The organism is Thauera sp. AutoDN2 (assembly GCF_051280715.1).
Lineage (GTDB): Bacteria > Pseudomonadota > Gammaproteobacteria > Burkholderiales > Rhodocyclaceae > Thauera.
The window spans coordinates 227,501-280,570 of record NZ_JBNCAR010000001.1; the positions used below are offsets into that span (position 1 = coordinate 227,501).

Sequence of the window (53,070 nt, forward strand, 5' to 3'; positions counted from 1 at the left end):
CGGCGGCCGGGGCCTCGTGCCAGCGCCCGCCGATCCAGAACATCAGGAAGATGACCACGCCGAAGAAGACCCAGCCGTAGAGGATGTGATCCACGCCCACTGCGATCTTGTTGCCGGAGAGGTAGCCCAGCATGACGATGAAGTAGGCGCGCAGCCAGTTCGCCAGGATGGGCACGGCGATGGCTACGAGCATGAACAGCAGCCGGCGCTTGAGGCTGGTGTAGTTGAGGTAGGCGTAGAGCGCGCCGACGAAGAGCGAGGCGATGAGGTAGCGTACGCCGCTGCAGGCTTCGACCACCGACCAGCGCCCATTGGGCACGACGAAGTGCAGCCCTTCCTGGTACACCGGCACACCCGACAGGCGCAGCGCCCACACGGTGAATTCGGCGGTGTAGTGCATGAGCGTGGGCAGCATGAACTCGCCGATCGGCACGCCGAAGAACAGGAACAACAGCGGAAACAGCAGCACCCGGCTCAGCCGCCAGCCCAGCACGCCGACGAAGGCCGATACCAGCAGCGCAAACAGGGCGAAATGCTGCGCGGCCGCCACGCTGACCATGCCGCCGAGCAGCCACAGCAGGCCCGCGGCGAGGATGGGCAGCGCCATCCACGCGGTGGGCTCCGGCTGCAGGCTGCCGATGCGATCGCGCGCGCGCCAGACGAGCCAGCCAAAGGCGGGAAAGACGACGAGACCGTGGGCGAAGGTATCGGAGGTCCACCAGATGCCGGCAACCCCCTGCGCAGTCTGCCAGTACCACCCCACCACCCACAGCAGGGTGAGCACGAGCGCGAGGGCGACGGCGGAAAAGGCGCGGGGGTTATGGCTCATGGCGGCTCATGGGATTGGCGGAGGCGGACGCAACAGTGTGTCCAGTTGGGCGAGATGCGCCTGCCAGCTGTAGTGTTCCACCACGCACGTGCGCGCGGCGGTGCCCATCGTGCTGCGGCGGGCGGGATCGGCGAGCAGCGCGAGGACGTGGCGGACGGTGTCGTCGCCGTCGCGGGCAATCTCGAAATCGTGCCCGGGGCGGGCGGCGAGACCCGTGGCGGAGTCGGCGGACACGACCACCGGGCGCGCCATGGCCATGGCCTCGAGCACCTTGTTCTGGATGCCGCGCGCGATGCGCAGGGGGGCGACGACCACATCCGCATGGGCGATGTAGGGGCGCACGTCGGGCACGGTGCCGGTGACGGCGACCCCCTCGCCCGCAAGCGCCTGCACCGCCGGTGCCGGGTTCATGCCGACGATCCAGAAGCGGGCGTCGGGCACGGTCTGGCGGATGCGCGGCAGCAACTCGGTGGCAAACCAGGTGACGGCATCCACATTGGGCCAGTAATCCATGGCGCCGCTGAACACGATGACCGGGCCACCGGGCGGGTACGGCGACTTTCCGGCGTTGGCGGGAGAGAAGAAGTCCGCATCGACACCGTTCTGCATCACCCCCACACAGCTCGCGGCCTCAGGCGCGGCGTGGCGGAAGAGCTCGGCTTCGGCCTCGGTGACGAAGAGGCTGGCATCGACCTGCGCGGCGGCCTGGCGCTCGAACGCGAGCAGGCGCTCGCCCTCGCGACGGTACAGCCAGGACATGGGCCAGCGGTGCTCGGGGGCGTACTGCGCCCACTTTGCAGAGTCGACGTCGCAGAAGTCGATGACGCGACGCTGGAGCCCCGGCATGTCGAGGTACTGCGCCATGGGCCCCGAAAACGCGACCGCCGCGCGGATGTCGTGTTCACCGATGGTGCGCGCCACCCACTCGGCCAGACGCGGGCTGCTGTAGTACGGCAGGCTCAGCGCCTCGCCCCGCAGCAGGCCGCGCAGGCTGGCGATGCGGCGGATGCGCGGCTCGATGGGGATGGCGCAGACCTGCTCGCACCACTGCTTGAGCGTGGCCACATGCTGCAGGTCGTCGCGGTGGTCGACGAAAGTGCCGAGCCAGACGCGGTGCGTGCGCGAGAGCTGGCGCAGGATGTTGAAGGAACGCACCTTGTCGCCCTTGTTGGGCGGATAGGGGATGCGGTGCGTGAGGTAGAGCAGCGGCGGGCGGCCCGGCTGGTCGTGCTGGGAGTCCTGCGTCACCGCACTACCCCAGGTTGCGCACGATATGCGGCCCCAGGCGATTGGCCACGCCGATGGGCAGGCGCTTCCAGAGCGCGATGAAGGCGCGGTACTTGGGGTTCATGGGGTTGTTCTGCGGCACGCTGTCGCGCTTGTACAGACGGTATTCGTAGGACAGGGCTTGCGGTTCGAAGCCCCAGTTCTTCTTGAAGCTGTACGGCCCGGTGCCGACCTTGCTGCGGCCGTAGTCGAAGACCTTGCACCCGCGCTCGCAGGCGCGGCGCATGAGCTCCCAGTACTTGAAGTCGTTGGCGGCGAGGTCGCGCGCGGCGAGGTCGTCGCCGGCGTAATAGGGCAGCACCTCGTCGCGGAAGTAGAAGCTGAACACGCTGGAGAGCGGCTTGCCTTCGGGGCTGACCACGGTGAGCACCTCGCAGGCCTCGCCGAAGACGTCCCTGAGGCGCTGGAAGAACGCCCTGGGCAGCGCAGGGGTGCCGTGGCGCAGCACGTTGTCGGCGTAGAGCGCGAAGAAGCGCTCGACGCCCGCGTCGATCTCGCTCACCAGGCCGTTCTTGATGCCCTTGCGCACCATGGCGCGCTGCTTGCGCGGGATGGCGAGCAGGTTGGCCTCGACCTCGGGGAGGATCTCCTTGCGAAAGGTGACGTAGAGGTCCTGCCGCGGCCAGTCCGCGTGGCGGGCCTTGAGGTTGCGGTATTCGAGGTGCTGCACACCCAGCGCGCGCGCGAGCGTCTCTGCTTTGGATTCAAGCTCGAACAGCACTTCGGGGCCGGCATCCGGGGCAAGCGCCGCGCCGCCATAGACGCAGAACGGCAGGGAGACGAGCGCATGGCCGAACAAGCGGCTGCGCACCTCGGCGAGCGGCAGCACACCGACGATCTCGCCGGCACGCTCGGCATACAGGTAAAAACTGCGGTGCCGCAGCACCTCATCGAGGATCTCGCGCCAGCCGGACAGGTGGAAGAAGGTGCCCTGCGGGCAGGCGCGCACGAAGGCGTCCCACGCGGGGACTTTCTCATCGGTGAGCAGGCTGACGACAACGGGCAGTCGGTCCATCTTTTCCCTTCGGTTCCAGGCAGGTCAGGCGGCGTTGCAGAACACCTCGTCCGCACGCCCCCAGGCAAAATCCGACAGCAGACGGTCGAGCCGTGCTTCGGTATGTCTGAGATTAATGTAATGCCTGAAGCGGGTCTTGACCGTGGCATCGGTCACGCGGGGTTGCTCGGGGTCGATTTCCCACGGGTGGAAGTAGAAGATCGCAGGGCGTTGGTCGCCTGCGTTGACGCGCGCGATCTGCCAGCGCGAAATGGGGTACGGCAGCAGCCGGAAGAAACCGCCGCCGCCCGCTGGCCAGTTGCGCCCGAGCAGGTTCAGGGTGGTGACGGGCACTTCCAGCAGGCCGTTGTCGAGCCGCCAGGGAAAGCGCGGTGCGTCGGGAATGCCGTAGTGGTCGTGCTTGACCGGGTACACGCTGGAGCTGTAGCGATAGCCGGCTTCGGCGATGCAGTCGTGCGCCCAGAGATTGGATTCGCCGATGGAGAAGCTGGGCGCGCGGTAGCCGGTGACTTCCCTCCCGGAGATGTCCTCGAGGATGGCTTTCGCGAGACGGATGTCGGCGCCGAACTCGTGCGGGCTCAGGTCGCTGGCGCGCTGGTGGGCGTAGCCATGGCTCGCGACCTCGTGCCCGGCATCGGAGATGCGCCGCACCATGGCCGGATAGCGCTCCGCAAGCCAGCCCAGGGTGAAGAAGGTGCCGCGCGCGCCGTGGCCATCCAGCAGCTCCAGGATGCGGTCGACGTTGCGCTCCACCCTGCAGGGCACGCTGTCCCAACCACTGCGCGGAAAGTGCGGGGCGAGGGCGGAGACCTGGAAGTAGTCCTCGACGTCGCAGGTGAAGGCGTTGGTGATGCGTGCGTCCATGTCACACCTGTACGGCAGGCGGGCCTGCCGCCTCATGCGCGGCGAGCCAGTCGTGAAGATGGGCGGCGATGCGCTCTGCACAGCGACCATCCCAGTATTCGGGCGTGCGTCCAGCCTTGCCGCCGTTGACGAGGATCTCGTCGGCGGCGGCGATGATGGCTTCGCCGCGCACCCCCACCAAGGTGTTGGTGCCCTGCTCCACGGTGATCGGGCGCTCGGTGTTCTCGCGGATCGTGATGCAGGGTACGCCGAGCGCGGTGGTTTCCTCCTGGATGCCGCCCGAGTCGGTGAGCACCATGCGCGCGCCCGACATGAGGCCGAGCATTTCCAGATAACCCTGTGGCGGCAGCACGAGGAAGCCCGGTGCGGCGAGCCGGTCGAGCATGCCGAAGCGTTCCAGGTTGTTGCGCGTGCGCGGATGCAGTGCGAACACCAGCGGCAGGCGCTGGCTGACGTGGTGCAGCGCGTCGATGACCGGGCCGAGGGTCTCGGCGGCGTCGACGTTGGACGGTCGATGCAGCGTGACCACGCCATAGCCGCCCGCGATGCGCTGCGGGTCGAGCCCGGACTGGGCGAGCAGCACATCGGCAGGCACGGCCTTGGGCAGGCTGGCGCGCAGACTGTCGATCATGACGTTGCCGACGAAGACCGCGCTCTCTGCGGGGATGCCTTCGCGCGCAAGGTTGTCGTGGGCGGAGCGCTCGGTGGTGTAGAGCACATCGGAAATCTGGTCGGTGAGGATGCGGTTGATCTCTTCGGGCATGCGGCGGTCGTTGCTGCGCAGGCCGGACTCCACGTGTACCACCGGAATGTGACGCTTGCAGGCGACCAGCGCGCAGGCGAGCGTGGAGTTTACGTCCCCCACCACCAGTACCGCACGCGCGCCGTGCGCATCGAGGACGGGCTCGAAGCGCTTCATGACCTCGGCGGTCTGCACCGCGTGCGACCCCGAGCCCACGGCGAGGTTGACATCGGGTTCGGGCAGTTCGAGATCGGCGAACAGCCGGTCCTTCATCGCCGGATCGTAATGCTGGCCGGTGTGCACCAGCAGCGTGCGGATCGGCGGGTTGTGCGCGGCGAAGGCGCGGATGATGGGCGCGACCTTCATGTAGTTGGGGCGCGCACCAACGACACAGATGACAGGCGCCTGCATGGTGACGGTGGAGCTCATCGCGATTCTTCCTGGCTGGGGTCGTCGCGGCGCACGGCCTGGACGAGTTGATTGAGCAACATCACCGCTGCAGACACCGACTGCTCCAGGCTCGCCAGGCGCGCCTCGATGCGCTGCAGGTCGTAGCTGCCAGCGAGCGCTGCGGTCTGCTCGGCCAGCTCGGGCGAGGCATGCAGCCGGTCCAGCGCGAGGTTGCCCAGCGTTTCCGGCATCGCCACGCGCTCGGTCGCGCTGGCGCGCGGCTGGGCGCGCATGGCTGCGCTGTGCACCGGGCGCGCCCGCGCCGACGCGAACTCCTCCTTGAGCTCGTCGATCACCTCGCGCACGTGCGCTTCGGTGATGGCATGGCTTTCGCCCAGATACGCGGAAAGCAGCAGCCGGTCGCACAGGGTGTTGATGTTGCGCGGGATGCCGCCGGTGTAGCCGTAGATGGCGGTGAAGGCGCCGGGTTCGAAGCGGGGATCGTCGGCCCAGCCGACATGCTTGAGGCGGTGCTCGATGTAGCCACGGGTTTCCTGCGCGTCGAGCGGGCCGAGGTGGTAGGAGGCGATCACGCGCTGGCGCAGTTGCTGCATCTCGACGCGCTGCATCATGTCGCGGAACTCCGGCTGTCCGACCAGGAAGCTTTGCAGCAGGGCATGGTCTTCGAGCTGGAAGTTGGACAGCATGCGCAACTCCTCCACCGCCGCCGCGGAGAGATTCTGCGCCTCGTCCACGATCAGCAGCGCGCGCTTGCCCGCGGCAGTGACCGACACGAGGTAGGTTTCGATGGCGAGCAGCAGCCCGGCCTTGTCCAGGTTGCGGCTGGGCACGCCGAAGGCCGCAGCCACCATGCGCAGCACGTCGGCGGCGTCGATCTGGGTACTGACGATGTTGGCCGCGACCACCCGCTCGGGGTCGAGGTGCTCGAGCAGGCTGCGCACGATCGTGGTCTTGCCCGCACCGATCTCGCCGGTGATGACGATGAAGCCCTCGCTCTGGTGCAGGCCGTATTCGAGATAGGCCATGGCCCGCCGGTGCCCGCGACTGCCATAGAAGAAGGCCGGATCGGGGTTGAGCTGGAAGGGTTTGCCGCGGAGCTTGAAGAAGGATTCGTACATCGATGCGTGACTCAGAACCGCATGCCGAAGGTGGCGGTGACTGCGTTCTCGGTGTAGGCGTCGCGCCCCTCGGACTTGATGTGCGAGTAGGTGACGCCGCCATTGGCCTGGGCGCCAAGGCGTCGGGTGAGGCCCAGGGTGTAGGACGAGCGCGTGGTGGTGTCGTCGGTCACGCCTTCGCCTTCCGAGCGCGAACGCAGGTAGCCCGCCGAGAGCGTCGCCAGCCCGGACAACTGGTGGTTGAAGGACAGGGACGCCGAGCGCGTGCGGATCTTGTCGTAGTCGGCCAGATCATCGTTGAGGACGAAGCCGGACAGCGTGCTCAGGCGCTGGCGCTCGCTTTGCTGAAGCGAGATCGAGACGGTGTTGCGCACACCGCTGATCGAATACCCCGCCCCGAACGCCCGCTCCAGGAAGTAGGCATTGGAGCGGATGCCCTGCCCGCCGCGCGCGCGATACTCGTCCAGCGCGATCCGCTCGCGCTCGAGGTCGCTGAGCGTGGGGTCGATGGCGCCGAGGATCTGGTAGATGGCCTGGAACAGGGGGTCGATGGCGTAGCCGCCGGCGAGATCCTGCAGCGAGGAGGAGATGTCGCGCCGCGCGGTGAGCGTGAGCGCCGAGCGTGCCATGCGATGTTGCAGGCTGACGTCGTACCCCGTGCCGAAGATACGGTCTTCGCCGGTAACGGAGATCGCCGTGCGCTCGTTGGGGTACCAGTCGAAGCCGGCCCCCCAGATGGCGCCACGCTCGCCACTGACCGTGGCGTAGTCGTTGGACTCGTACCCGCCGATGGCGCGCACGCGGAACTGCGGGTCGATGTTCACGAACAGGGTGGCCCGACCGACCTCCTGCTCGACGTCACGGTTGGAGCCTTCATCGTAGCGGGTGTCGGTCCGCACGTACTCCAGCCCCCAACCGAAGAGCCGAAGCGCGACCGGATCTGTGACGCTCGCTTGCCAGGTGCCGCTGCGCTGATCGCCCAGGGTACTGTCACCGCCCGTGAGCCAGCGCTGCTGATAGCCGATCCGGCCCTCCCCGCTGGCTCCGAAGCGGAAGGCGAAGCGCGGCGCGATCGAAAACAGGCGGGTCTCGTTGTTCTCGTCGGTGTCGAGCGTGTCGCCACCGAAGCGGCCGCTGAAGGCGGAACGGTTATCGCGGCTGATGGAGGCAGCAAGGTCGACGAAAAAGGCGTCCTCGATGGCTTCGAACGTGCCGCGCCCCTGCAGCGCGAGGTAGGTGGTGTTGTCCTCCGTGCGTTCCGCATGCGCGAGGTTGCGCAGACGCATGTCGAGACCACCACTGAAGCGGCCGGATTCGCGACTGATGGACAGACCGGGTGAGATCTCGGCGATCCAGTCCTTCTGTTTGTTGGTCGCGCTCGTATCGACGTTGTCGGTCCAGGTCAGCCGGTTGTCGAGCGAGGGCTGGATCCGCACCGTCTGCGCCTGCGCGTGCCCCGCCATGCCAAGCGCCAGCAGGGCGGCGCCGAGCAGGGAAAGGCACGGCGTACGAGGTTCAGGCTGCGTTTTCACGGGCCGTTTCGCCATAGCCATATCCGTATCCATATCCGTAGTACGAGCCGTGGCTCTGCCTGCGTGCCTTGTTGAGCATCATGAGCTTGATCGGGCAGCTCTCGATGGTCGCCAGGGCCTGCTTGATGGACGCGTGCGTGGTGCGCTCGGCTTCGACGACGACGACCACCTGCCCCATGTGGGTGGCGAGCACGCGCGACTCGGTCGTGACCAGAAGCGGGGGCGAGTCGAAAATGATGATGCGGTCGGAGTAGCGGGTCGCCATCTGCTTGAGCAGGCGGTTCATGTTCTCGGAAGCGAGCAGTTCGGTCGCGCGCGCATGCGGCATGCCCGCCGGCAGGATGGAGAGCTTCTCGATGTTCGTGCGCAACAGCACATCGCCGAGATCGGTGGCGTCACCCGCGAGCACGTCCATCAGGCCGCGCTCCGGCGGCAGGCCAAGCTGGCGGAACACCGAGGGCCGCGAAACATCGGCATCGACCAGCAGCACGGTGTAGTCGAGCTCCATGGCCATGCTGACCGCCAGGTTGATCGCGCTGAAGGTCTTGCCCTCACCCGGCATGGCGCTGGTGATCATGATCAGGTTGGCGTTCTCGATGCGCGCTTCGCTGGTGTCGGTGGCGTTGCGCAGCAGCGGCCGCTTGATGACGCGGTACTCCTCTGCAATGGCCGAGCGTGGGCGGTCGGGCGTGACCATGCCCTTGGCTTCGAGCATCGCGAGATCGATGTACACGCCGCGCGAGGCATGCGCAGGCAGGGAGGCCGCCGCAGCTTGCGACTGAGCCTCCGACACGGGCGCGGGCTCCGGCACGGGAGCGGCCTTTGCCGCCGCCGGCTCTGCGGCCCGGGCGACCGCCTGCTGCAGCGCTTCGTCGGAGGGCTCGGCAGAGGCCTGCTTGAGTTGGTCAAGCCGCTGTGCGGCTCTTTCGATAAGACTCATCGTGTTGTCCCGTTCAACCCTGAATCAGCCGCAAGGCGACGACTGCGGCGGCAAACGCCCCCGTGTACGCAACCAGCCCCAAACCGAACGCAAACAGGCCGCGCCGCCGCGCCGAAATGCGCTCGGGGGTGGGCAGCATGGACACCATGCCCAGCACCGGCAAGCCGGTGACCTCGCGCAGCATGCGCGGGTCGCTGAATGCGGGACGAAGCTGGCTGATCAGGAAAGTAAGCGCGAAACCCGCGGCCAGGCCTGCCAGACCGGCAAGCGGGATGAGCAGGATGCGGTTGGGCGCGGAGGGCGCGGTGGGCAGCGTGGGCGGGTCGATGACGCGGAAGTCGGCCACCCCGGTCTGGGTGTTCATCTCGACGGCGATGTTGGCGGATTCGCGGCGCTCCACGAGGGCATCGTAGTTGCTCTTGTGGACCGCGTAGTCGCGGTTGAGCTGGGCAAGTTCGGCCTCCACCTCGGGCACCATTCGCGCCCGCTCGCCGAGTTGAGAGAGCCGGCTCTGGAACTCCGAGACGCGCGCCCGCAGCGCGGCAACGCGCGACTCGGCCTGGGCGAACGCGAGCTTCATCTGCTGATAGACCGGGTTCGAGTCGAGCGCACCGAACTGGCTGCCACCACCTGCCTGCATGGCCTCGACCTGCTTGAGCTTCTGCGCGTCGAGATCTTCGATGAGGCGGCGGGTGCCGAGCACGTCGGGGTGCTGGTCGGTGTAGCGCAGCAGAAGCTCGTCCAGATTGCGCTTGAGGGTGTCGATACGCCCGTCGATCTCGGGGATGGACACCGCGGACGCCGAGGGTGTCTGCGGCAGCAGCACCGGCTCCTCACCGACGAGCTGGCGCTGCAGGGAGTCGCGGGCATTCTCGGCTTCGCGCAGTTCGAGCTGAGCCGCCTGAAGTTGCGCATTGAGGGCACCAATCTGCGAGACGTAATCTGCCGCGCCATCGCCCAGCACCCCCATGTTGCGCAGACGGAACTCCTTGACGCGGTTTTCCGCCTCGGTGAGCTTCTGCTCGTAGCTGCGAATCTGCTCCTCGATGAAGCGGCGCGCAGCGTCCGCGTCCTGGCGCTTGCTGCCCAGGCCGGACTCGACGAACAGCGACAGCAGCGACTGCACCACGCGCTGCGCCTGGTCGGGGCGCGTGTCGGCATAGGACAGCGTGAAGAGGTTGGTGCGGTCGGCCGAGCCGATGCGCAGGTCCTTGGACAGACGGGTGATCAGCGCCTCACGCTCTTCGGTCGAGTGGATGCCGAGGTCGAGATCGGCCATGGTAATGAGCTTCTCGACGTTGGGGCGGCTGATCAGAGTGCGGCTCAGCATGGCGATCTGCTGGTCGACATTGGGCTGCACCGCCAGCCCGGCCATCAGCGGGCGAAGCACCGACTGCGTGTCTACGAACACCCGAGCACTCGACTCGTACTTGTCCGGCATCTTGTAGATGACGACCCCGGCAACGATGCCGACGATCCACGCCAGCGCCAGGCCCCACCAGCGGTAACGCCACATGCCGCGCAGGTAGCCGGTGATCTGCGATACGAGTTCTTCCATGAATCGACTTCACGTGGTTCGCGCCGAACCCCGCCGCGGTCGCAGCGTGGGTCCTGCACGGGGGTTGAGTCGGAAGCGGGACTGGATCAGAACCAGCTCTGCGGGATGATCAGGACGTCGCCCGGACGCATCTCGACGTTGGCCGAGACATCGCCGCGCTTGATCAGATCCTTGATGCGCACGCTGTACTGCTTGTTACCCTCACCGGTGCGCAGGATGCTCGCGCTGTTGCCGTCCGCGAACTGGGTGAGCCCGCCGACCGCGATCATGACGTCGAGCAGCGTCATCTTCTGCGTGTAGGGGAGGATGCGCGGCTGCGCGGCCTCGCCGACGACGCGGATCTGCTCGCTGTAGGGGCCGGAGAATCCGGTGGCGATGACGGTGACCACCGGCTCGCGGATGAACTTGGAGAGTTCCTTTTCGATGTCGCGCGCCAGCGTGGTGGTGTCCTTGCCCTGCGCGACGAGGTCTTCGACCAGTGGGGTGGTGATCTTGCCGTCGGGGCGCACCGGCACCGACATCGACAGCTCTGGGTTGCGCCATACGACGATGTTGAGCGTATCGCCCGAACCTACGACGTAGTTGTATTCCTCGTCCGCTGCTGCGGACGGCGCCGGCGGGAAGGACGAGGCGCACCCGGCGAGCGCACCCGCCGCCCCGACGAGCATCACGACACGAACAATCCTCGACCACATGCCTCGAGCGCTGATGACCATGACAACACCCCTTCAGAGTTCCATGAATTGGGAATGATACGACGATCGATTCAATTATTCGACGCTGAGCGTACCCGATGACAGCGCCCTGCGCACGCCAGGACGCGGGAAAACGCGTTTCAACGATTCAGCGTACCGGCGCAGGCGCATGCAGTTCCAGGAACAATCGCACACAATCGCTTACACTAGGTGCAGGCGCTGCGCTAGCTTGAGGAATGTTTGTTGCAAGACAATGGATGGCAAGCGCGCAGCCCGATCGTGGACACACCCGAAGCTGCCGCACCGCAAACCACACCGGGCACAATCGATGCACACCAACCTCGGCACGGCACACGCCCAGTGTGCCCCCATGGCGGCCGATCTGCTGCACGCCGCAGGCGCGTCACCCGACAAGCGCAATGGACCGCACAGGCCCATCGCGAAGGACTTCACCTGGACGGCACTGCCCCTGCATGCCTTCAGCTTCGAGCGCAAGGGCTACATCATCCGCATCGCGAACGGGAATGACCCGCTGAAGCGCGAGACGGCAAGACTGATCGAGCGCATGTACTCGGCGCGCGGACTCTTCCCCTACGGCACCACGGTCGAACTCGACCGGCGCGACCTGAACATCGTGGCATTGAAGGATCAACGCGCGGTTGCGACCCTGACCGTGCGCCTGGACCACGGCAGCGGATTGCTTGCCGATACCTTATACCGCAAGGAGATCGATGCGGTCCGGGCGAAAGGCGGGCGAGTGTGCGAAATTACACAACTCGCGATCGATCCCGAGCTCGGCTCGCAGGACGCACTCGCCGGCCTGCTGCAGGCGCTGTATGCGCTTGCCAGGCTGACCGAGCGCATGAGCGACGTGTTCATCGAGGTCCACCCACGTCATGCACGCTTCTACCAGCGCATTTTCGGCTACCGCCTCGCAGGACCGCGCCTGATCTGCCCGCGTGTGGGCGCGGCGGCCGTGCTGCTGCATCTGTCGCAGAACGAGTTCGAGGACGCCGTGGCCCGCCGCGAACAGACGGAGGATCGCCGCAGCCGTCGCGCAGCGCGGCTGCTGCCGACGAGCAACGACGTGCAGCAACTGCTCCAGGATCTGCAGTCCGCCGGCTGAATACCCGCCTGCCCCTCCCCGCGTTGGCGCCGGGACGCTGGCCGGCTCGACGCTCAGAACCAGTGACGCAGTTCGACGTAGGCGCGGTCGCTGCGGTCGTAGCTGCCAAACAGCCCCGCATCGTCACCGCCGAACACATCCAGGCCCGTCACCATGCGCCAGGCCGGCGCAAACTTCCAGGTGAGCTTGGGGCGCAGCATGTAGTCGCTGCGGTTGAGGCTGGTGACCGCGAGCATCTCGACTTCCACGTCGCTGCCAAAGCTGCGCACGGCCTGGAAGGTCAGCCCTGTTTCGCTACGGTCACTCGCCATCGCGGGGTGGTGGTCGTCGAGCCAACGCCCGTAGTACTGAGCGTTGAAGCGCCAGTCGCCCACTGGCACATCCACACCGAGGGCATAGTCGACCATGTCGGTAGGGGCCAGCCCGACGGCAACCCCACCGGGCACACCTGCGGGCGTGAAGGTATTGAGGCTGCGGCCGCGCGTATGGACCGCCTCGCCCTTGAGCACAAAACGCCCCAGATCCTTGCTGAAGGTGCCGCCCACCTGATGCAGCCGGTCGTGGCGCATCGACGCCAGCCCGGGCTGGAGCGCTTCGACGGTGGGCGAGATATCGTGGCTGCGGTAATAGAAGGCGGACAGATCCCAGCCGTCGACCAGGTGCGAGACCCGCAGACCCCAGTTGCCGTCACCAAGGTCGTCGTTGTCAGGCTTGCGCTCATCGACGGCCGTACCCGCCGGAATCCAGGGGAAGGCGTAGAAGTCACCGCCGGGCTTGCCGATCTCGTCATAGGACGGCTTGGGCACCCAGAGCATCTCGAAGTGCGTGTCGCCGCCGAAGTACTCTGCACGCACCGCCCATTGCGCGATGCGCATGCTCTCGAACTCGGGCAGCAGGAAGTCGCGCAGGTCGCGCGCCGACACTACGTCGGCAAAGAAGAAGCCGACCATCTCCCCCCAGATGATCTGCTGGCGCCCGAAGCGGAACTCCCAGTCGCCGTGGCCGACGTCCACGTACGCCTCGCGCAGCAGGAAATCGCGGCGCTGGTCACGGCGTACCGCGGCCGGGTAGCGCCCGTCCTCCAGGTCGAAAGCGCCATCGGCCTCGGCGCGCGCAGTGAGCTTCCAGCGCACGCGCGGGGCAAGCTCGCCACTGCCGGTCACCTCGGCACGCGCGCGCAGATGCGACCAGTGATCGGGCGCGGGCAGCGTAAAGGCCGCACTCAGGTCTGCATAGCCGCTCCAGCGAAGGCCGGAGCCTCCCGGCTCGGATGGCGAGCCGACGTCGAGCAAGGCGTCAAGCTCGGCGTCGAGCTCTGCATCCAGCGCCGGCTCCACTCCGGCCTCCTCGGCGGCCATTGCGGGCATACCTGAGGCGAGGGCTGCGAGGGTCAGGGCGGCAAGCGTACGCCGCGCGTGCTGTGTGAATCCGGGCATTGCTCATTCTTCCTGGGCTTGAGGTGGTTCCTGTACACGCTGGCTGCCGTTCGGGACGAAGGTCCAGTGCTGGGCGTTCTTCATGCCGAGCGCGGTGATCCTGCCGTCGCCGATGCGTACCAGGCGGTCGGCCATGCTCATGACCTTGCGGTCGTGGGTGGAAAAAACGAAGGTGGTGCCGGCGCTGCGATTGATGTCGCGCATCAGCTTGAGGATCTCGGTTCCGGTCTTGCTGTCGAGGTTGGCCGTTGGCTCGTCGGCGAGCACGATCTTCGAGTGCGTGGCCAGTGCGCGGGCGATCGCAACGCGCTGGCGCTGGCCACCGGAGAGCTGGTTGGGGCGATGGTGGGCGTATTTTTCCAGACCGACCACGTCGAGATAGCGGCGCACGCGCTCGGCACGCTCCTTCTTCGAGAGCTCGGGAAACTGCAACAGCGGGTACTCGACGTTCTCCTCGGCCGAGAGCACCGGGAGCAGGTTGAAGGTCTGGAAGATGAAGCCGATGGTCCTGGCGCGCAGGTCCGCGAGTTGGTCGGGCGTGCGGTCGGACACGTCGTGACCGTCGATGACGACGCGCCCCTCATCGGCGGTATCGATACAGCCTATGATGTTGAGCAGAGTGGACTTGCCGCTGCCGGAGGGGCCCGCGATGGCGAGAAACACCCCCTCTTCGATCGACAGCGAGACGTCGTCCAGCGCCAGCACGAGCTGCTCGCCAAGGAGGAAACGCTTGCTGACGTGTTCGATCTGGACGATTGCCATCGCAAGGACCGAGAATGAATGCAAACGCCAAGAGGATAGCACTCATGACGCAAAGCTTACGATTCCGCCGCAGATTCCTCGCCACCCTGGCAGCCGGCCTGTGTGTGCCCGGCGCGCTGATGGCTGCCGACGACGCCGCACCGGCCGCACCGGCGAACGATGACGAGGCCGCCGGGCTCGTGCAACGCGCGGACGCGATCCGTTTTCCGCGCGAGAGCTTCCAGACCGAGATCGTGGTACGCAATCTCAGCGACGGCGTCGAGAAGGACGCGCGCACCTTCCGCGTGCTGTCGCGTGGCAACGAGAACACCATCGTGCTGACGCTGGAGCCCGCCAGCGAGCGCGGCCAGGCACTGCTGATGCGCGGGCGCGACCTGTGGGTGTTCATGCCCAGCGTCTCGCAGCCGGTGCGCCTGTCACTCGCGCAGCGCCTGACCGGGCAGGTGGCCAATGGCGACCTGGCGCGCGCGAACTTCGCCGGCGACTACCGACCGAGCCTCTCCGGGCGCGAGGCGCTGGAGGGCACGGATGCGCTGGTGCTGGATCTGGCGGCGGTGGACCGCTCGGTGACCTATGCGCGCGTGAAGTACTGGATCGCCGCAGCCGACAGCCGGCCGCTGAAAGCGGAGTTCTACGCGCTCTCGGGCCGCTTGCTGAAGACCGCGCGCTACGAGGACTTCCGCGAGATGGCCGGCCAGGTTCGCCCCACCCGGCTGGTGATGGAAGACGCACTCAAGCCGGGCGAGGTGTCGGTGCTGACCTACGAGAACATGAACGTGCGCGATCTGCCCGAACGCATGTTCACCCGCGAGTACCTGCGCCGCCTGCAGCAGTGACGCAACGTCCGCAGCCGCAAGCGCCGCGCGGCAGAAAGGGGGTGACGCGGCAAGCCCCCGAAGCGCTGCTCACAACACCACCCTGACCTTGCCGCCAGTGGCCGCGACGAGATGCCGCGCCAGCGCGGCACGCACGTCGTCCTCGCCATGCACCAGCCGCACCTCGTCCGGCAGGTGGCGCATGCGGGTGACGAAACGGGTCAGATCGTCGCGGTCGGCGTGGGCGGAATAGCCTGACAAGGTGTGGATGCGGGCGCGGATGTCGATGCGCTCACCGTCGAGGTCCACGTAACCTCCGCGCGGGCCGTAGGTCTGAATCGCGTGACCGGGCGTACCGCGCGCCTGATAGCCGACAAAAAGCACATCGTGGCGCGGATCGCCCAACATGGCCCTGAGGTAGTTGACCACCCTGCCCCCGGCGCACATGCCGCTTGCCGCGATGACGATGGCCGGCGCGCGATTGCGCGCCAGGCGCTGAACGTTGGCAAGGTGGGCGTCATGCGTGTCGATGGCGACGAGTTGATCGAAGCCCAGCGGCTGACGGCCCGATCGCACGCGGGCACGCGCCTCGGCGTCCCAGAAGGGCTGCAACTCGCGGTACAGCGCGGTGAAGCGCTGCGCGAGCGGCGAATCGAGAAAGATCCGCAGCGCGCCCCACTTTTCTGCGTGCCGGCCGGGGCGCTGGCGCTCGCGGTGCAGGATGTCCTCGAACTCGTACAGCAGTTCCTGCGTGCGGCCGATGCTGAAGGCCGGGATGATGACCGTGCCGCCATCCTCCAGCGCATGCTCCACCACGGTCTGCAGGCGCTTGCGCCGGTTGCGGCGATCCTCGTGGCTGCGGTCGCCGTAGGTGGACTCGAGCACGAGTACGTCGGCCTGCCAGGGCGGGCGCGGCGCCGTCAGCAGCGGCGCATGCGGCGCCCCCAGATCGCCGGAGAAGACGATACGGCGCTTGTCCGGCCAGGCAGCGCCCGATAGCTCGCACTCGACATAGGCCGAACCAAGGATGTGCCCCGCACGCTTGAGCCGGATGCGGCAGGTGGCCCCCGCACTGCGGTACAGCGTCTGCCACTTGCCGTAGGGCAGCGGCCGGAGGCGCGGCTCGACCAGGCCGAGATAGCGCTCGACAAGCCGGGCGTCTCGACTCACGCCAACCTGAAAGGCGTCTGCCAGTACCGTGGGCAACAGCCGCGCGGAGGGCTCGCTGCAGAAGATCGGTCCCTTGAAGCCCGCCGCAAGCAGCCAGGGAAGGCGGCCACAGTGGTCGATGTGCACATGCGTGAGCACGAGCGCCCCGATCCCCTGCACCGGAAAGTCAATCTCGAGCCGGTCGGCACCCGCCTTGCCGTCGGGCGCGGTTTCGGTGCCCTGAAACAGGCCGCAGTCGATGAGCAGGCTGTTTTCGCCCTCGATGAAGAGCTGGTGGCACGAGCCGGTAACGCCGTTGCGGGCGCCGTGGTGAAGGATGACCGGGTTCATGACGAAATTCTATTCAAACCCCTTTCGCCAGGCCAGACAAAAATGCAATCAACATTGTAAAAACAGGTCCGCGCGCTACTCCATCCCCCACTTCTGCAGGCGGTAGCGCAGCTGGCGCAGGGTCATGCCGAGGTTGCGCGCGGCCGCGGAGCGGTTCCAGCGCGTCTGCTCGAGGGCACGAATGATGCGCAGGCGTTCAGCCTCATCGACGGAGGCCGCCTGCGGATCATCGAACTCCGGCGGTTCGTCATGGTACGCAGGCATCCCGAACCCGGAGTCGGTGAGCCAGGCCGAGCTCGTCTGGTCGGGATGGAGCTCGATGTCGGCGGCGCCGATCTCGTCGCGGTCGCACAGCGCGCAGGCGCGTTCGAGGAGGTTCTCCAGCTCGCGTACGTTGCCGGGGAAGGCGTAGCCTTGCAGCGCCTGCAGGGCGTCGGAGGCGAGCCGCCGCGGCGTGCCGCCCTCGCGCGCCGCGAGGCGTTCGAGGATGTGCATGGCGAGCTCGGCGATGTCTTCACGACGCTCGCGCAGGGGCGGTACGCGCAGGGTGATCACGTTGATGCGGAAGAAGAGGTCCTGACGGAAGCGTCCCTCGGCGACCAGCCGCCCCAGGTCCTGGTGCGAGGCGGAGAGGATGCGCACATCCACCGCCTCCTCGGCGTGGGCGCCGACGGGTCGCACTGCGCGCTCCTGGATGGCCCGCAGCAGCTTGACCTGCATGGCCAGCGGCAATTCACCGATCTCGTCCAGGAACAGCGTGCCGCCATTGGCGGCCTGAAAGAGCCCCTCCTTGTCCGCGGCGGCGCCGGTGAAGCTGCCCTTGCGGTGGCCGAAGAATTCGCTTTCCATCAGTTCGGGCGAGATGGCACCGCAGTTCACCGGGACGAAGGGCCGGGTGGCCCGCGCGCCGAGGCTGTGGATGTAGCGCGCGATGACCTCCTTGCCGGTACCCGATTCGCCGTGGATGAACACCGGCGCCTGGTTGCGCGCGAGCTTCTCGGCCTGGGCGCGCAGTTGCAGGAAGGCCGGCGAGTGGCCGATCAGCGCCCGTCCTCCCGCCGGCGGCGTGGCGGGCTCGTCGGCCTGACGCAGGGCGTTGTGGACGAGTTCGCGCAAGGCCTTGAGCTCGACCGGCTTGGTGACGAAATCGAAGGCACCGAGCTTGAGCGCACGGATGGCGGTCTCGATGCTACCGAATGCGGTGATGACGGCAACGGGCAGGCCGGGCTGTGCGCTCTGGATGTGCTCGACGAGCTCGAGACCGTCGCCATCGGGCAGGCGCATGTCGGTGAGGCACAGCCGATAGCGGCGGTCAGCGAGGCACTCGCGCGCCTCGCTGACCGAGCCGGCAGTGTCGCAGGCCAGGCCCATGCGCATGAGCGAGAGCTCGAGCAGTTCGCGAATGTCGTCCTCGTCGTCCACGACGAGCACATCGACGGATTGCGGACGGGAGCGGCGGTCGGCGATTGTCATGGTGTCTGGTGCGCCCGGAGCGTGAAGTCGGCCCCCGGACCGGCGGTCGACAGCTCGAGCTCCGCGTCGTTGGCCTCTGCGAGCTCGCGGGCGATGTAGAGCCCCAGGCCGGTCCCCTTGGGGTGGGTGGTGAAGAAAGGTTCGAACAGGTGCGTGCGGGTATCTTCGTCGAAGCCGGGGCCATCGTCCCGCACGTGCAGCGCCACACGCTCGCCCGGCTCCGCCTCCGCATGCAGTTGCACAGCGCCCGGCGTCCGCGAACAGTAGCGTGCAGCATTGGCGAGCAGATTGTCGAGGATCTGGTGCAGGTGCGCGCGGTCGATGGCGAGCGTCAGCGCCGGGTCGATATCCACCGCGTACAGCCCCTCCTCGTTCGCATCGCGGAACACCCGCGCCTCGATCACCTCACGCACGAAGTCGGCCAGAGGCAGCGCCTCGGGCATGGCCTGCTCGCGCCGGCCGAGCGCCAGCACGTCGCGGATCATGCGTTCGATGCGCTGCGCGTTGTCGTTGATGATGCGCGCAAGGCGGGCCTGCATTTCGGCGCGCTTCTCGTCGCGCAGCAGTTCGGCCGCCTGAGTGACGGCCGAGAGCGGGTTGCGGATCTCGTGCGCCATGCTCGCAGTGAGCCGGCCGAGTGCTGCCAGCTTGATCTGCTGCAGCCGGCGCTGTATGTCCTCGAAGTCGGTAAGGTAGAGCAGCGTATCGCCTTGCGCGGCGCTTCCGGCATCACCCGGCACCGCGCGACAGCGCAGCAGGCGGCCCGCCGGCCCGACCCGGATCAGTCGCCCCTCCTCGCTGACCGGTGCCTGCAGCATGGGCGCGAAGGCGGCATCCAGATCGGGGAGCGCCAGACCCTCCAGGCCCTCGCAGCGCATGTGCGCCATACCCAGCATGTTCGCCGCCTGCGGATTGGCATGCAGGATTCGCCCGCGGGCATCGACCACGATCACGCCATCCTGCATGTCGCGGATGATGTGTTCACTGACCGCCTGCTGCTTGGCGAGCGCCAGCCCGCGCTCGGCAGCCAGCGTGGCATTGGTACTGGCGCGCAGCGCAAGCAGGCGGGCGACGAGCGCGATGGCGAAGAAGCCCGCGCAGAAGATCCCGACCTGCAGCGAATCGACCGGCTGCAGGCCGCCGACATAGCGCCAGGTGTTCTCGATCAGCACGGCGATGGTGGCGATCGCCGCAGCGAACAGCACCATGCGCCCCTGCACGATCAGGCCCGCACCCGCGAGCATGACCATCATCAGCGCCGGCATGCCGCTGCGGTAGCCGCCACTGACCCACATGATCAGCGCCAGGGCCAGCATGTCGATCACCACCTGCAGCGCCACCGTGCGATCGAAGCCGAGCCTGCGCTGCGCATCCGGAAAGCCCAGCGCAAGCACGGCCAGGAGGTAACCGGAGGCGGTGAGGTAGTAGATGCGCGGGCTCTCGGCGCCAAGCCCGAGTTCGCGTCCAGCGACCAGGAAAAGGCCGGCCAGGATCAGGCGAAAGAGGTTCAGATAACGCAGCGACAGACGCCGCCCGCGATCCGCCTCCGGCATCACCGCACGACGGGCTTCATTCTGTGCGGCGGCCGGCACGGCGGTGTGCCTCGCTGCAGAAGAAATCGTCCTCGCCCCGCACGCCCTCGGATTCGGGCACGATCAGCCCGCAATGCGCGCACTCGCGCATGCGCTCGGCTGCGACGGGCTTGCCGCCTGTCTTGCGCCGGATCGTCTGCTGGTCCTTGAAGCGGCGCAGCGCACCACGCGCCCACCAGATGCCGATGAAGACCAGAGCGATGATGAGCAGATTGCGCACGATAGGAGAGGCGGGAACGGTGGCGCCAGCGGCAGTCGGAAACTGGCGGATTCTAGCATGCAGCGCCCCGGCTCCCCGTCATCCGCCGGGTTTGCGACAATGCGCCCTCCCACCTCGACCACTGCCGCCATGCCGAGCTTCCCCGCCCCCATCGAATCCCGCCTGCCGAACGTGGGCACGACCATCTTTACGGTGATGTCGCGCCTCGCCCAGGAATGCGGTGCGATCAACCTCTCGCAGGGTTTCCCCGACTTCAACGCCGAAGACCTGCTGTTCGAGCGCGTTGCTCACTGGATGCGCGCAGGACACAACCAGTACGCGCCCATGGCGGGCTGCCTGCCGCTGCGCGAGGCGATCGCCGCCAAGGTCGAGGCGCTGTACGGCGCGCGCTACGACGTCGAGCATGAGATCACCGTGACCGCTGGCGCCACGCAGGCGCTGTTCACCGCGGTGACCGCCTGCGTGCGCCCGGGAGACGAGGTGATCGTGTTCGAACCGGTGTACGACGCCTACGTACCGGCGATCGAGCTGGCCGGGGGGCGGGTGGTGCGCTTGCGCCTGGCCGCGCCCGATTACCGACCCGACTGGGCTGCGGTGGCGGCAGCGATCACGCCGCGCACACGCATGATCATGATCAACACCCCGCACAACCCCACTGCCACGGTGTGGTCGCGGGACGACCTCGACCAGCTCGCCGCGCTCACCCGCAACACCGGCATCGTGGTGGTCGCGGACGAGGTGTATGAGCACATCGTTTTCGACGGCACCACACACGCGAGCTGTGCCGCGCATGAAGAACTCGCGGCGCGCAGCTTCGTGGTATCGAGCTTCGGGAAGACCTATCACATCACCGGCTGGAAGGTGGGCTACCTGCTTGCGCCGCGCGAACTGATGGCGGAATTCCGCAAGGTGCATCAGTTCAACGTGTTCACGGTGAACACGCCGGTGCAACTCGCGCTCACCGACTACATGGCCGACGCCTCACGCCACCTCGGCCTCGCCGGCTTCTACCAGGCCAAGCGTGATTTCTTCCGCGCAGCGCTCGCCGGCTCACGCTTCGAACTGCTCCCCTCGCGGGGCACCTACTTCCAACTCGCCCGCTACGAGACAATCTCGGACATGGGGGACGCGACCTTCTGCGAGCATCTGACGCGCAATGTGGGCGTGGCAGCGATTCCGGTATCCGCCTTCTTCGCGGACGGCCGCGACGAGCGCGTGATCCGCTTCTGCTTCGCCAAGAACGAGCGCACGCTCGCCGCAGCCTGCGAGCGGCTGTGCAAGGTTTGAACGCTTGAAGTTCGCGGGTGCGCCTGCTGCCGCAGGAGCCCGCGAATGGAGCGCCTGAACGACCGCCACCTTTTAGAGACGAACCGATGTTCACGCAACCCCTCCCCACCCTGCAGCGCGACGGCGACACCGTCCGCATCCTCGACCAGACCGTGCTGCCCTTCCGCACCGAAACCGTGGTGCTGCGCACGCTGAACGACGCCGCCCACGCCATCCGCAGCATGCAGGTACGCGGCGCACCGCTGATCGGCGCCACCGCCGCCTACGGCGTGTCGCTCGCGCTGATGGAGGGCGGCAGCAACGATGAGGCGCTGACTCACGCTCTCGCGGTACTCGGCGCGACCCGCCCCACCGCGGTGAACCTGCACTGGGCGCTGGACCGCATGAACGCCAGGCTCTCCACCCTGCCCGCAGCCGCACGCCTGCAAGCCGCTTGGGACGAAGCCGAGGCCATCCGCGCCGACGACGCCAAGACCTGTGATGCAATTGGCCAACACGGCCTGGCGCTGATGCGCGACATCGCCGCCCGCCGCGCCGGACCGGTGCGGCTGATGACCCACTGCAACGCAGGCTGGCTCGCCACCTGCGGCGCCGGCACCGCACTTGCGCCGATCTACGCTGCGCAGGCCGCGGGCATCCCGGTGGAGGTCTTCGTCAGCGAAACCCGCCCGCGCAACCAGGGCCTGCTCACCGAGTGGGAGCTGCGCGCCGCCGGTGTCCCCCACACCCTGATCGCCGACAACGCGGCGGGCCTGCTGCTGATGCGGGGCGCGGTCGACCTGGTCATCACCGGCGCCGACCGCATCGCCGCCAACGGCGACGCCGCGAACAAGGTCGGCACCTACCTCAAGGCGCTCGCCGCGCAGGCGGCCGGCGTGCCCTTTTACATCGCCGCGCCGCACTCCACCCTGGACTTCGCATGCCCGCACGGCGCCGCCATCCCGATCGAGGACCGCGGCGCCGACGAGGTCTGCCTCATGCGCGGTACCGATGCCGAAGGTCGCATCACCGACGTGCGCCTGGCGCCAGCCCAGACACTTGCTGCGAACCCGGCCTTCGACGTCACGCCGGCGGCGCTGATCCGCGGCATCATCACCGAACGCGGCATCGCACCCGCAAGTGAGCTGGTGCGGCTTTATCCGGAGCAAAAGGCATGAGCGACACCCCGGGCATCTGCATCCACGAAGAAGGCGGCTGGCAACCCGACGACCCGCTGCGCGCGGAGCTGCTGGCAACCCTGCGCGCGATGGGCGAGGCGCGCCTGAACGTCGGCACCTCGGGCAACGCCAGCGTGCGACTGGGGTCTGCGGCATGCAGCCCGGCAGGCGCGCCGCGCATGCTGATCACCCCCAGCGGCAGGCCTGCCGAGCGCAGCCAGCCGCAGGACATGGTGGTGGTCGAGGCCGACGGCAGCTACGCTGGCCCGCTCGCCCCGTCGTCGGAATGGAAGCTGCACCACGATATCTACGCCGCCCACCCCGCAGCCGGTGCGGTGCTGCACGCGCACGCGCCCTTCGCAACCGCGCTCGCCTGCCAGCGCCGCGAGATCCCGCCCTTCCACTACATGATCGCGCGCTTCGGCGGCAGCACCGTGCGCTGCGCCGACTATGCCACCTTCGGCACCCAGGCGCTGTCGGACGCCACCGCCGCCGCACTGCAGGACCGCAACGCCTGCCTGCTCGCCAACCACGGCATGGTCGTCTACGGCCGCGACCTCGTCCACGCGCTGGCGCTGGCGATCGAGTTCGAGACCCTGTGCGAACAGTACTGGCGCAGCCTGCAGCTCGGCCCGCCGGTGCTGCTGTCCGAGACGGAGATGGCCGAAGTGCTCGAACGTTTCAAGTGGTACGGCAAGCCGCGCAGCTAAGACATCGGCAAAGCAGCGCGGGGAAACCTGCAGAAATCGGGCACGCACCCACCGCGGGGCAGGCTTTCCCGCGAGCGGCCTAACGCTCCAGCACCCGCAGCAGGCTCGAAGTGTCGTCGTTCCCCCACCCTGCATGCATCAGCGCGTTGAGCTGCTGCCAGGCCTGGCCAGCCACCGGCAAGGGCACGCCAAGGCGGGCGGCTTCGTCCATCAGGATGGCGAAATCCTTGTGGTGCAGGCGCGCGGCCACGCCAGCGGAGAAGTCGCGCGCGACCATCTTCGCACCCATGGTCTCCAGCACGCGTGAAGCCGCCGAACCGCCCAGCAGCGCCTGGCGCACGGCGGCCAGATCCACGCCGTGCGCTGCGGCAAGGTGCATGGCCTCGGCACAGGCCTGGAGGATGGACACGAGGATCATCTGGTTGCAGGCCTTCGCGACCTGGCCGGCGCCGGGCGGGCCGATATGGACGATGCGCTGGCCGAGCACTTCGAGCAGCGGACGCACGCGGTCAAGCGTCTCCTCGTCCGTACCGGCCATGATCGCCAGCGTCGCATCGCGCGCACCCTGCCCGCCGCCGGATACCGGCGCATCGACCCAGCCGACGCCGCGCTCGGCGTAGCGTGCGGCGAGCGAACGTGCCGTAGCCGGGGCAATGGTGCTCATGTCCACATGGATGCTGCCTGGCGCGAAGCCCTCGGCCAGCCCGCCCGAACCGAAGGCGAGCGCTTCGACGTCGGCGCTGGCGGTGACCACGGTAATGACCACCTCGCTGCGTGCTGCGAGCTCGGCCGGCGTGGCCCTCAACTGCATGCCCTCGGCGACGAGCGCCGCGGCAGACTCCGGGCGACGTGCCCAGATCGCCACCGCGTGGCCAGCTGCGTGCAGGTGGCGCACCATCGGTTCGCCCATCACGCCCAGGCCGATGAATCCGATCTTCATAGGCTTTCCTCCTACCCCGGTCATTCGCCGACACATCCGCTCATGCGCTCGAGGAGCTTGAGCATGGCGACCGAATCATCCTCGCCCAGGCCGCTGCCGGCCATGGCATTGAAGAGCTGCGCGGTGGCCGCGGCGGCCGGCAACGCCAGCCCCAGGCGGTGGGCTTCGTCCAGGACGATGCGCATGTCCTTCTGGTGCATCCAGGCCTTGAAGCCGGGGGTGAAGTTACGCGCAAGCATGCGCCGACCGTGGTTCTCGAGGACACGCGACCAGGCCAGGCCGCCGAGCAGCGCCTCGCGCACGGCGGCGCCATCGACACCGCTCTTGTGCGCGAACACGAGGCCTTCAGCCACCGCAGCCACACCGACGCCGGTGAGGATCTGGTTGCAGGCCTTGGCGACCTGACCGGCGCCGGCTTCACCGATGCGGGTGATCGACCCGCCCATGGCCTCGAACAGCGGCCGCACCTGCGCGCAGGCGGCCTCGTCGCCGCCGACCATGATGGTGAGCGTGCCCGCAATCGCCCCGGGTTCGCCGCCCGACACGGGTGCATCGAGTGCGATCACCCCGCGCACAGCCAGGCGCGCGGCGATGGACTGTGCGGCTGCAGGGGCGATGGTGCTCATGTCGATATGGATGTGCCCCTTGCCCGCCCCCTCCGCCACACCGTCGGGGCCGAGCGTGACCTGCTCGACGTCCGGCGCGTCGGCCACCATGCTGATCGTGATCGGGGCACGGCGCGCCACTTCGGCAGCGCTGGCGCAGTCGCCTGCGCCGGCGTCGAGCAGCGGCTGCACGGACGCCCGCCGCCGGCTCCAGACCTGCACGCGATGACCGGCCTGGATAAGGTTGAGGGCCATGGGCCGGCCCATGAGACCGAGTCCGATGAATCCGACATCCATTGGGTGATGATCCTCCAGCGTTGAGCCAAGCCTGGCCATTCCCGACGGGCCCGCGAGCACCGCGCAGCGACGGCCATGCACCGCCCGACTGGTCGCCACGCAGGAAGCCCGCCATAATCTGCGCCATGAACTACGGCGCAATCATCAAGGAAATCGGTCGAGGCGCCAAGGGCGCTCGCGATCTCGACACGGCCGCCGCTGCGGCGCTTTTCGGCGACATCCTGGACGGCAAGGTGCCCGAACTGGAGTTGGGTGCGATCCTGCTCGCCTTCCGCATCAAGAGCGAGACGCTGCCCGAGCTGCTGGGCTTCAAGCAGGCCATGGACGCGCGCACAGCACAGGTGGAAGTACCCGCCGGGCCGCGCTGCGTGGTGCTGCCAACCTACAACGGCGCGCGCCGGCAGGCGAACCTGATGCCGCTGGTGGCGATGCTGCTGGCGCGCGAGGGCGTGCCAGTACTGATCCAGGGACGCCACGATTTCGAGACGCGGGTGAGTCCGTTCGAGCTGCTCGAAGCACTTGAGCTGCAGCCCGCAGCCGACGCGGCGCAGGCCTCGGCACAGCTCGCGCAGCGGCGCATCGCGTGCATCGGTGTGGACAAGCTGCTCCCGGGGCTCGACCCGCTGCTCGCCCTGCGCACGCGTATGGGCGTGCGCGCCAGCGGCCATACCATGGCCAAGCTCATCGATCCCTGCCGCGGGCGCAGCGTGCGCGTGGTGGCGGTTACGCACCCCGAATATCTGGAACGCATGGACGCTTTCCTGCGCATTGACGGTGGGCGCGCGATGCTGATGCGCGGGACCGAGGGCGAGATCTACGCGAATCCGCGGCGCTGCCCGGAGATGAAGGTCTATGTGGAGGGTGAGGCTTCGATCGGCGTCGCCGGCGAAGATGGCGGAGCCCCGCCGCTCACCGGCCTGCCGGATGCTCCATCCGTGCCCGAGAATGCGGCCCTGGTGCGGGCGATGCTGGCTGGCGAGGTGCCCGTACCCGGACCGATCCGGTCGCAGGTCGAAGCCTTGAAGACGCTCGCAGGCTGACCCCGCGCCACCGGCGCTACGACAGCACTTGCACAATCGCTCCGCCCAACTCGTACAGCCCGTTGCCGAGCGCATGACAGCGCTTGACCTCGAGTTCCGCGACGAGTGGTGTCGCACCGGTTGGCGAATCCACGGTGACGCGCAGGGTTTCCTGCGCCCGCGGCACGTAGGCGGTGTGCAGCGTCATCCCGCCGACGCTCAGCTCGACACACACGCCGGACACGGCAACGCCGTTGGGGGGATGGATGGTCGCGCGGCAACCGAGCGGTATCCGGCGATCCAGCCTGCGATCGCTTCTGGCCGAGTGATCGTGCATGCGACCCGCTTCCTCGAGATGGACAAGCGGTCATTGTATCGCCCACACCCGGCAGCCCTACCGTGAAGGATTCACGCCTTTGCCCCAGAGCCTGTTGCGCACCTCCGGGCAAGCGCCCAGAATCCTGAAGAGGCCTGCGGGGCCGCCCTGAACTCGATCAAAAGGTCACTGCGATGCACTCCCCGGAAAAGCGGCACTTCTCACGCATTCACTTCAGCCACGGCGCGACCCTGACGTTCGAGGGCGGCGAGCTGCCCTGCGAGGTCGTCGACCTGTCGCTCAAGGGAGCGCATATCCGGCTCCCTGCGGGCAGCCCACCGCTGGCGTCCGGGCTTGCGTGCGCACTCGAGTTGCGCCTTGACGATGGCGAATCCAGGCTGCGCATGGAAGCCACGGTCGCACATTGCCGCGGACGGGATGCCGGGCTCACCTGCACGATGATCGACCTCGACAGCATCACCCGCCTGCGCAGGCTGATCGAGCTCAACCTCGGCGACGACGCCCTGCTGCACCGCGAGCTCCACGAACTGGCTTCCCTGTAGCCCCACGCAGCGCGCAGGCTCAGGCTGCGAGACGGCCTGCTCGGTAGTCGGCGATCGCCTGGTAGATCTCCTGCTCGGTGTTCATCACGAAGGGGCCGTACTGGGCAATGGGCTCGCCGAGCGGGCGCCCGGAGATGAGGAGCGCACGCGCGTCGCCTGCGGCCTCAAGGCACACCCCGTCGCTGGCGTCTTCATTGGCGAGGATGGCCATGTTGCCTGCCCGCACCGATTCTTCGCCGACCTTCAATGCCCCGCGGTAGACATATAGAAATGCATTGTGCGCTGCGGGAATCGGCTGCATGAAGCGGCTACCGGCCGGCAGGTTCAGGTCGAGGTAGAGCGGCGCCGTCACGGCGCGGGTCACCGCACCCGTGACGCCATGGCTCTCTCCAGCGATTACGGTCGCCTCGACGCCCGCCTCGGTGGTGAAGCGAGGCAGCTCGCCCGCAGCGAAGTCGCGATACCATGGCACGCTCATCTTGTCCCGGGCAGGCAGGTTGAGCCAGAGCTGGAAACCCTCCATCACACCCTCCTGCTGCTGTGGGATCTCCGAATGGATCACCCCGCGCCCGGCCGTCATCCATTGCACGCCACCGTTCTCGAGCAGGCCTTCGTGCCCTGCACTGTCACGATGCTTCATGCGGCCAGCAATCATGTAGGTGACGGTCTCGAAACCACGGTGCGGATGGTCGGGAAAACCGGCGATGTAGTCGTCGGCGTTGTCGCTCCCAAACGCATCGAGCATGAGGAAGGGGTCGAGCCGGCGCTGCAGGGACTGGCTGAGCACCCGGGTCAGCTTGACGCCGGCGCCGTCCGAGGTCGGGCGGCCCGTTACCAGGCGCTCCACGCTGCGCGAACGCGCCACGCTTGCGCAGGGAATGCGCGCGGAGGAAAGGGTCGGGGTACTCATCTGCGTTCTCCTTGGGGTCGGGGGTGCGGGGCGGGTGGGCCCGCCCTCGTATCCTGCAGCCGCGGCAAGCCGGTCAAGACGCTCAGGCGAGCGCGGCGTCGATGTCCGCCTCGGCCTCCGCGAAACCTTGCCGTGCTGCCTCGTCGCCCATGTTCAGGCCCTCGGCATAGACAAAGCGAAGCTCACTCAGACCGACGAAGCCAAGCACCGTCTGCAGGTACGGGGTCTGCGTGTCCGTGGGCGTGCCACGATAGCGGCCACCGCGCGCGCACGCGGCGATCACCTTCTTGCCCTTGAGCAGGCCCTCCGGGCCGTTCTCGGTATAGCGGAAGGTGACGCCGACGCGGGCGATGGCATCGATCCAGCTCTTGAGTTGGGTCGAGATGGCGAAGTTGTACATCGGCACCCCGATTACGATCACGTCCGCGCCCTGAACCTCGGCGATGAGGGCATCACTTTCAGCCACACGCGCCGCCTGTTCCGGCGTGCGCTGCTCGGCCGGCGTAAAGAGCGCACCCAGCGCAGCCTCGTCGACCACCGGAGCAGGCTTGCGCGCGAGATCGCGTACAACGAGCTCGGCAGCGGGGTTCTTCGCAGTCAGACGCGAAACGATCTCGTCGGCGAGGCGGGTGGAATTGGCGCCGGCGGTGCGGGCGCTGCCGTTGATTTGCAGGATCTTCATGTTGGGGTCCTCGTCATTTTGAACTGGATGTTGCACACTGTATTACGAACTTGAAAGTGAATTAACCCATCAAAATAGACTTCATTGTTCGGATAATGGAACAAATAGACCCGAATGATCTGCTGATCTTTGCCCGTGTCGTCGACGAAGGCAGCTTCACGGCGGCCGCCGAACGACTCGGGCTACCGAAATCGACCGTTTCGCGCAGACTGTCGCAACTGGAAGAGCGGCTGGGCGAACGTCTGTTGCTGCGCACGACCCGCCGGCTCAGCATCACCGAGTTTGGCACTGCCCTGCTCGAACACGCGCGGCAGGTCGATGCCGAGGTGGAGGCCGTGGGCAACCTGGCCGAGAGCCGGCAGGCACGACCCAGCGGTCGCTTGCGGGTATCGATGCCCAACGATTTCGCCAATCTCCTGCTGACGGACATGCTGGCCGCATTCTCAGCCCTGCACCCTGCAGTCACGCTTGAGCTCGACCTGTCACCGCGCCGGGTGGACCTGCTCGGCGAAGGCTTCGATGTCGCCATACGCCTGGGGACCTTGCCCGACGACGCGCTGCTGGCCGCCCGCAGACTGGCCGTGTTCCCGTGGGGGCTGTATGCCTCGCCCACCTATGTCGCCGAGCATGGCGAGCCGAACGCACCGGAGGACCTGCAGCATCACCGCGCACTGCGCCTGCTCGGGCGCACTGGGGAACCCATCGGCTGGACCTTGCTGCGGGGGAGCGAGCGATGGGAGGGCACGCCCCCCGGCTCGATCACCGCCAATGCGCCCGAGTTGCTGATCCGCTTCGCGCGCGCAGGCGCCGGCATCGCGGCAGTGCCTGATTATTTCGCGACCCCGTACTTGCGCCGCGGCGAACTGCAGCGCGTGATGCCGGACTGGCGCCTGCCCTCGATCACTGCATGGGCCGTGTTCCCCGGACGCAGGCTGATGCCCGCCAAGACCCGCGCATTTCTGGACATGCTGCAGGCGGCCCTCGGCGACTGAGCTCCGTTTGCCCAGCGGGTCGTCTAACGCGGGCGCCACGTGGCGGCCACAGCCCACGAACGATCCGGTTGCTGCGGAATCACATGCCTGCCTACGCTGCCGCCGCACGCTGGCGGCGTCACGACCATGGACATGCCGACCGAGGCCATCCCTTGGCCACACGGATGCGACACCCCGCTTACAATGGGCGCCTGTTACGGAACCTGAATCAAGATGACCCTGCTTCGACAATTCTTCGAGCTGCCCGCACGGGTGCTCTATCTGGCGCTGTTCCTTGTCGCCAGCGGCCTTCTCGGTTTTGGCCTCTATCTGCAGCACGTCGTGGGCCTGGAGCCCTGCCCGATGTGCGTCATGCAGCGTTATGCTTTCGCACTCGCAGCGCTCGTTGCCCTGATCGCAGCCGTCCACGGACCCGGGCGGCGCGGGGTGCGCGTCTATGCAGGATTGATCGGAGTGTCTGCGCTGGTGGGGGGCGGAATCGCGGCGCGCCAGAGCTGGATGCAGATCGATCCGCCCCTGATCCCCGAATGCGGGCCAGGGCTGGAGTTCATGCTCGAGAGCTTTCCGCTTGCACAGGCGCTGCCGATGATCTTCCGCGGTGCGGGCGACTGCACGGCGATCGAGTGGACCTTCCTCGGCCTGTCCATCGCAAACTGGTCGCTGCTCAGTTTCACCGCGACCGTGATCTTCGCCGCCTGGATGCTGCTGCGCCGCAACTGACGTCAACGGCCGGCATCGGCGATGGCCCACCCCTGTGGCCGACATCGCCGACCGACCTCGGTCATTGAAGCCGGCCACTGCAGCATCAGTTGCAACGGGCCGGGCCGTCCTTGACGCCGAGCTTGTGCAGGATGTTCACCAGCGGGCACAACCCGGTGAAAGCGCTCTGGAACAGGTTGAGGCCGACGAAGCCGGTCACCCACAGAAAGTGCTTGCTGACGAAGAGCGGCGAAGCCTCGACGCCAAGCGAGAGCGAAATCAGGACGAAAGCGCCGGCGAAGGCGCGGACGTAGTCATTGGTGGTCATGCGGGGTTCTCCTCGGGATTTTGCAGACGGGCGATGCGGCCGCGCATGGCGGCGTAGTAAAGGACCGGGATCACCACCAGGGTGAGCACGGTGGACACGAAGATGCCGAAGATCAGGCTGATGGCCAGGCCGTTGAAGATCGGGTCGTCGAGGATGAACACCGCGCCGATCATCGCCGCCAGCGCGGTGAGCCCGATCGGCTTGGCGCGCACCGCGGCGGCGCGGATCAGAGCCTCGCCGAACTCCATGCCCTCGGCGACCTGCTGATTGACGAAATCCACCAGCAGGATCGAGTTGCGCACGATGATGCCGGCGAGCGCGATCATGCCGATCATCGAGGTGGCGGTGAATTGCGCGCCGAACAGCGCGTGACCGGGCATCACGCCGACGATGGTGAGCGGGATCGGCGCCATGATGATCAGCGGCACCAGATAGCTCCTGAACTGCGCCACCACCAGCAGGTAGATCAGCACCAGTCCCACGGCGTAGGCGGCGCCCATGTCGCGGAAGGTCTCGTAGGTGATCTGCCACTCGCCGTCCCATTTCAGCTGGTAGCCGGCGTAGGGGTCGTCGGGCTGGCTGATGAACCACTCGCCGAGCGTACCGGCGAGCCCCGGCGCGCCGTCGAGCGCCATGCCATTGACCCGCGAGCGGATGTCGAACATGCCGTAGAGCGGCGAATCCAGCTTGCCACCCATGTCACCGGTCACATACACCACCGGCAGCAGGTCCTTGCGATAGAGGATCTGCTCGCGGCGGGTCTCGGCGACCTGCACGACCTCGGAGATCTTCACCAACTGGCCGGCGTTGTCGCCGCCGCGGGCCCGTACCTGCATCGCGAGCAGGTCGGCAAGGTCGGACTGGCGCACCGCGGGCAGCTGGATGCGCACCGGGATCTCGTACTTGTTGTCGCCGCCATGCACCGGGGTGACGTTCTCGCCGGAGAGCCCCAGGCGCACCACCTCGACGATGTCGGCCTTCGCCACGCCCATGCGCGCGGCCTTGGCCTGGTCAACGCGCAGCACGAGCTTGGGCGCGTCCTCGTCCACCGTGTCGTCGACGCCGACAATGTCCGGGGTGTCCTCGAAGGCCGCGCGCACGCGCCTGGCCACTTCCAGCTGGCCGTCGTAGTCGGGGCCGTAGATCTCGGCGACGATCGGCGACAGCACCGGCGGGCCGGGCGGCACCTCCACCACCTTGACGTTGCCGCCGTTGCGCAGCGCGATTTCGGTGACGGCATCGCGCACCGACACGGCGATCTCGTGGCTCTGGCGCTCGCGCGCGGTCTTGTCGACCAGGTTGACCTGGATGTCGCCCTGCTCGGGGGCACTGCGCAGGTAGTACTGGCGCACCAGGCCGTTGAAGTTGATCGGCGCCGCGGCGCCAGCGTAGGACTGCCAGTCGGTGACCTCGGGCACGGTGGCCAGATGGGCGCCGATCTCGTTGAGCACGCGCGCGGTGTCCTCGACCGGCGTGCCCACCGGCATGTCGAGCACGACCTGGAACTCGCTCTTGTTGTCGAAGGGCAACATCTTCATGACCACGAGCTGCACCACCGGCAACGCGACCGAAGCGCCGATGAGCGCGAACACCACGACCCACAGCGCGAAACGGTTGCGGCCACCGCGGCGGGCGTCGAACATGGGCGTCATCACGCGGCGGAAGAGTCCGTCGAGGCGGCGGGTCATCTTGTCCTCGCCCTCGTGGTGGTGGGCGTCGACGTTCTTGAGCATCTTCTGCGCCAGCCAGGGCGTGACCACGAAGGCCACCACCAGCGAGATGAACATGCCCATTGAGGCGTTGATCGGGATCGGGCTCATGTAGGGGCCCATCAGCCCGGTGACGAAGGCCATCGGCAAGAGCGCCGCGATGACGGTGAAGGTGGCGAGGATGGTGGGGCCACCGACCTCGTCGACGGCCTTGGGGATCAGCTTCCACAAGGGCGTGTCGGGCTCGAGGGTGTGCCAGCGGTGGATGTTCTCGACCACCACGATGGCGTCGTCGACCAGGATGCCGATCGAAAAGATGAGCGCGAACAGCGACACCCGGTTGAGGGTGAAGCCCCAGGCCCAGGAGGCGAACAAGGTGGCAGCCAGGGTGAGCGTGACAGCGATGCCGACGATGATGGCCTCGCGCCGGCCGAGCGCGAAGAACACCAGCGCCACCACTGCGGCGGTGGCGAAGGCGAGCTTGCCGATCAACTGGTTGGCCTTGTCGTTGGCGGTCTTGCCGTAGTCGCGGGTGACGGTGACCTCCACACCTTCCGGGATGACGCTCCCGCGCAGGTTCTCCAGGCGCTGCATCGCGGCCTGGGCGACATCGGCGGCGTTGGCTCCGGGCTTCTTCGACAACGCCAGCGTGACAGCCGGGAACAGGCCCTGTTGGCCGATGCCGCGCTGCTCCGCGGCAGCGCCGGTGCCGAACCACACGTACTGCGAAGGCTGGTCGGGACCATCGACGACCTCGGCGACGTCGCGCAGGAACACCGGACGGCGCTCGGAGACACCCACCACAAGCTTGCGCACATCCTCGGCAGATTCCAGGTAGGTGCCGGTCTGCACCAGCACTTCACGATTGCCTGCGACCAGGCTGCCCGCCGGCTGCGAGGCGTTGGCCAGTTGCAGCGCGCCGCGCAGGTCCTGCGCGGTGACGCCGTGCGCGTTCATGCGCTCGATGTCCATGTTCACCCGGATCACGTGGCCGGGGCCGCCCAGGGTGGCAACGTCGCGCGTGCCGGGGATGCGCTTCAGCTCGGTCTCGATCGCGCGCGAAACCTGCTGCAGCGAGAAGGCCGCTCGCTCGGGGTCGGCGGTCCACAGCGTGAAGCTGACGATCGGCACGTCGTCGATGCCCTTGGGCTTGATCAGCGGCTTGCCGACGCCGAGTTGCGGCGACAGCCAGTCTGCATGCGAGTCCACGGTGTCGTAGAGGCGCACCAGTGCAGTCTGGTTGGGGACGCCAACCTCGAATTGAACGGTGACCACCGCCATGCCGGGGCGCGACACGGTATAGACGTGCTCGACGCCGGCGATGCGCGACAGCACCTGCTCGGCCGGCCGCGCCACCAGGGACTCGACATCGCGTGCAGACGCCCCCGGGAAAGGCACCAGCACGTTGGCCATGGTGACGTCGATCTGTGGCTCTTCTTCCTTGGGGGTGATCAGGGTGGCGAAGATGCCGGCGAGCAGCAACACCAGCGCCAGCAGCGGCGTGATCGCGTTACGCTGGAAGCCGGACGCGATGCGGCCGGAGATGCCGAGACGCTTTTCCATGGTCGCCTCCGGACTCAGCGCGCAGCCGAGCCGGCGCGGGCCTGAATGCCGGCCTGCACCGGGTCTAGGGCGAGGGTTTCGTCCCCCCTAAGGCCGGAGAGCACCTCCACCGCATCACCGCCCTGTTGCGTACGGCCGAGGCGGATCTGACGCAGCCCGAAACCGCCCTGGCCATCGGCCACGTAAACTGCGGTGAGCTCGCCCCGACGAAGCACGGAAACGGCAGGAATCACCACCGGTTGGGCCGCTCGGGCCGGCGCCGCCTCACCATGTAAGCGCACCCGTGCGAAGCTGCCCGGCAACACGTCCGCGAGGCCCGCGGGGAGGTCGACGCGAACGCGCACGGTGTGGGTGCGGGCGTCGGCCGTGGGGAGCACGGTGACGGAAGCGGCTTCGATCGTGCGCCCGCTGGCGGGCAGCTCCACACTGGCGCGCAGCGTGCCACCGCCGAGCTCGGCGAGGCGCTGTGGCGCGAGGTCGGCCACTGCACGCATCTGCGCAGGGTCGTACACGGTGAGCAGGCTGCGGCCGGGCTGGGCCATTTCACCGGCTTCGATGTGGCGTACGGCAACCAGGCCGGTGAGCGGCGATGTCACCGTAGCGTAGCCCTGGACGGTGCCTGCCTGCGCACGCTGTGCGCGGGCAGCGCCCAGCTGCGCTTCAGCGGCTTCGTACTGCGTCCGCGCGCCATCGAGCGCCGACTGGCTGAGGAATTTCTGCGCGACCAGCTTGCGCGCACGCTCGTACTCAAGGCGCGCGTTGCCGAGCACGGTCTGCGCCTGCGCGATGCCAGCTTCGGCAGCGGCGACCGCTGCAGCCGCCTCGGCGGGATCGATGCGGACCAGCACCTGCCCGCGCTCGACGCGATCGCCGGCATCTACGCCGAGTTCGAGAATGCGGCCAGGCATTTGCGCCGCGAGGGTCGACTGACGCACCGCCTCGATCGTGGCCTCCGCAGCGATAGAGGGTGCAACCATCTGCGCCTGAATGCGTACGGTGGGCACCTCCGCGCGCGCGGGAAGGCTGAAGCTGGCGATCGCCGCGGCCAGCAGAAGAAGGCCGGGCGCGCGCGCAAGAACGGGGAGCATGACGGGTTTCATGTGCATAAGTATATTCTTATACACGCGCCGGTCAAGCACCTCGGTCAGTTCAGCACCTCGGTCAGTTCAGCACCTCGGTCAGTTCAGCACCTCGGTCAGTTCAGCACCTCGGTCAGTTCAGGCAGCTGGCGGCGTAATCGGCCATCGCGACGACAACCGGCTCGGCCTCGCCGGCCGCAGTGGCGAGGCTGATCTCGCACTCCGGATGAGCAGCACGGGCCTCGTCGAGCAGGATCGGCAGATCGCGCTTGAGGTGACCGCCTTGGGCGAGAAACATGGGCACGACCGCGATTTGCCGCACACCGTCAGCAGCAAGCGCGGCGATGGCCTCGGGCAGGGTCGGGGTCATGAACTCGAGGAACGCCAGCTCGGTACGCGGCGCATCGGGACGCGCCAGCACCGTATCGCGGATGCGGCGCATGGGTCCGGCCCATTCCGGGTCGCGTGCACCATGTCCGAACAGGACGATGGCAGATTGGGATCGGGGTGCTGCGGTCATGAGGCAATCTCCGTAGGAATGTCGGCGGACGCGACACGGCGAACTCCAGCGCGAAGCAGGTGCTCCAGCGCCCGTGCAGCACAGAGCAGGCCGACACTGGCCGTGACGGCCATGCTCGAACCATAGCCTGCGCAAGCGAGACCCTGTGGTGCGGCCCGCCCCGCGCCGGCATCGCAGGGCTGGACCGCAGGAAAGCGCAAGGGTTCGGTCGAGAACACCGCCTCGATACCGAATTTCCTCTTCGGGTCGCGTGTGAAACCGTGTTCCTTGCGCAGGCGCGCGCGCACCTTGGACAGCAAGGGATCCTGGACCGTACGCGAGAGGTCATCCACCATGATGCGCGCCGGGTCCAGCTTGCCGCCCGCCCCACCCGCCATGATCAGCGGAATGCCGCGCTCACGGCTCGCCGCGGCAAGCGCCACCTTCGCCCGTACGTTGTCGATGGCATCGATGACCACGTCGAAGCCTGAAAGCAGCCCGGCTGCATTCTCGGGGGTGACGAAGTCCTCGACCGTGATCACCTCGCAGTGCGGGTTGATGCCGGCGATGCGGGCGGACATTGCATCGACCTTGGCCATGCCAAGCGTATCTTCAAGCGCATGCGCCTGGCGATTGATGTTGGATTCGGCAACGTGGTCGAGGTCGATCAGGGTCAACCGCCCCACCCCGCTGCGTGCCAGCGCTTCGACCACCCAAGAGCCCACGCCGCCGATGCCGATCACGCAGGCGTGCGCCTTGCCGAGCGCCTCCGCGGCGCCGGCGCCATACAGGCGGTCGAGGCCGCCGAAGCGTCGCGCGCGGTCGACATCGGACTGCATGAAGCGCGGGCTCAGGCGTTGACCGCTTCGACGGCGCGCAGACTGTCGAGCCAGACGCCGAGGCCTTGTGCGTTGAGCTCCAGGTCCATGCGCAGCAGTTCGAGCGTATCGTCCTCGCTCAGCGCCCATTTCTGGCGCGCCGTCTCCTCGCGCATGACCTGCTCGAGACCGGCGAGGATCTCGACGTGGCGGGCAACCCCCTCACCGCGTGCGGCCTGCGCGACCGCGACCATGGTATCGATGAGGCGGTGCAGGTCCGCACCGAGGCGCTCGACGTCGGTGACGCGGCTGAAATGGGTCAGGTACATCGCCGTGGGCGACATGGCGAGCATGCGGTCGATGGAGGCATGCATCGCGGCAGGATCGAACTGGGTGGGCGTCGTCGTCGGCACCACGAAGGCGCGGCCATCGGTGTCGAGCTCGCGATAGGACAGGCCAAAGGTGTCGCCGGTGAAGAAGGCGCGTGCGACCGAATCCCACACGCAGATATGGTGGCGAGCGTGGCCGGGCGTGTCGAACACGCGCAGCATGCGGCTACCGAGTTGCACCTCGAGTCCATCGGTCGCCGCGACGATGCGCTCGGCGGGTACCGGAACCAGCTGGCCGTAGAGTTCGAACGCGCGCTCCGCGCCATATACGGCAGAGGTGCCTTCCCACAGCCGGGTCGGGTCCGCCATGTGGCGCACACCGCGCGGGTGGACCAGCAGCTTCGCCCGCGGCAGGGCGCACATCAGGCTGCCGGCGCCGCCTGCGTGATCGAGGTGGATGTGGGTGAGGATCACCCAGTCCACGGCCTCGGGCGCGATGCCGAGTGATGCCAGCGCCGCGAGCACATGAGGTACCGATGCATTGCTGCCGGTATCGACGACCGCCGCGCGGCCGTCCTGCACCACAAGGTGAATTGCGCAAAGCTGTGGCCGGCCGTAGGCCGAGTCGAAGGCGAAGACGCCGTCCTGATAGTCGATCAGATTTTTCATCACCCCTCCTCCAGGCATCGATCTGGGGTCGATTGTCCCGGTTTCAATACGTGCCTCGGCCCGGCGCAACGCGCCAGGCACGGCGGCCAAACGGTGTCAGAAGGGAATGTCGTCGTCGAAATCGCCGAACCCACCGGAGGACTGCGCAGGCTGCTGGGACTGCGGACGTTGTGCGGGCGCGGGGCTGCTGCGCGGCGCAGCGGCGGGAGCATCCCAGCCCGCATCGTTGCCACGCATGGATGCATCGCCGCCCTCGCGGCGCCCGCCGAGCATCTTCATCTCGTCGGCACGGATTTCGGTGGTGTAGCGGTCCTGACCGCTCTGGTCCTGCCACTTGCGCGTACGCAGGCTACCCTCGATGTAAACCTGGCTGCCCTTGCGCAGATACTGCCCGGCGATTTCGGCCAGCTTGCCGTAGAAGGACACGCGGTGCCATTCGGTAGCCTCACGGCGCTCGCCAGTATTCTTGTCGCGCCAGGTCTCGGTAGTGGCCAGACGGATGTTGCAGATCGCGTCGCCGGAGGGGGCGAAGCGGTTTTCCGGATCAGCGCCGAGGTTGCCGATCAGGATGACTTTGTTCAGGGATGCCATCCGGTTCTCCTTTGGAAACGTGAACGGGCAGCGTATGGGCGCCGCCCTTGCATGGTGTACCGCCCCGTTCAGCGCCCGGCAGGCGCCGGCGCGGTACGCAGGGGCGGCGGATTCATCGAGGTCGACAGCGCCAGCCATGCAAGCCCGAGCATGACGCAGAACAGGCTTACCACGCCGGTCCCGAAGGTCTGACCCAGCCAGCCGCCGAGCGCGCCGCCCAGGAACAGGCCGAGCGACTGCAGTGTGTTGTAGACCCCGAGCGCAGTCCCCTTCGCGCCCGGGGCGGCGATACGCGAGATCCACGACGGCTGCGTGGCCTCGAGCACGTTGAAGGCGATGAAGAAGAGGGTCAGCAGCAATGCCAATGGTATCAGTGCATCCCCAAAAAGCCAGAGCCCGAACTGAACGATCACAAGCAACGCGATGGCTGCATTGAAGACCGGCTTCATCTTGTCGTGGCGCTCGGCGAGGATCACCGCAGGCACCATGACGACAAAGGATAGCAGCACCGCCGGGAGGTAGACCTTCCAGTGCTCGGGCACCGGCAGGCCGCCGCTGGCGACCAGCGCCGAGGGGACCAGTACCCACATCGTGGTCTGGATCAGGTGCAGCGCGAACACACCGAAGTTGAGCCGCATCAGCTGGCCGTCACGCAAGACGTCGACGATCCGGCCCGTGGCGCGCGGAACGGGGGGCGCCTCGGGCACCACCTTGAGCAGCACGCCGATGGCGCCTACGGCGAGCACCGCGGTGAGCCAGAAGATGCCGGACATGCCGATTACCGCATAGAGCAGCGGCGCGACCACCATGGAGAGTGCGAACACGAGGCCGATGGAGGAGCCGATCATTGCCATGACCTTGGTGCGATGCTGGTCGCGCGTAAGGTCCGCAGCCAGCGCGGTGACGGCCGCGGAAATTGCACCCGCGCCCTGCACCACCCGCCCCACGATGATCATCCAGATGTCATCAGCGATTGCTGCAACGACGCTGCCGACGACGAAGAGCACGAGGCCGAACACGATCACCGGCTTACGCCCGAAGCGGTCGGAGGCGGCGCCGTAGGCGATCTGCAGGAAGGCTTGAGTAAGCCCGTAGGCGCCGATGGCCAGGCCGACGAGCATCAGGTCGTCTCCCCCTGGGATCTGCTCGGCATGAGCGGCGAACACGGGGAGGATCAGGAACAGGCCGAGCATGCGCAGCGCGAAGATAGCCGCCAGGCTCATGCCGGCGCGGCGTTCTTCGCGCGTCATCGGATCGCGTGCGGGAACGGACATACTGGATACCGGCTCGATCAAAGAGCGGGATTCTAACACCCCGCAAACGACTGATGCGATTACGCCGCCGCCGTGACGAGGGCGTATAGTTTGCCGTTTCCCACGCCTCGAACCCGTCATGGACGAGATCCGCATCCGCGGCGCCCGCACCCACAACCTGAAAAACATCAGCATCGACCTTCCCCGGAACCGCCTGACCGTGATCACAGGCCTGTCGGGCTCGGGGAAGTCCTCGCTCGCCTTCGATACCCTGTATGCGGAGGGCCAGCGCCGCTACGTCGAGTCTCTTTCCGCGTACGCGCGCCAGTTCCTCCAACTCATGGAGAAGCCGGATGTGGACCTGATCGAAGGATTGTCGCCCGCGATCTCGATCGAGCAGAAGGCCACCAGCCACAATCCACGTTCTACGGTCGGAACGGTCACCGAGATCCACGACTACCTCCGCCTGCTGTATGCACGCGCAGGCACACCACACTGCCCCGACCATCCGCAGCACGCGCTGGAAGCGCAGAGTGTGGCGCAGATGGTCGACCACGTGCTCGCACTGCCCGCCGAGACGAAGCTGATGATCCTCGCCCCGGTCGTGAGCGGCCGCAAGGGTGAGCAGAGCGATCTGTTCGCAGAGTTGCGCGCGCAGGGCTTCGTGCGCGTGCGGGTGGATGGCGAAGTGATGGAACTCGACGCCATGCAGCCCCTGGAGAAGGGCCGACGGCACGACGTGGCGGTGGTGATCGATCGCGTGAAGCTGCGCCCCGATTTGCGCAGCCGGCTCGCCGAGTCCTTCGAGACCGCACTCACGCATGCCGACGGGCGGGCGATCGCGGTGGAGATGGAAAGCGGCCGCGAGCACCTGTTCTCGGCTCGCTTCGCCTGCCCTGTGTGCAGCTTCTCACTTGCGGAACTGGAGCCACGGCTGTTCTCTTTCAACAATCCTGCCGGCGCATGCCCCAGGTGCGACGGGCTGGGCCAGGTCGAGTTCTTCGACCCCGTGCGGGTGGTTGCACACCCTGAGCTGTCGCTCGCATCGGGCGCGATCCGCGGCTGGGACCGGCGCAACCAGTTCTACTTCCAGTTGCTGGCAAGCCTGGCCTCGCACTACGGCTTCGATATCGAGACGCCGTGGCGGGCACTGCCGGAAGACCTGCGCGAGGTGGTGCTTTCCGGCTCCGGGCGGACAAAGATCGCTTTCCGCTACATGGCGGACAACGGCAGGATGGTGCTCAAGGAGCACCCCTTCGAGGGCATCCTGCCCAACCTCGAGCGGCGCCTGCGCGAAACCGATTCGCAGGCCGTGCGCGAGGAGTTGTCGAAATACCGTGCCACCCAGCGCTGCCCGGCCTGTCACGGCAGCCGCCTGCGCAGCGAGGCACGCCACGTGCTGATCGGCGGCCACCCCCTGCACGAGGTCGCCGCGATGCCGCTTGGGGCAGCGCATGCGTTCTTCGCCCAGCTCGCGCTGGAAGGCGCACGCGCACGCATCGCCGAAAGGATCGTGAGCGAGATCACCGCACGCCTGCGCTTCCTCATCGACGTGGGGCTCGACTACCTGGCGCTCGACCGCGCAGCCGATACGCTCTCGGGCGGCGAAGCGCAGCGCATCCGCCTGGCAAGCCAGATCGGCTCCGGGCTGACGGGCGTGATGTACGTGCTCGACGAACCGTCGATTGGCCTGCATCAGCGTGACAACGACCGCCTGCTTGACACCCTCGCCCGCTTGCGCGACATGGGCAACACGGTGATCGTGGTCGAGCACGACGAGGATGCGATCCGCAGCGCGGACTACGTGGTGGACATGGGCCCCGGGGCAGGCGAGCATGGCGGCCAGATCGTTGCACACGGCACGCCTGCCGAGGTGATTGCCAATCCGGACTCCCTCACCGGCGACTATCTTGCCGGAAGGCGCACGATCATGCCGCCCGGGCGCCGCACCGCGCCTGATCCGGCGCGCATGGTCCGGATCGCGGGCGCCACGGGCAACAACCTCAAGGCCGTCGACGCGAGCCTGCCGGTTGGATTGCTGACCTGCATCACCGGCGTTTCGGGCTCCGGCAAGTCCACCTTGATCAACGACACGCTCGCCACTGCCGCTGCGCACCAGCTCAACCGCAGCGCGGATGACCCTGCGCCGTACGCCGCGATCGAAGGGCTGGAAGCCTTCGACAAGGTCATCGACGTTGACCAGTCCCCAATCGGCCGCACACCGCGCTCCAACCCCGCCACCTACACGGGGCTGCTGACGCCTATCCGCGAGCTATTCGCCGGCGTGCCCGAGGCGCGGGCGCGCGGCTACGGTCCCGGGCGCTTCTCATTCAACGTGCGCGGCGGGCGCTGCGAGGCCTGCCAGGGCGACGGCCTGGTCAAGGTCGAGATGCATTTCCTGCCCGACCTGTACGTCCCGTGCGATGTCTGCCATGGCACGCGCTACAACCGCGAGACGCTAGAAATCCGATACAAGGGTCGCAACATCCGCGAGGTGCTGGAGATGACGGTGGAGGAGGCGCTCGCCTTCTTCGCACCGGTACCCGCAGTCGCACGCAAGCTCGAAACCCTGACCGACGTCGGCCTCGGCTACATCCGCCTGGGGCAGAGCGCGACGACTCTCTCGGGTGGCGAGGCTCAGCGCATCAAGCTCGCCCTCGAACTCTCCAAGCGCGACACGGGCCGAACCCTGTACATCCTCGACGAGCCGACCACCGGGCTGCACTTCCAGGACATCGAACTGCTGCTGAAGGTTCTGCACCGCCTGCGCGACCACGGCAACACCATCATCGTCATCGAGCACAACCTGGACGTAATCAAAACGGCCGACTGGGTCCTCGACCTGGGCCCAGAGGGCGGCGACCGTGGCGGCACGCTGGTATGCTGCGGAACCCCCGAGCAGATTGCCGAACACCCCGAGAGTCATACGGGCCGCTACCTGCGTCGCATGCTCTCCTGACCAGGGCCTCACCCCCCGGCGTAACCGCGCGGATTGAGGCACTGCCAGCGCCATGCGTCCTCGCACATGGCCTGCAAATCGCGCTCGGCGCGCCAGCCAAGCACTTCTTCTGCGCGGGCGGGATCCGCCCAGCACGCAGCGATATCTCCCGGTCGGCGCTCGACGATGTCGTAGGGGACTGCGCGCCCACTGGCGGCTTCGAAGGCGCGCACCATCTCCAGCACGCTGTAGCCGCGCCCGGTGCCAAGATTCAGCGTGCTCACGCCAGGTAGCCGTTCAATCCGCTCGAGCGCACGTAAATGGCCCAGCGCAAGATCGACCACATGAATGTAATCGCGCACGCCCGTGCCGTCGCGTGTCGGATAATCGTTGCCGAACACGCGCAGTCGCGGCAGTCGCCCGCCCGCAACCTGACTCACGAAAGGCATCAGGTTGTTCGGCAGACCATCCGGATCCTCCCCGATGCGCCCGCTCACATGCGCACCGACCGGGTTGAAGTATCGCAACAGCACGATGTTCCAGCCCGCTTCCGCTTGTGCCACGTCACGCAGGATCTGCTCGCCCATCAGCTTCGTCCAGCCGTAGGGATTGGTTGCAGAAGTCGGAAAATCCTCCCGGATGGGGACGGACGCAGGGTCCCCATATACCGTGGCCGACGAACTGAACACCATGCGCCGGCAACCGGCAATCTCCATCACCTCAAGCACGCTGATCAGGCCGTGCAGGTTGTTGTCGTAATAGGCGAGCGGCTGAGCGACCGACTCACCAACCGCCTTGCGCGCGGCGAAGTGGATCACCGCCTCGACCGGATGCTGCGCGAAAATATGCTCCAGCGCGGCACGGTCCCTCACATCCGCACGAACGAAGCCGGCAAGCGCGCGACCTCCCAGCTCCTGCATACGCGCAACCGCCGTCATGGAAGCGTTGGACAGATCATCCACCACGACGACGTCACGCCCCGCCTGCAGTAGCTCAACACACGTATGCGAACCGATGTAGCCCGCGCCCCCGGTCACCAGCGTCACGCCCATTCGTTCCAACCCTCCACCATTGCAACGCCTCCAGCCTGCCCGTACACCGCACATGTTTGCGCGGAACGATGCCGCGCGGGCGAAAAAAAACCGGGCGTTGCCCGGTTCTTTCGTTCGCTCGCCGATAACTCAGGCGGCTTCGCTTTCTTCAGCTTCAACCGCCTCACCTTCAGGTCGGTCGAGCAATTCGACATACGCCATCGGCGCGTTGTCGCCATCGCGGAAGCCGCACTTCAGAATACGCAGATAGCCACCGTTACGGCTGGCAAAGCGCGGACCCAGTTCGTCGAAAAGCTTCACGACCATATCACGGTCGCGCAGACGGTCGAACGCCAGACGGCGGTTGGCAACGCTGGGCTTCTTGCCCAGCGTGATCATCGGCTCGACCACACGGCGAAGTTCCTTCGCCTTCGGCAGGGTCGTCTTGATCGCTTCGTGACGCAGCAGCGAATTGGCCATGTTGCGGAACATCGCCTGGCGGTGGCTGCTGGTACGATTCAGCTTGCGAAGACCATTACGGTGACGCATTTCAATTCCTCACTTGCCCGGCGACTCAACCGAGCTTCTCAAGCCCGGCCGGCGGCCAGTTTTCCAGTTTCATGCCAAGCGTCAGCCCGCGAGAGGCCAACACTTCCTTGATCTCGTTGAGCGACTTCCGACCCAGGTTCGGGGTTTTCAGCAACTCGGTCTCGGTGCGCTGGATCAGATCACCGATGTAGTAGATGTTCTCGGCCTTCAGGCAGTTCGCAGAACGCACCGTGAGCTCGAGGTCATCGACCGGGCGCAGCAAAACGGGATCGATCGTCTGCGACGGGGCCTCGACCCGCTCGGGCTGAGTGCCTTCGAGGTCGGCGAACACCGAAAGCTGATCCATCAGCACGCGCGCCGCGTAGCGGATCGCCTCTTCCGGATCAACCGCACCGTTGGTCTCGATATCGATGATCAGACGATCGAGGTCGGTACGCTGCTCGACACGAGCGCTTTCTACCAGGTAGCTGACACGGCGCACAGGGCCGAACGACGCATCGAGAACGATACGGCCGATCTGCTTGCTCTCAGCGCTCTGGGGGCGCGCATTACCCGGTACGTACCCGCGTCCTTCCTCGACCCTGATCTGCATGTCCATCTTGCCACCGGGGGCCAGATGCGCGATCACATGATCGGGGTTGATGATCTCGACGTCGTGACCGAGTTCGATGTCGGCCGCCGTCACCAAGCCCTCGCCGGATTTGGCGAGTCGCACGGTGACTTCGCTGCGCCCGTTGAGCTTGAATACCACACCCTTCAGGTTCAGCAGCAGGTCGACGATGTCTTCGCGCACGCCGTCAAGCGTGGAGTACTCGTGCAGCACCCCTTCGATCGTGACTTCCGTGGCAGCGTGCCCCGGGAGCGACGACAGGAGGATGCGCCGCAGCGCATTCCCCAGCGTATGACCGAACCCGCGCTCGAACGGCTCCATCGTCACCCGCGCCTGGACAGGCGAGGTGCTCTGGACGTCGATGATGCGCGGTTTCAGCAGTGCATTGCTTTGCATCAGCATTTCCTCGGAACTAGAAGAGGATCAGACTCCCGATCAACGGGAGTACAGTTCCACCACCAGGCTCTCGTTGATCGTTGCAGGCAGTTCAGTGCGCACCGGGTAGGCTTTGAAGACACCCTTGCCGGCCTTGGTGTCGACTTGGAGCCACTCGGGGAAACCACGCGACTCGGCAGCCTCGAGGGCGGCCTTGACGCGCAGGTGACCGCGCGCACCTTCGGTCAGTTCGACAACATCGCCCGGGCGAACAACGTACGACGGGATATTCACGCGCTTGCCATTGACCAGCACGCCGTTGTGACGGACCACCTGTCGTGCTTCAGCGCGCGAGGCGCCGAAACCCATGCGGTAGGCGACGGAGTCCAGCCGACCTTCCAGCAACTGAAGCAGGTTTTCACCTGTCTGACCACGGCGACGGTCCGCTTCGGCGTACACCTTGCGGAACTGGCGCTCCAGCACACCGTAAATGCGGCGAATCTTCTGCTTCTCACGCAACTGCACGCCATAGCCGGACAGACGCTGCCCGGAACGCTGACCGTGCTGGCCAGGGGCATACGCACGGCGCTCGATGGCGCACTTGTCGGTAAAACACTTTTCGCCCTTCAGGAACAGCTTTTCGCCTTCGCGACGGCACTGACGGCACTTAGGATCGAGATTACGAGCCACTTATCAACTCCTTGTCAGATACGACGCTTCTTCGGCGGACGGCAGCCGTTATGCGGGATGGGGGTGATGTCCGTGATGCTGGAAATCTTGATCCCCAGCGCATTGAGCGCACGAACCGAGGACTCGCGCCCAGGACCGGGGCCCTTGATGCGCACTTCCAGGTTCTTGATGCCACATTCCTGGGCAGCCTTGCCAGCCGCTTCGGCAGCGACCTGAGCGGCGAACGGCGTGCTCTTGCGCGAGCCCTTGAAGCCCGCACCGCCCGAAGTCGCCCACGACAGAGCGTTACCCTGACGATCGGTGATGGTGATGATGGTGTTGTTGAAGCTCGCGTGAACGTGAGCGATGCCTTCGGCAACGTTCTTTTTGACCTTCTTGCGAACCTTCGTTCCAGTCTTAGCCATTATCGGTTCCTATTACTTCTTGCCGGCGATCGGCTTGCGCGGACCCTTGCGGGTACGGGCATTGGTGCGGGTGCGCTGGCCACGAAGCGGCAGCCCACGGCGATGACGCACGCCGCGGTAGCAGCCCAGGTCCATCAGGCGCTTGATGTTCATGGTGACTTCACGACGCAGGTCGCCTTCGACGACGAAACGACCGACTTCGTCACGCAGCTTTTCCATGTCCGACTCGGTCAGATCCTTGACCTTGACCGAACGCACGATGCCTGCGGCGTCGCAAATTCTCTGAGCACGCGAACGGCCGATCCCATAGATGGCGGTCAGCGCGATCTCGGCATGCTTGTGATTGGGAATATTAACCCCAGCAATACGGGCCATCCGTATACCCCGAAACGAAAAACGTTAAATTCTAATGCCTGGCGTTGAGTAGATCAACCCTGGCGTTGCTTGTGCCGCGGATCGCTGCAAATGACGCGAACCACACCCTTGCGGCGGATAATCTTGCAGTTGCGGCAGAGCCGCTTGACCGATGCCTGCACTCTCATGATGTTGCTCCTGTTTCTCTAATCTTCACTTGGTCCGGAAAACGATCCGGCCCTTGGTCAGGTCGTAGGGGGTGAGCTGTACGGTCACCTTGTCCCCGGGGAGGATGCGGATGTAGTGCATCCGCATCTTCCCGGAGATATGGCCGAGCACCATGTGACCGTTTTCAAGCCTGACGCGGAACGTTGCATTGGGGAGGTTCTCGGTCACCTCTCCCTGCATCTCGATTACATCTTCCTTCGCCATGGCTCACCTTCCGGGGATACCCGCCCCCTTGAAGTTCGCTTTCTTCAGCAGACTCTCGTACTGGTGCGACATCACGAATGCCTGGACCTGAGCCATGAAGTCCATCGTAACCACCACGATGATCAGCAGCGAAGTGCCACCGAAATAGAACGGCACGTTCCACTTCAGGATCAGGAACTCCGGCAGAAGGCAAACCAGCGTGATGTACACCGCACCGGCCAGCGTCAGCCGCATGAGAATCTTGTCAATGTAGCGCGCGGTCTGATCGCCAGGACGAATCCCGGGAACAAAGGCCCCGCTCTTCTTCAGGTTGTCTGCCGTCTCACGCGCATTGAAGACCAGCGCCGTGTAGAAGAAGCAGAAGAAAATAATCGCCAGCGCATAGAGCATCACGTAGATGGGCTGACCCGGAGAGAGCGTGGAAGCGATGTCTCGCAGCCAGTACATCCCCTCCGACGAACCAAACCACTGCCCCAGCGTGGCAGGGAACAGAATGATGCTCGACGCGAAGATCGGCGGAATCACGCCAGACATGTTCAGCTTCAGGGGAAGGTGGGAACTTTGCCCCCCATACACCTTGTTGCCGACCTGCCGTTTGGCGTAATTCACCAGAATCTTCCGCTGCCCACGCTCCACGAAAACCACAAAGGCCGTCACCAGCACCACGAGAATGCAGATGAAGAGCGCCGTAAAGGGGTGCATCGATCCTGTCCGAACCAACTCGAACAAACCGCCAATCGCACTTGGCAAGCCCGCTATGATGCCGGCGAAGATGATGATCGAGATGCCATTACCGATGCCACGCTCGGTGATCTGCTCACCCAGCCACATCAGGAACATCGTACCGGTCACCAGCGTCGCGACGGTCACGAATCGGAACATGACCCCCGGCTCGAGCACCAGACCAGGCTGCCCTTCGAGCGCGATCGCGATACCCAGCGACTGCGCCAACGCCAGCAGCAAGGTGCCGTACCGCGTGTACTGCGTGATCTTGCGTCTACCCGCCTCCCCTTCCTTCTTCAACGCTTCCAGAGAAGGCACCGCCACGGTCATCAACTGCATGATGATGGACGCGGAGATGTAGGGCATGATGCCCAGCGCGAAGATGGTGAAGCGAGACAGCGCGCCACCCGAAAACAGGTTGAACACGCCAAGGATTCCACCCTGCTGGGACTGGAACAACTCTGCCAGCCCCTGCGGGTCGATACCAGGCACCGGAATGTGCGCGCCGATCCGATACACGATCAACGCGCCCATGAGGAACATCAACCGGCGCTTGAGATCGCCGAATTTCCCCGCGCTTCCCAGCGTGGCAGCAGGATTCGCCACAGCGTATGCCCTTTTCTTACTCGGCCGCCACGGAACCGCCGGCAGCTTCGATCGCCGCCTTGGCACCCGCAGTCGCACCCACGCCGCGCAGGATCACCTTGCGGCTTATGGAACCCGAAACGACGACCTTGGCCGACAGAGCATCGGCGGCGATGACGCCCGCCTGCTTGAGCGTCAGCAGATCGATCTCGTCTACCGGGAGCTTGTCCAGTTCGGACAGGCGCACCTCGACATTGCGAGCCCGCGTCAGCGAAACGAAACCGCGCTTCGGCAGCCGGCGCTGCAGCGGCATCTGGCCGCCCTCGAAGCCGACCTTGTGGAACCCGCCGGCGCGGGATTTCTGACCCTTGTGGCCGCGGCCGCAGGTCTTGCCCAAGCCGCTGCCCATTCCGCGACCGACACGGCGCGCAACTTTCTTGGAGCCTTCACCGGGCTTGATGGTATTCAGGCGCATTTCAACCCTCACACTTCAGCAGGTAGGACACCTTGTTGACCATGCCCCGGACTTCCGGGGTATCCGCCAGCTCGACCGTGTGGTTGAGCCGGCGCAGACCCAGCCCGCGCACAGTAGCACGATGGGACTGCTTGGTACCGATCACGCTCTTCACGAGCGTCACCCTGATTTTCTTGTCCGACATCTCTTACCCCAGGATCTCTTCGACGGACTTGCCGCGCTTGGCAGCGATCTCCGCCGGGGTGTTGATCGCCATCAGGCCATTGATGGTGGCACGGACGACGTTGTACGGATTGGCAGAGCCGATGCACTTGCAAATCACATCGGTCACACCCATGACTTCGAACACGGCGCGCATCGGACCGCCGGCGATGATGCCGGTACCAGCGGGAGCCGGCTGCATCAGCACGGAAGCCGCGCCGTGCTTGCCGATTACCGTATGCTGCAAGGTCCCGTTCTTGAGCGAGACCTTACGCATCTTGCGACGCGCTTCGTCCATCGCCTTCTGCACCGCCACCGGAACTTCGCGGGACTTCCCCTTGCCCATGCCGATCGCGCCGTCACCGTCACCGACGACGGTCAGTGCCGCGAAGCCGAGGATACGACCGCCCTTTACGACCTTGGTCACGCGATTGATCGCGACCATTTTTTCCTTCAGGCCGTCATCGCGCTCGTCGGAGGCTTGCGCACGTTTGGTTTGCTGCTTGGCCATACGATTCCTCGCTTAGAACTTGAGACCGCCTTCACGGGCGGCCTCGGCCAGCGCCTTCACGCGGCCGTGATACAGGAAGCCCGAGCGGTCGAAGGAGACCTGCTCCACACCGGCTGCTTTTGCACGCTCGGCGATGAGCTTGCCCACCACCTCCGCGGCCGCCTTGTTGCCGCCATTGGCGACCTTGGCGCGCACATCGGCTTCGACGGTCGATGCAGCGGCGAGAACGCGCGCTCCGCAGCCGGAGATGACCTGAGCGTAGATATGGCAGTTGGACCGGAACACCGTCAGGCGAACCGCCTTGAGCTCCGCAATCTTGGCGCGAGTTTTGCGCGCGCGACGGAGACGAGTTTCTTTCTTGTTCATGACGAACCGCCTTACTTCTTCTTGGTTTCCTTGAGCACCACCACTTCGTCCGAATAACGGACGCCCTTGCCCTTGTAAGGCTCGGGAGCGCGGTAGGCCCGCACCTCGGCAGCGACCTGGCCGACCTTCTGCTTGTCGACCCCTTTGATCAGGATCTCGGTCTGAGTCGGCGTCTCGACCTTCACACCTTCGGGCATCTGATGCACGACCGGGTGAGAGAAGCCGAGTGACAGATTGAGCTTGTCGCCCTGCGCTTGCGCACGATAACCCACGCCCACCAGGGTCAGCTTGCGCTCGAAACCCTTGCTCACGCCGGTAACCATATTGTTCACCAACGCACGCACGGTGCCAGACATGGCGCGCGCATTGGCAACACCGTCGCGCGCCTTGCACACGATCGCATCGCCTTCGCGCGCAACCTGTACGGCACCCGTCAGCGCCTGGCGCAGCGAGCCGAGCGGACCTTTCACTGCGATCTCAGCGTCGGAAATCATCACTTCCACGCCCTGCGGGATCGCCACCGGATTCTTGGCTACACGAGACATCGTATCCCCCTTACGCGACCAGGCAGATGACCTCGCCACCCACGCGGCCAGCGCGTGCGGAGCGGTCGGTCATCACGCCACGCGGCGTGGAAACAATGGCGACGCCAAGGCCGTTCATCACGCGCGGCAGGTCATCGCTACCCTTGTAGATGCGCAGCCCAGGACGGCTCACACGCTCGAGTCGCTCAATGACCGGGCGCCCGGCGTAATACTTGAGCGTAACGTCGAGCGAAGGCTTGCCGCCCTCTTCGCGCACCGCGAAACCATCGATGTAACCTTCGTCATGCAGAACTTTGGCGATCGCAACCTTCAGCTTCGACGAAGGCATCGACACCGAGGCCTTCTGGGCCTGCTGGCCGTTGCGGATGCGCGTCAGCATGTCGGCGATCGGATCGGACATACTCATCTTCGATTTCTCCTTACCAGCTCGCCTTGGTCATACCAGGAACTTCACCACGGAAAGCAATTTCACGCAGCTTGTTACGGCACAGACCGAACTTGCGGAACACGCCACGCGGGCGCCCGGTGAGCGCACAACGATTGCGCTGACGGGTCGGGTTCGCGTTGCGCGGCAGTTGCTGCAGGGCCAGACGGGCGGCCATGCGTTCTTCTTCGGACAGACTGGTGTCCTTGATCGTCGCGACCAGGGCGGCACGCTTGGCAGCGAATTTTTCCACCAGCTGCGCGCGCTTCGCTTCGCGGTTGATCAGAGCGAGTTTCGCCATATCACCCTCAATTCTTGAACGGGAACTTGAACGCGGCGAGGAGAGCACGGGCCTCCTCGTCGTTCTTGGCCGTCGTCGTGATGCTGATGTTCATCCCGCGCAGCGCATCGATCTTGTCGTACTCGATCTCAGGAAAAATGATCTGTTCCTTGACACCGAGGTTGTAATTGCCGCGACCATCAAAACCCTTCGACGCGATACCGCGGAAGTCACGGACGCGCGGCAGGGCAATCGTGATCAGACGATCTAGAAATTCGAACATGCGCGGCCCACGCAGGGTCACCATGCAGCCAATCGGATAACCGTCGCGAATCTTGAAACCGGCGATCGACTTGCGAGCCTTGGTGGACACTGGCTTCTGACCGGCGATCTTGGTCATGTCGCCAATGGCGTTCTCGAGAATCTTCTTGTCGCCAACCGCCTCACCGACGCCCATATTGAGGGTGATCTTGGTGATGCGAGGAACTTCCATCACGGACTTGTAGCCGAACTGCTGCCTCAGCGCAGGCGCGACCTCATCCTTGTAAACCTGTTGCAAGCGAGCCATCGTCACTCCTTAGGCGTTCACCAGCTCGCCGTTCGACTTGAAGAAACGAACCTTGCGGCCATCTTCAAGCGTCTTGATCCCGACTCGATCACCCTTCTGGGTGGCGGGATTGAACAGCGCGACGTTCGACACATGGATGGGCATCTCCTTCTCGACGATGCCACCCACTTCACCTTTCAGCGGATTCGGGCGCACGTGCTTCTTCACCCGATTCACACCCTCGACCACGACGCGCTCGTCATCGACGCGGCGCAGCACAGTGCCACGACGGCCACGATCCTTGCCCGTCAGCACCATTACTTCGTCACCCTTGCGGATCTTGTTCATCTATCGACTCCTCAGAGCACTTCGGGCGCCAGCGAGACGATCTTCATGAACCGCTCGGTGCGCAGCTCGCGCGTGACCGGCCCAAAGATACGGGTGCCGATCGGCTCAAGCTTGTTGTTCAGAAGCACGGCCGCATTGTTGTCGAACTTGATCAGCGAACCGTCAGGACGACGAACGCCCTTGGCAGTGCGAACCACGACCGCGTTGTAGACGTCACCCTTCTTGGCGCGACCACGCGGCGCAGCATCCTTCACGGTAACCTTGATGATGTCGCCCACGCCGGCATAGCGACGCTTCGAACCACCCAGGACCTTGATGCACATCACCGAGCGTGCGCCGGAGTTATCGGCCACGTCCAGCCTGGACTGCATTTGAATCATGAAAATATCTCCAACTTATCCCGCATCTGCGGACAGTCTTGGAACCCGTCAGGGTAGGATGCCCCGAGCGAGCCCCGGAGCAAAGAGGCAAAAGTATAACAGCCTGGCGCGTGCGCGCCAAGCTGTTTTTTTTGCGACCTGCCAGTAACTCAATTCAGATGATACGAGCCTTCTCGAGCACCTTGGCCACCCGCCAGGTCTTGGTGCGCGAGATCGGGCGGCACTCCTCGATCTCGACGAGGTCGCCCTGCGCGGCAATGCCGTCTTCCACGTGAGCGTGGTACTTTGCCGAACGGGTGATGATCTTGCCGTACAGCGGGTGCTTCACCCGACGCTCGACAAGAACGGTCACCGTCTTCTGCATCTTGTCGCTCACCACACGCCCAACCAGCGCGCGGCGAACCTTCTCAACCTGTTCGCTCATTGCTGACCCGCCTTTTCGCGCAGAATGGTACGCACGCGCGCGATATCGCGACGAACCTTACCAATCTGACTCGTATTGCCCAGCTGCTGCGTAGCGTGCTGCATGCGCAGCGAAAACTGCGCCTTGAGCAGCTCGAGGAGCTCCTTGTTCAACTCATCTGCGCTCTTGGCGCGGAGTTCAGTAGCGTTCATGTTCAACCCCCAATCTGACGGGTAACGAACACGGTCTCGATCGGAAGCTTGGCGGCAGCGAGCCGGAAAGCCTCACGAGCGAGCTCTTCGGCCACGCCGTCCATTTCATAGAGCACCTTGCCCGGCTGGATCTCGGCGACCCAGTACTCGGGGTTACCCTTACCGTTACCCATCCGAACTTCGGCCGGCTTCTTCGAGATCGGCTTGTCCGGGAAGATGCGAATCCAGATGCGACCACCACGCTTGATATGACGCGTCATCGCACGACGGGCCGACTCGATTTGACGCGCGGTCAGACGACCGCGGCCAACGGCCTTCAGCCCGTACTCGCCGAAGGACACCTTGGCGCCGCGGGTAGCGACACCGGTGTTGCGGCCCTTCTGCTCCTTACGGTACTTCCTTCTAGTCGGCTGCAGCATCATTCACTCCTGCTTTCTTCTTGCCGGCCTTCGCCACGACGAGCGGGACGACGACCCGGACGACCTTCGCCGTCACGCGGCGCGCCACGGCGGCCACGGCGGTTATCCACTTCCGGCTCGGCGGCGACGGGCTGCTCGTTGCGACCCAGCATCTCACCCTTGAACACCCACACCTTGATGCCAATGATGCCGTAGGTGGTCTGCGCTTCGGAGACGCCATAATCGATATTCGCGCGCAGGGTGTGCAGCGGAACACGGCCTTCACGATACCACTCGGTACGCGCGATCTCGGCGCCGTTCAGGCGACCGGAGCTCATGATCTTGATGCCCTGGGCACC

General features: G+C 66.1%; 62 protein-coding genes (2 of these 62 only partly in view). 10 read left to right on the plus strand and 52 right to left on the minus strand.

The features are described from left to right. The 10 genes from xrtA to ACPT9U_RS01070 form a co-directional block, all read right to left on the minus strand. Positions 1–829, minus strand: the 5' portion of a protein-coding gene (xrtA, locus tag ACPT9U_RS01025) for an exosortase A (protein ID WP_435749607.1). The gene continues 692 nt to the left of window position 1, outside the view; 829 of the gene's 1,521 nt are visible here — the first part of the coding sequence; it begins with the start codon at positions 827–829; the stop codon falls past the left edge of the window. Positions 830–835: 6 nt separating this feature from the next. After that, complete coding sequence (locus tag ACPT9U_RS01030; protein ID WP_435749609.1) at positions 836–2,077, minus strand: TIGR03087 family PEP-CTERM/XrtA system glycosyltransferase; 1,242 nt, start codon at positions 2,075–2,077, stop codon at positions 836–838. A gap of 4 nt (positions 2,078–2,081) precedes the next feature. Then, on the minus strand, positions 2,082–3,131 hold the full coding sequence (locus tag ACPT9U_RS01035) for a FemAB family XrtA/PEP-CTERM system-associated protein (protein ID WP_418363592.1): 1,050 nt from the start codon (positions 3,129–3,131) through the stop codon (positions 2,082–2,084). Between the two features lie 24 nt (positions 3,132–3,155). Further along, positions 3,156–3,995, minus strand: coding sequence for an XrtA system polysaccharide deacetylase (locus ACPT9U_RS01040; RefSeq protein ID WP_435749610.1), 840 nt, complete (start codon positions 3,993–3,995; stop codon positions 3,156–3,158). Position 3,996: 1 nt separating this feature from the next. After that, complete coding sequence (gene wecB / locus ACPT9U_RS01045) at positions 3,997–5,166, minus strand: non-hydrolyzing UDP-N-acetylglucosamine 2-epimerase (protein WP_435749611.1); 1,170 nt, start codon at positions 5,164–5,166, stop codon at positions 3,997–3,999. Continuing rightward, complete coding sequence (locus ACPT9U_RS01050) at positions 5,163–6,266, minus strand: XrtA/PEP-CTERM system-associated ATPase (protein ID WP_435749612.1); 1,104 nt, start codon at positions 6,264–6,266, stop codon at positions 5,163–5,165. Before ACPT9U_RS01050 ends, wecB begins: the two co-directional genes overlap by 4 nt. An 11-nt stretch (positions 6,267–6,277) precedes the next feature. Continuing rightward, entirely contained in the window at positions 6,278–7,798 is a 1,521-nt protein-coding gene (locus ACPT9U_RS01055) for a TIGR03016 family PEP-CTERM system-associated outer membrane protein (protein ID WP_435749613.1), read from the minus strand. After that, positions 7,782–8,738 (minus strand): XrtA-associated tyrosine autokinase, encoded by a 957-nt coding sequence (locus ACPT9U_RS01060; RefSeq protein ID WP_435749614.1) that lies wholly within the window; start codon positions 8,736–8,738, stop codon positions 7,782–7,784. The genes ACPT9U_RS01055 and ACPT9U_RS01060 overlap by 17 nt, the downstream gene beginning before the upstream one ends. A 13-nt stretch (positions 8,739–8,751) precedes the next feature. Continuing rightward, entirely contained in the window at positions 8,752–10,296 is a 1,545-nt protein-coding gene (locus ACPT9U_RS01065) for an XrtA system polysaccharide chain length determinant (RefSeq protein WP_418363598.1), read from the minus strand. Between the two features lie 86 nt (positions 10,297–10,382). Next, positions 10,383–10,964 (minus strand): XrtA/PEP-CTERM system exopolysaccharide export protein, encoded by a 582-nt coding sequence (locus ACPT9U_RS01070; RefSeq protein ID WP_418363780.1) that lies wholly within the window; start codon positions 10,962–10,964, stop codon positions 10,383–10,385. A 355-nt stretch (positions 10,965–11,319) separates the two neighbouring features. Here ACPT9U_RS01070 and ACPT9U_RS01075 point away from each other — a divergent pair, with 355 nt between their 5' ends. Next, complete coding sequence (locus ACPT9U_RS01075; RefSeq protein ID WP_435749615.1) at positions 11,320–12,117, plus strand: N-acyl amino acid synthase FeeM domain-containing protein; 798 nt, start codon at positions 11,320–11,322, stop codon at positions 12,115–12,117. A 53-nt stretch (positions 12,118–12,170) separates the two neighbouring features. Here ACPT9U_RS01075 and ACPT9U_RS01080 read toward each other — a convergent pair whose 3' ends face one another. Beyond that, positions 12,171–13,553, minus strand: a complete 1,383-nt coding sequence (locus ACPT9U_RS01080; RefSeq protein WP_435749616.1) for a DUF1302 family protein — start codon at positions 13,551–13,553, stop codon at positions 12,171–12,173. Between the two features lie 3 nt (positions 13,554–13,556). Continuing rightward, complete coding sequence (locus ACPT9U_RS01085) at positions 13,557–14,315, minus strand: ABC transporter ATP-binding protein (RefSeq protein WP_418363601.1); 759 nt, start codon at positions 14,313–14,315, stop codon at positions 13,557–13,559. Positions 14,316–14,359: 44 nt separating this feature from the next. Between ACPT9U_RS01085 and ACPT9U_RS01090 the strand changes: the two genes are divergently transcribed. Continuing rightward, positions 14,360–15,151 carry an outer membrane lipoprotein-sorting protein gene (locus ACPT9U_RS01090; protein ID WP_418363602.1) on the plus strand — a complete coding sequence of 264 codons (792 nt, stop codon included), beginning with the start codon at positions 14,360–14,362 and terminating at the stop codon, positions 15,149–15,151. Positions 15,152–15,220: 69 nt separating this feature from the next. On the opposite strand, the gene ACPT9U_RS01095 is transcribed toward ACPT9U_RS01090, so the two are convergent. From ACPT9U_RS01095 to ACPT9U_RS01110, 4 genes are all read right to left on the minus strand, one after another. After that, positions 15,221–16,630, minus strand: a complete 1,410-nt coding sequence (locus tag ACPT9U_RS01095; protein WP_435749617.1) for an MBL fold metallo-hydrolase RNA specificity domain-containing protein — start codon at positions 16,628–16,630, stop codon at positions 15,221–15,223. A 75-nt stretch (positions 16,631–16,705) separates the two neighbouring features. Then, positions 16,706–18,103 carry a sigma-54-dependent transcriptional regulator gene (locus ACPT9U_RS01100; protein WP_435749618.1) on the minus strand — a complete coding sequence of 466 codons (1,398 nt, stop codon included), beginning with the start codon at positions 18,101–18,103 and terminating at the stop codon, positions 16,706–16,708. After that, on the minus strand, positions 18,100–19,656 hold the full coding sequence (locus tag ACPT9U_RS01105) for a sensor histidine kinase (RefSeq protein ID WP_435749635.1): 1,557 nt from the start codon (positions 19,654–19,656) through the stop codon (positions 18,100–18,102). The genes ACPT9U_RS01100 and ACPT9U_RS01105 overlap by 4 nt, the downstream gene beginning before the upstream one ends. Before the next feature lie 16 nt (positions 19,657–19,672). Further along, positions 19,673–19,915 (minus strand): PP0621 family protein, encoded by a 243-nt coding sequence (locus ACPT9U_RS01110; protein ID WP_418363605.1) that lies wholly within the window; start codon positions 19,913–19,915, stop codon positions 19,673–19,675. Between the two features lie 129 nt (positions 19,916–20,044). Between ACPT9U_RS01110 and ACPT9U_RS01115 the strand changes: the two genes are divergently transcribed. The 3 genes from ACPT9U_RS01115 to ACPT9U_RS01125 all read left to right on the plus strand — a co-directional run bounded on the left by ACPT9U_RS01115 (position 20,045) and on the right by ACPT9U_RS01125 (position 23,069). Continuing rightward, positions 20,045–21,202, plus strand: a complete 1,158-nt coding sequence (locus tag ACPT9U_RS01115) for a pyridoxal phosphate-dependent aminotransferase (protein WP_418363782.1) — start codon at positions 20,045–20,047, stop codon at positions 21,200–21,202. Between the two features lie 86 nt (positions 21,203–21,288). Then, entirely contained in the window at positions 21,289–22,359 is a 1,071-nt protein-coding gene (gene mtnA / locus ACPT9U_RS01120; protein ID WP_418363606.1) for an S-methyl-5-thioribose-1-phosphate isomerase, read from the plus strand. After that, on the plus strand, positions 22,356–23,069 hold the full coding sequence (locus ACPT9U_RS01125) for a class II aldolase/adducin family protein (protein WP_418363607.1): 714 nt from the start codon (positions 22,356–22,358) through the stop codon (positions 23,067–23,069). Before mtnA ends, ACPT9U_RS01125 begins: the two co-directional genes overlap by 4 nt. A gap of 79 nt (positions 23,070–23,148) precedes the next feature. Here the strand turns inward: ACPT9U_RS01125 and ACPT9U_RS01130 are convergent, their stop codons facing one another. Beyond that, positions 23,149–24,009, minus strand: a complete 861-nt coding sequence (locus ACPT9U_RS01130) for an NAD(P)-dependent oxidoreductase (RefSeq protein ID WP_435749620.1) — start codon at positions 24,007–24,009, stop codon at positions 23,149–23,151. A 20-nt stretch (positions 24,010–24,029) separates the two neighbouring features. Beyond that, positions 24,030–24,911 carry an NAD(P)-dependent oxidoreductase gene (locus ACPT9U_RS01135; RefSeq protein ID WP_435749621.1) on the minus strand — a complete coding sequence of 294 codons (882 nt, stop codon included), beginning with the start codon at positions 24,909–24,911 and terminating at the stop codon, positions 24,030–24,032. Positions 24,912–25,036: 125 nt separating this feature from the next. On the opposite strand from ACPT9U_RS01135, the gene ybiB reads away from it, so the two are divergent. Then, on the plus strand, positions 25,037–25,951 hold the full coding sequence (gene ybiB / locus ACPT9U_RS01140) for a DNA-binding protein YbiB (RefSeq protein ID WP_435749622.1): 915 nt from the start codon (positions 25,037–25,039) through the stop codon (positions 25,949–25,951). 16 nt (positions 25,952–25,967) lie between these two features. Here the strand turns inward: ybiB and ACPT9U_RS01145 are convergent, their stop codons facing one another. Continuing rightward, positions 25,968–26,267, minus strand: a complete 300-nt coding sequence (locus ACPT9U_RS01145) for a PilZ domain-containing protein (RefSeq protein WP_418363611.1) — start codon at positions 26,265–26,267, stop codon at positions 25,968–25,970. A 173-nt stretch (positions 26,268–26,440) separates the two neighbouring features. Here ACPT9U_RS01145 and ACPT9U_RS01150 point away from each other — a divergent pair, with 173 nt between their 5' ends. After that, the gene (locus ACPT9U_RS01150) at positions 26,441–26,809 is read left to right on the plus strand and encodes a PilZ domain-containing protein (RefSeq protein WP_418363612.1); all 369 of its coding nucleotides are present in this window, start codon (positions 26,441–26,443) and stop codon (positions 26,807–26,809) included. Positions 26,810–26,828: 19 nt separating this feature from the next. Here ACPT9U_RS01150 and ACPT9U_RS01155 read toward each other — a convergent pair whose 3' ends face one another. After that, positions 26,829–27,719: a pirin family protein gene (locus tag ACPT9U_RS01155; RefSeq protein ID WP_418363613.1), complete on the minus strand. Its 891-nt coding sequence runs from the start codon at positions 27,717–27,719 to the stop codon at positions 26,829–26,831. Between the two features lie 82 nt (positions 27,720–27,801). Continuing rightward, positions 27,802–28,401 carry an FMN-dependent NADH-azoreductase gene (locus tag ACPT9U_RS01160; protein WP_418363614.1) on the minus strand — a complete coding sequence of 200 codons (600 nt, stop codon included), beginning with the start codon at positions 28,399–28,401 and terminating at the stop codon, positions 27,802–27,804. A gap of 95 nt (positions 28,402–28,496) precedes the next feature. Here ACPT9U_RS01160 and ACPT9U_RS01165 point away from each other — a divergent pair, with 95 nt between their 5' ends. Beyond that, positions 28,497–29,393: a LysR family transcriptional regulator gene (locus ACPT9U_RS01165; protein WP_418363615.1), complete on the plus strand. Its 897-nt coding sequence runs from the start codon at positions 28,497–28,499 to the stop codon at positions 29,391–29,393. 213 nt (positions 29,394–29,606) lie between these two features. Then, entirely contained in the window at positions 29,607–30,113 is a 507-nt protein-coding gene (locus tag ACPT9U_RS01170; RefSeq protein ID WP_418363616.1) for a disulfide bond formation protein B, read from the plus strand. Positions 30,114–30,198: 85 nt separating this feature from the next. Here the strand turns inward: ACPT9U_RS01170 and ACPT9U_RS01175 are convergent, their stop codons facing one another. From ACPT9U_RS01175 to ACPT9U_RS01210, 8 genes are all read right to left on the minus strand, one after another. Further along, a complete protein-coding gene (locus tag ACPT9U_RS01175; RefSeq protein ID WP_418363617.1) occupies positions 30,199–30,420 on the minus strand; it encodes a YgaP family membrane protein in 222 nt (73 codons plus the stop codon). Next, positions 30,417–33,692, minus strand: a complete 3,276-nt coding sequence (locus tag ACPT9U_RS01180; protein WP_435749623.1) for an efflux RND transporter permease subunit — start codon at positions 33,690–33,692, stop codon at positions 30,417–30,419. The genes ACPT9U_RS01175 and ACPT9U_RS01180 overlap by 4 nt, the downstream gene beginning before the upstream one ends. 14 nt (positions 33,693–33,706) lie before the next feature. Then, the gene (locus tag ACPT9U_RS01185; RefSeq protein WP_435749624.1) at positions 33,707–34,792 is read right to left on the minus strand and encodes an efflux RND transporter periplasmic adaptor subunit; all 1,086 of its coding nucleotides are present in this window, start codon (positions 34,790–34,792) and stop codon (positions 33,707–33,709) included. A gap of 112 nt (positions 34,793–34,904) precedes the next feature. Next, positions 34,905–35,291, minus strand: a complete 387-nt coding sequence (locus ACPT9U_RS01190) for a sirohydrochlorin chelatase (protein ID WP_418363619.1) — start codon at positions 35,289–35,291, stop codon at positions 34,905–34,907. Beyond that, positions 35,288–36,109, minus strand: a complete 822-nt coding sequence (locus ACPT9U_RS01195) for a tRNA threonylcarbamoyladenosine dehydratase (RefSeq protein WP_418363620.1) — start codon at positions 36,107–36,109, stop codon at positions 35,288–35,290. The genes ACPT9U_RS01190 and ACPT9U_RS01195 overlap by 4 nt, the downstream gene beginning before the upstream one ends. Positions 36,110–36,120: 11 nt before the next feature. Beyond that, the gene (locus ACPT9U_RS01200) at positions 36,121–37,086 is read right to left on the minus strand and encodes an MBL fold metallo-hydrolase (RefSeq protein ID WP_435749625.1); all 966 of its coding nucleotides are present in this window, start codon (positions 37,084–37,086) and stop codon (positions 36,121–36,123) included. A 96-nt stretch (positions 37,087–37,182) separates the two neighbouring features. Then, a complete protein-coding gene (gene ssb, locus ACPT9U_RS01205) occupies positions 37,183–37,677 on the minus strand; it encodes a single-stranded DNA-binding protein (RefSeq protein ID WP_418363622.1) in 495 nt (164 codons plus the stop codon). A 68-nt stretch (positions 37,678–37,745) separates the two neighbouring features. Continuing rightward, a complete protein-coding gene (locus ACPT9U_RS01210) occupies positions 37,746–38,951 on the minus strand; it encodes an MFS transporter (RefSeq protein ID WP_418363623.1) in 1,206 nt (401 codons plus the stop codon). A gap of 118 nt (positions 38,952–39,069) precedes the next feature. On the opposite strand from ACPT9U_RS01210, the gene uvrA reads away from it, so the two are divergent. Further along, positions 39,070–41,889 carry an excinuclease ABC subunit UvrA gene (gene uvrA / locus ACPT9U_RS01215; RefSeq protein ID WP_435749626.1) on the plus strand — a complete coding sequence of 940 codons (2,820 nt, stop codon included), beginning with the start codon at positions 39,070–39,072 and terminating at the stop codon, positions 41,887–41,889. An 8-nt stretch (positions 41,890–41,897) separates the two neighbouring features. Here uvrA and galE read toward each other — a convergent pair whose 3' ends face one another. From galE to rpsC, 23 genes are all read right to left on the minus strand, one after another. After that, positions 41,898–42,920 carry a UDP-glucose 4-epimerase GalE gene (gene galE, locus ACPT9U_RS01220; RefSeq protein ID WP_418363625.1) on the minus strand — a complete coding sequence of 341 codons (1,023 nt, stop codon included), beginning with the start codon at positions 42,918–42,920 and terminating at the stop codon, positions 41,898–41,900. 129 nt (positions 42,921–43,049) lie between these two features. Then, positions 43,050–43,448: a 50S ribosomal protein L17 gene (gene rplQ / locus ACPT9U_RS01225; RefSeq protein ID WP_418363626.1), complete on the minus strand. Its 399-nt coding sequence runs from the start codon at positions 43,446–43,448 to the stop codon at positions 43,050–43,052. A 25-nt stretch (positions 43,449–43,473) separates the two neighbouring features. Next, positions 43,474–44,454 (minus strand): DNA-directed RNA polymerase subunit alpha, encoded by a 981-nt coding sequence (locus tag ACPT9U_RS01230; RefSeq protein WP_435749627.1) that lies wholly within the window; start codon positions 44,452–44,454, stop codon positions 43,474–43,476. A gap of 39 nt (positions 44,455–44,493) precedes the next feature. Then, positions 44,494–45,123 carry a 30S ribosomal protein S4 gene (gene rpsD, locus ACPT9U_RS01235; RefSeq protein WP_418363628.1) on the minus strand — a complete coding sequence of 210 codons (630 nt, stop codon included), beginning with the start codon at positions 45,121–45,123 and terminating at the stop codon, positions 44,494–44,496. 14 nt (positions 45,124–45,137) lie between these two features. Next, on the minus strand, positions 45,138–45,527 hold the full coding sequence (rpsK, locus tag ACPT9U_RS01240; protein ID WP_418363629.1) for a 30S ribosomal protein S11: 390 nt from the start codon (positions 45,525–45,527) through the stop codon (positions 45,138–45,140). Between the two features lie 12 nt (positions 45,528–45,539). Further along, positions 45,540–45,902, minus strand: a complete 363-nt coding sequence (gene rpsM / locus ACPT9U_RS01245) for a 30S ribosomal protein S13 (protein ID WP_418363630.1) — start codon at positions 45,900–45,902, stop codon at positions 45,540–45,542. 53 nt (positions 45,903–45,955) lie between these two features. After that, positions 45,956–46,069, minus strand: coding sequence for a 50S ribosomal protein L36 (rpmJ, locus tag ACPT9U_RS01250; RefSeq protein WP_002931619.1), 114 nt, complete (start codon positions 46,067–46,069; stop codon positions 45,956–45,958). 25 nt (positions 46,070–46,094) lie between these two features. After that, positions 46,095–46,313, minus strand: coding sequence for a translation initiation factor IF-1 (gene infA / locus ACPT9U_RS01255; protein ID WP_002931617.1), 219 nt, complete (start codon positions 46,311–46,313; stop codon positions 46,095–46,097). A 3-nt stretch (positions 46,314–46,316) separates the two neighbouring features. Continuing rightward, positions 46,317–47,642 (minus strand): preprotein translocase subunit SecY, encoded by a 1,326-nt coding sequence (gene secY / locus ACPT9U_RS01260; RefSeq protein WP_435749628.1) that lies wholly within the window; start codon positions 47,640–47,642, stop codon positions 46,317–46,319. A 16-nt stretch (positions 47,643–47,658) separates the two neighbouring features. Continuing rightward, a complete protein-coding gene (rplO, locus tag ACPT9U_RS01265) occupies positions 47,659–48,096 on the minus strand; it encodes a 50S ribosomal protein L15 (RefSeq protein WP_418363631.1) in 438 nt (145 codons plus the stop codon). Position 48,097: 1 nt separating this feature from the next. Further along, positions 48,098–48,280, minus strand: coding sequence for a 50S ribosomal protein L30 (rpmD, locus tag ACPT9U_RS01270; protein WP_418363632.1), 183 nt, complete (start codon positions 48,278–48,280; stop codon positions 48,098–48,100). Positions 48,281–48,283: 3 nt separating this feature from the next. Further along, a complete protein-coding gene (rpsE, locus tag ACPT9U_RS01275; protein WP_324537969.1) occupies positions 48,284–48,808 on the minus strand; it encodes a 30S ribosomal protein S5 in 525 nt (174 codons plus the stop codon). A gap of 12 nt (positions 48,809–48,820) precedes the next feature. Further along, positions 48,821–49,174 carry a 50S ribosomal protein L18 gene (gene rplR / locus ACPT9U_RS01280; RefSeq protein ID WP_418363633.1) on the minus strand — a complete coding sequence of 118 codons (354 nt, stop codon included), beginning with the start codon at positions 49,172–49,174 and terminating at the stop codon, positions 48,821–48,823. A gap of 11 nt (positions 49,175–49,185) precedes the next feature. Continuing rightward, positions 49,186–49,719: a 50S ribosomal protein L6 gene (gene rplF / locus ACPT9U_RS01285; RefSeq protein ID WP_418363634.1), complete on the minus strand. Its 534-nt coding sequence runs from the start codon at positions 49,717–49,719 to the stop codon at positions 49,186–49,188. Positions 49,720–49,729: 10 nt separating this feature from the next. Further along, positions 49,730–50,125, minus strand: coding sequence for a 30S ribosomal protein S8 (gene rpsH, locus ACPT9U_RS01290; protein WP_418363635.1), 396 nt, complete (start codon positions 50,123–50,125; stop codon positions 49,730–49,732). Between the two features lie 13 nt (positions 50,126–50,138). Then, positions 50,139–50,444, minus strand: a complete 306-nt coding sequence (gene rpsN, locus ACPT9U_RS01295) for a 30S ribosomal protein S14 (protein ID WP_418363636.1) — start codon at positions 50,442–50,444, stop codon at positions 50,139–50,141. 7 nt (positions 50,445–50,451) lie between these two features. Beyond that, complete coding sequence (gene rplE / locus ACPT9U_RS01300) at positions 50,452–50,991, minus strand: 50S ribosomal protein L5 (protein WP_418363785.1); 540 nt, start codon at positions 50,989–50,991, stop codon at positions 50,452–50,454. Between the two features lie 9 nt (positions 50,992–51,000). Then, positions 51,001–51,318, minus strand: a complete 318-nt coding sequence (gene rplX, locus ACPT9U_RS01305) for a 50S ribosomal protein L24 (RefSeq protein WP_418363637.1) — start codon at positions 51,316–51,318, stop codon at positions 51,001–51,003. 11 nt (positions 51,319–51,329) lie between these two features. Beyond that, the gene (gene rplN, locus ACPT9U_RS01310; protein ID WP_418363638.1) at positions 51,330–51,698 is read right to left on the minus strand and encodes a 50S ribosomal protein L14; all 369 of its coding nucleotides are present in this window, start codon (positions 51,696–51,698) and stop codon (positions 51,330–51,332) included. 154 nt (positions 51,699–51,852) lie between these two features. Beyond that, positions 51,853–52,122 (minus strand): 30S ribosomal protein S17, encoded by a 270-nt coding sequence (gene rpsQ, locus ACPT9U_RS01315; protein ID WP_281050845.1) that lies wholly within the window; start codon positions 52,120–52,122, stop codon positions 51,853–51,855. Continuing rightward, entirely contained in the window at positions 52,119–52,313 is a 195-nt protein-coding gene (gene rpmC / locus ACPT9U_RS01320; RefSeq protein WP_418363639.1) for a 50S ribosomal protein L29, read from the minus strand. The genes rpsQ and rpmC overlap by 4 nt, the downstream gene beginning before the upstream one ends. Before the next feature lie 2 nt (positions 52,314–52,315). Beyond that, a complete protein-coding gene (gene rplP, locus ACPT9U_RS01325) occupies positions 52,316–52,732 on the minus strand; it encodes a 50S ribosomal protein L16 (RefSeq protein ID WP_002931592.1) in 417 nt (138 codons plus the stop codon). Next, positions 52,732–53,070: the final stretch of a 30S ribosomal protein S3 gene (gene rpsC / locus ACPT9U_RS01330; RefSeq protein ID WP_418363640.1), read on the minus strand. It continues 432 nt past the right edge of the window; the window shows 339 of its 771 coding nt (coding positions 433–771); its start codon lies off the right edge, out of view — the gene reads right to left on this strand; its stop codon occupies positions 52,732–52,734. Before rpsC ends, rplP begins: the two co-directional genes overlap by 1 nt.

What these genes read in the sequence shown, in the direction of transcription:
- ACPT9U_RS01035 (WP_418363592.1), bottom strand. Translation starts at nt 3,131, where the DNA reads ATGGACCGACTGCCCGTTGTCGTCAGCCTGCTCACCGATGAGAAAGTC.
- ACPT9U_RS01040 (WP_435749610.1), bottom strand. Translation starts at nt 3,995, where the DNA reads ATGGACGCACGCATCACCAACGCCTTCACCTGCGACGTCGAGGACTAC.
- wecB (WP_435749611.1), bottom strand. Translation starts at nt 5,166, where the DNA reads ATGAGCTCCACCGTCACCATGCAGGCGCCTGTCATCTGTGTCGTTGGT.
- ACPT9U_RS01050 (WP_435749612.1), bottom strand. Translation starts at nt 6,266, where the DNA reads ATGTACGAATCCTTCTTCAAGCTCCGCGGCAAACCCTTCCAGCTCAAC.
- ACPT9U_RS01060 (WP_435749614.1), bottom strand. Translation starts at nt 8,738, where the DNA reads ATGAGTCTTATCGAAAGAGCCGCACAGCGGCTTGACCAACTCAAGCAG.
- ACPT9U_RS01065 (WP_418363598.1), bottom strand. Translation starts at nt 10,296, where the DNA reads ATGGAAGAACTCGTATCGCAGATCACCGGCTACCTGCGCGGCATGTGG.
- ACPT9U_RS01070 (WP_418363780.1), bottom strand. Translation starts at nt 10,964, where the DNA reads ATGCTCGTCGGGGCGGCGGGTGCGCTCGCCGGGTGCGCCTCGTCCTTC.
- ACPT9U_RS01075 (WP_435749615.1), top strand. Translation starts at nt 11,320, where the DNA reads ATGCACACCAACCTCGGCACGGCACACGCCCAGTGTGCCCCCATGGCG.
- ACPT9U_RS01080 (WP_435749616.1), bottom strand. Translation starts at nt 13,553, where the DNA reads ATGCCCGGATTCACACAGCACGCGCGGCGTACGCTTGCCGCCCTGACC.
- ACPT9U_RS01085 (WP_418363601.1), bottom strand. Translation starts at nt 14,315, where the DNA reads ATGGCAATCGTCCAGATCGAACACGTCAGCAAGCGTTTCCTCCTTGGC.
- ACPT9U_RS01090 (WP_418363602.1), top strand. Translation starts at nt 14,360, where the DNA reads ATGACGCAAAGCTTACGATTCCGCCGCAGATTCCTCGCCACCCTGGCA.
- ACPT9U_RS01095 (WP_435749617.1), bottom strand. Translation starts at nt 16,630, where the DNA reads ATGAACCCGGTCATCCTTCACCACGGCGCCCGCAACGGCGTTACCGGC.
- ACPT9U_RS01100 (WP_435749618.1), bottom strand. Translation starts at nt 18,103, where the DNA reads ATGACAATCGCCGACCGCCGCTCCCGTCCGCAATCCGTCGATGTGCTC.
- ACPT9U_RS01105 (WP_435749635.1), bottom strand. Translation starts at nt 19,656, where the DNA reads ATGCCGGAGGCGGATCGCGGGCGGCGTCTGTCGCTGCGTTATCTGAAC.
- ACPT9U_RS01115 (WP_418363782.1), top strand. Translation starts at nt 20,045, where the DNA reads ATGCCGAGCTTCCCCGCCCCCATCGAATCCCGCCTGCCGAACGTGGGC.
- mtnA (WP_418363606.1), top strand. Translation starts at nt 21,289, where the DNA reads ATGTTCACGCAACCCCTCCCCACCCTGCAGCGCGACGGCGACACCGTC.
- ACPT9U_RS01125 (WP_418363607.1), top strand. Translation starts at nt 22,356, where the DNA reads ATGAGCGACACCCCGGGCATCTGCATCCACGAAGAAGGCGGCTGGCAA.
- ACPT9U_RS01130 (WP_435749620.1), bottom strand. Translation starts at nt 24,009, where the DNA reads ATGAAGATCGGATTCATCGGCCTGGGCGTGATGGGCGAACCGATGGTG.
- ACPT9U_RS01135 (WP_435749621.1), bottom strand. Translation starts at nt 24,911, where the DNA reads ATGGATGTCGGATTCATCGGACTCGGTCTCATGGGCCGGCCCATGGCC.
- ybiB (WP_435749622.1), top strand. Translation starts at nt 25,037, where the DNA reads ATGAACTACGGCGCAATCATCAAGGAAATCGGTCGAGGCGCCAAGGGC.
- ACPT9U_RS01145 (WP_418363611.1), bottom strand. Translation starts at nt 26,267, where the DNA reads ATGCACGATCACTCGGCCAGAAGCGATCGCAGGCTGGATCGCCGGATA.
- ACPT9U_RS01150 (WP_418363612.1), top strand. Translation starts at nt 26,441, where the DNA reads ATGCACTCCCCGGAAAAGCGGCACTTCTCACGCATTCACTTCAGCCAC.
- ACPT9U_RS01155 (WP_418363613.1), bottom strand. Translation starts at nt 27,719, where the DNA reads ATGAGTACCCCGACCCTTTCCTCCGCGCGCATTCCCTGCGCAAGCGTG.
- ACPT9U_RS01160 (WP_418363614.1), bottom strand. Translation starts at nt 28,401, where the DNA reads ATGAAGATCCTGCAAATCAACGGCAGCGCCCGCACCGCCGGCGCCAAT.
- ACPT9U_RS01165 (WP_418363615.1), top strand. Translation starts at nt 28,497, where the DNA reads ATGGAACAAATAGACCCGAATGATCTGCTGATCTTTGCCCGTGTCGTC.
- ACPT9U_RS01170 (WP_418363616.1), top strand. Translation starts at nt 29,607, where the DNA reads ATGACCCTGCTTCGACAATTCTTCGAGCTGCCCGCACGGGTGCTCTAT.
- ACPT9U_RS01175 (WP_418363617.1), bottom strand. Translation starts at nt 30,420, where the DNA reads ATGACCACCAATGACTACGTCCGCGCCTTCGCCGGCGCTTTCGTCCTG.
- ACPT9U_RS01180 (WP_435749623.1), bottom strand. Translation starts at nt 33,692, where the DNA reads ATGGAAAAGCGTCTCGGCATCTCCGGCCGCATCGCGTCCGGCTTCCAG.
- ACPT9U_RS01185 (WP_435749624.1), bottom strand. Translation starts at nt 34,792, where the DNA reads ATGAAACCCGTCATGCTCCCCGTTCTTGCGCGCGCGCCCGGCCTTCTT.
- ACPT9U_RS01190 (WP_418363619.1), bottom strand. Translation starts at nt 35,291, where the DNA reads ATGACCGCAGCACCCCGATCCCAATCTGCCATCGTCCTGTTCGGACAT.
- ACPT9U_RS01195 (WP_418363620.1), bottom strand. Translation starts at nt 36,109, where the DNA reads ATGCAGTCCGATGTCGACCGCGCGCGACGCTTCGGCGGCCTCGACCGC.
- ACPT9U_RS01200 (WP_435749625.1), bottom strand. Translation starts at nt 37,086, where the DNA reads ATGAAAAATCTGATCGACTATCAGGACGGCGTCTTCGCCTTCGACTCG.
- ssb (WP_418363622.1), bottom strand. Translation starts at nt 37,677, where the DNA reads ATGGCATCCCTGAACAAAGTCATCCTGATCGGCAACCTCGGCGCTGAT.
- ACPT9U_RS01210 (WP_418363623.1), bottom strand. Translation starts at nt 38,951, where the DNA reads ATGTCCGTTCCCGCACGCGATCCGATGACGCGCGAAGAACGCCGCGCC.
- uvrA (WP_435749626.1), top strand. Translation starts at nt 39,070, where the DNA reads ATGGACGAGATCCGCATCCGCGGCGCCCGCACCCACAACCTGAAAAAC.
- galE (WP_418363625.1), bottom strand. Translation starts at nt 42,920, where the DNA reads ATGGGCGTGACGCTGGTGACCGGGGGCGCGGGCTACATCGGTTCGCAT.
- rplQ (WP_418363626.1), bottom strand. Translation starts at nt 43,448, where the DNA reads ATGCGTCACCGTAATGGTCTTCGCAAGCTGAATCGTACCAGCAGCCAC.
- ACPT9U_RS01230 (WP_435749627.1), bottom strand. Translation starts at nt 44,454, where the DNA reads ATGCAAAGCAATGCACTGCTGAAACCGCGCATCATCGACGTCCAGAGC.
- rpsK (WP_418363629.1), bottom strand. Translation starts at nt 45,527, where the DNA reads ATGGCTAAGACTGGAACGAAGGTTCGCAAGAAGGTCAAAAAGAACGTT.
- rpsM (WP_418363630.1), bottom strand. Translation starts at nt 45,902, where the DNA reads ATGGCCCGTATTGCTGGGGTTAATATTCCCAATCACAAGCATGCCGAG.
- rpmJ (WP_002931619.1), bottom strand. Translation starts at nt 46,069, where the DNA reads ATGAGAGTGCAGGCATCGGTCAAGCGGCTCTGCCGCAACTGCAAGATT.
- infA (WP_002931617.1), bottom strand. Translation starts at nt 46,313, where the DNA reads ATGGCGAAGGAAGATGTAATCGAGATGCAGGGAGAGGTGACCGAGAAC.
- rplO (WP_418363631.1), bottom strand. Translation starts at nt 48,096, where the DNA reads ATGCGCCTGAATACCATCAAGCCCGGTGAAGGCTCCAAGAAAGTTGCG.
- rpmD (WP_418363632.1), bottom strand. Translation starts at nt 48,280, where the DNA reads ATGTCGGACAAGAAAATCAGGGTGACGCTCGTGAAGAGCGTGATCGGT.
- rpsE (WP_324537969.1), bottom strand. Translation starts at nt 48,808, where the DNA reads ATGGCCAAGCAGCAAACCAAACGTGCGCAAGCCTCCGACGAGCGCGAT.
- rplR (WP_418363633.1), bottom strand. Translation starts at nt 49,174, where the DNA reads ATGAACAAGAAAGAAACTCGTCTCCGTCGCGCGCGCAAAACTCGCGCC.
- rplF (WP_418363634.1), bottom strand. Translation starts at nt 49,719, where the DNA reads ATGTCTCGTGTAGCCAAGAATCCGGTGGCGATCCCGCAGGGCGTGGAA.
- rpsH (WP_418363635.1), bottom strand. Translation starts at nt 50,125, where the DNA reads ATGAGTATGTCCGATCCGATCGCCGACATGCTGACGCGCATCCGCAAC.
- rpsN (WP_418363636.1), bottom strand. Translation starts at nt 50,444, where the DNA reads ATGGCGAAACTCGCTCTGATCAACCGCGAAGCGAAGCGCGCGCAGCTG.
- rplE (WP_418363785.1), bottom strand. Translation starts at nt 50,991, where the DNA reads ATGGCTCGCTTGCAACAGGTTTACAAGGATGAGGTCGCGCCTGCGCTG.
- rplX (WP_418363637.1), bottom strand. Translation starts at nt 51,318, where the DNA reads ATGAACAAGATCCGCAAGGGTGACGAAGTAATGGTGCTGACGGGCAAG.
- rplN (WP_418363638.1), bottom strand. Translation starts at nt 51,698, where the DNA reads ATGATTCAAATGCAGTCCAGGCTGGACGTGGCCGATAACTCCGGCGCA.
- rpsQ (WP_281050845.1), bottom strand. Translation starts at nt 52,122, where the DNA reads ATGAGCGAACAGGTTGAGAAGGTTCGCCGCGCGCTGGTTGGGCGTGTG.
- rpmC (WP_418363639.1), bottom strand. Translation starts at nt 52,313, where the DNA reads ATGAACGCTACTGAACTCCGCGCCAAGAGCGCAGATGAGTTGAACAAG.
- rplP (WP_002931592.1), bottom strand. Translation starts at nt 52,732, where the DNA reads ATGCTGCAGCCGACTAGAAGGAAGTACCGTAAGGAGCAGAAGGGCCGC.